Source organism: Stenotrophomonas sp. CS3K5, assembly GCF_059515225.1.
Genome location: NZ_JCAKRX010000017.1, coordinates 1 through 57,671, shown reverse-complemented (window position 1 = coordinate 57,671; position 57,671 = coordinate 1). Strand labels below are relative to the sequence as shown.

Below are 57,671 nucleotides of genomic sequence, written 5' to 3'. Positions count from 1 at the left end.
CGGTCCCGGAGGTGGTCACCAGCACCGGCTGGAACGGCGCCTTGTCGTTGGCCACCCAGAAGCCGTAGCCCTCGTTGTAGGCAGCGCGCCAGCACAGCGTCGACACCAGCACCTTGTCCTTCGACAGGCGGGTGACACTCAGTTCCTGCGGCTCGCTGATCATCGGATCGCCCTCGGCGCTGATCGCGCTGCAGTCATCGCCCGGCGTCGCGCTGCGCAACGCAGCCCGCAGCGCAGACGACTGCTCCAGCGCGGCATCGCCGGCGCGCGTGGGTACCAGCTTGGCCAGCACCACCACCGGCACCGGCAGTGCCGGCAGCACCTTGCCTTCACTGGCGCTTCCCTTGCGCATCAGTGCGCCCGTGGTGCCAAGGCGGCCCTGGAATTCGTCCATCTTCAGCAGCACCGCCGAGGCGCCGCGGTCGGACAGCGTCCAGCGCTGCTGGCCGTTGCCGATCACCACGATGCGGCTGCTGCGGGTCAACGCGGCCAGCAGGGCATCGGTCTGTGCGGCGGAAAGCGTGGCGCCGCCGCCCTGCAGCTGCAAGCGGCCCAGATCCTTGCCGTTGATCTGCAGCTGCGCCTGCGCCTGCGCCGGGGGCCTCGGCGAGTCCTCGTCGTACTGGCCCAGCAGCAGCTGCGCGTCGACGCGCTGGCCGGGCCCGGCGGCGCGGGTCAGCAGGACCGACACTGGCGCTGCATCACCTTCGTCCTGCTGGTAGCCCGCCGCGCGACAGGTACGGGTGTTGTCGCAGGCCAGGGTCCAGTCGTGGTGGGTGAAGGGGAAGGGCGCCGAAGGGGCGGCAGCGGCCGGCAATGACGTGGCCAACAGGACACAGAGATACAGCGGGCGCATGACACATCCTTTTGAAAGCGGGCGCACATGGTGCGCCTCGGACGCCGTCCTGAACAGCCGTCACATACCCGCATATCTGTGATCAAGTTCGCACTCCCTTCAATTTTCTTAATCAATTCATCTCCTTATCCAGAGGCAGGTGCGTCAAAAAGCTGGCGCATGTCACAGGTCAATGGCAAAGTCGGGCCACGACCAACATGGGACGACGGAACGCCCGATGTACGCCGAATCACTGCTTCCCGGCGCCGCGCTGCAGCGCCTGCACCAGGACCGACGCCTGATCCGCGTCGAAACCGCCTTGGATCCGGACACGTTCCTGGTCAAGCGCTTCGAAGGAAGCGAGGCGGTGTCGAACCCGTTCACCTACCGCATCGACCTGCTCTCGATCCAGCCACGGCTGGAGCTGAAGCAGCTAGTCGGGCAGCCGCTGCGCCTGCAGCTGGGCGACGAGTTCGGCAGCCGCAGCGTGCACGGCTACGTGCGCGAGTTCGCCAGCACCGGCCAGCAGGCACAGTTCAGTGCGTATCGCGCCGAGCTGGCGCCGTGGTTCGCGTTCCTGGACTACACCTGTAACTGCCGCATCTTCCAGGACCGCACCGCGTTGCAGATCGTTGAAGAGGTGTTCGCCGGCTACGCGCAGCTGGCGAAGTTCCGTTACGACCTCAACGCCGGCAAGCTGGCGCCGTTGCCGTACTGCGTGCAGTACAACGAATCGGACTACGCCTTCGTCAGCCGCCTGCTCGAGGACGCCGGGCTGTACTACAGCTTCGTGCACGATGAAGAAGGCCACACGATGGTGATCAGCGACGATTCCACGTTGAGCACGGTGCATGGCGAGCCACGCCCGATTGCCTTCGTCTCCGATCAGGGCACGCTGGCCAGTACCGGCCTGCACCGCTGGGGCGCGCGACGCCGGGTCGGGCCGAGCGTGCAGACCCTGCGCAGTTTTGATTTCAAGCAGCCCAGCCAGGCGCTGGATGGCAATCAGGGCAACCAGGTGCCACTGGGCCTGCTGCCGCCGCTGGAGCAGTACCGCTACGATGGTGCAGCACGCTTCAGCAACAGCCGCATCGGTACCGCGCTGGCCAACGTACGCAATGAAGAGGTGACCTGGCCGACCAAGCTGTTCGAATGCGCCGGCAATGCCGGTGAGCTCGACGCCGGCGCCTGCTTCGAACTGGAGCGACACCCCGATTTCATCGGCCGCGACGATGCCGATCGCAGCTTCTTCGTGGTCAGCGTGCAGCGCGAAGGCCACAACAACTTCGCCGCCGATTTCGGCAGCGCCGAAGCGCCCAGTGTGGAAGTGCAGGCCGAAGTGCTGCGCCGGCGCATCCCGTACCGCCCGTTGCGGCGCACGCCGTGGCCGCGCATGCCGGGCCCGCAGACCGCCACTGTGGTCGGCCCGCCGGGTGAGGAGCTGCATGCCGACCGCTACGGACGGGTGAAAGTGCAGTTCCACTGGGATCGCCAGCTGGACCGCCGCGAAAACGCCTCGTGCTGGATCCGCAGCGCCAGCCCGTGGGCCGGCGCCGACATGGGCGGCGTGTCGCCACCGCGCGTCGGCCAGGAGGTGATCGTCGATTTCCTCGATGGTGACCCGGATCGCCCGATCATCACCGGGCGCGTCTACAACGAAGACAACATGCCGCCGTTCGGCATGGAAGTGAGCGGCCTGAAGTCGAAGACGGTCAAAGGCGCCGGCTGGAACGAGATCACCATGCACGATGGTGCCGGTGGCGAGCTGCTGAACATGCGCGCGCAGCGCGACATGGTCACCACCGTGCTCAACGACCAGAACGCCAGCATCCAGAACAACAAGTCGACCACGGTGGCGGTGAACCACACCATGGGCGTGGGCGCCAACCAGGACATCAGTGTCGGCGGCAACCGCGGCATCACCGTCACCGGCACCGATACGCTCGGCGTCACCGGTACCCGCACCACCAACGTGACCGGCGCGGTAACCGAGAAGTACGAGACCGGCCAAACAAAGACGATTGCTGCCGCCGGCTACACCGAGACCATTACCGGCGATTTCAAGACCACCCTGACCGGCAACTACACCAGCCAGCGCACCGGCACCTGGACCGAGACCGTCACCTCCACCTCCAGCCGCACCGTGGGTGGCCTGGTCACCGAAACGCTGCAGGCCGCCCGCGAAGTCACCATCACCGGGCAGGACAAGCGCAAGGTGCAGGGCAAGGTGGACGACAGCAATGTCGGCGAGCGGGTGATCGATGTCACCGGCAATTTCAGCCAGGACGCCAGCGGTACCCACAGCCAGGGCTCGGACGGCGCGATGAGCCTGGAATCGGCAGTCAAGCTCACCAGCAAGGTCGGCGGATCGGTCATCGAGATCACCGACAGCGCGATCAAGATCACCGCCGGGGGTTCGGAAGTGGTGATCGATGCCGGTGGTGTTTCGGTCAATGGCAGCGAGATCAAGCTCAACTGCTGAGCCGCACGGGAGACACACCATGCAGGACACCCCCATGCTGCGCGGCCTGAACGCATTGCGCGATGCCTGGCTGGAGGCCAGCGCCGACAGCAGCCGGCGTCTGCTGGTCTGGCGCTTGCCGGCCGCCGCCAGTCGGTTGCTGGCCGCGTTCTTTGAGATGCAGCGCCACGATGCCGGGCGCGATACACCGGACTACTTCCTGCGCATCGATACCGCCTACGAACTGGGCTTCCGCTACAGCCGGCAACTCAAGCAGGATCTGCTGGAGCGCTATGTGGCCAGCCAGGAGGATCTACGCGCGCAGCAGGTGCCGCTGGGCTGGCGCGGCCCGCATGAAGGGCATCCGGACAGCGCCCAAGGCGTGGTCGAGGTGCTGGAGAGTTTCATCGATCACCACGGCGAACACCTGCGCCTGCTGGCGGCGGTGCTGGAGCCGGAGCGCAGCGTGCCCGGCGAAGGTTTCGAGCGCTGGGTGGACGCCGCGCTGGCCGCCGGCCCCGGCCCGCGCCTGCGTCTGGTACTGGTGGATAGCGAGGAGGATCCGCGCTGGCAGTCGTTGCTGGAACGGCACGGCAGGATCGCGCGCGTGGTCAGTGCGCCGATCGACATGTTCGGCATTGCCCGCGATACCGCCGCGCAGTCTGGCGGTCGCGGCCCGGAAGTGCTGTACCGGCAGCTGCTGGCCGACCTGATGCTGTTGCTCGAACGCGGCAGCCCCTCCCAGGTCGTTGCCCGCGCAGAGCGCGCACAAGGGCTGGCGCAGCGGCAGGGCTGGCAGGACCAGCAGTCGGTGGTGCAGATGATGGTGGCCGGTGCATGGTTGAAGCACGGCGATCACGGCCAGGCGATCAACAGCTACCGGCAGGCGCGCAGTGCGGCCGAAGGTGCACGCATGAGCGGGAACCCGGCTGCGCCGGAACTGGTGATGCAGAGCTGGTTCGGCGAGGCCGGTTGCTGGTTGGCCGCCAAGCAGCCCGAGCGTGCCGCGCAGACCTACCTGCAGGCCTCGACGTCGGCGGCCAGCATTCCGCACCCGATGTTCGCGCTGGAGGGCCAGCGCATGGCCGGCTGGTGCCAGTTGCAGGCCGGACACCGCGAAGCGGCGCGCACCCAGTTGCTGGAGGCGATCCGCATCGCCAAGCCGCTGGCGCCGGCCGACCGCAAGGCCACCACGCTGCCGCAAGCGTTGTGGGACCTGTTGCAGCTGCAGGACGCGCGCCGCTGCGAATCGCTGCAGCAGGTGGCCGCCGATTACCTGCAGGCCAGTACCGGCCTGCTGGAAAAGGCCGATGCACAGGGCCGTGCGCTTGGCCCGCGACCCGCACGGCCGGCATTGGACGCCATCGACGCGGAGCTGGATGCGGCGCTGGAGCGTGGCTTCCACCGTGCCCAGCAGGAGCGCGAGCGGTTGATCCAGGGCGGCGACGAATTCTTCCGCAAGATCGTGGCCGTGGGCCGCGACTTTCTCGACCCGGGCTGGAACGGCCTGCCAGCCATCGAACACCCGCTCGATCACGAGATACCGGTGTGGAGCGAGCCGCCGGCGATGCAGCCGTTGCCCGATCCCAGTGGCCTGCTGCAGGCGTCCGTGGCGGCGCCGGCCGGGCCTGCCGTTACAGGAGTGGCTGTTGCATGAAGTCGAACAAGACCGTGGTGATGCTGGTGGCCATCGTGCTGGGCATCATCGTCGTGACCTGGATCAGCGCCGAGTACCGTGACGAAGTAAAGGCGTTCCTGCGCGCGTTGTTCCGCGCCTTGTAAAGCAACAGGGAGTGTTGCCGTGAGCATCGCCGCCAAGCATTTCGATCCGCAGCTGGGCATCGACATCCACATGTACGCGGTGCCGCCGTGCCCGCTGCCGACGCCGCATATCGGCCTGGTGCTGGATCCGTTCGACTACATTCCGTTCATCGGCTCGACCATCAAGGTCAACGGCGTGCATCGCGGCACCGCCGGTACCGGCGGCCTGGACATCCACATTCCACTGGGCGTGTGGGGACCGCCGCTGGCTGCGCCGATGGGGCCGCAGTTCGACGGCGAAGAGATCTTCATGGGCAGCCGCACGGTGTCGGCCGATGGCGAGCCGTTCTCGCGGCTGGCGATGCCGGTGCTGGACTGCAACCTGGCCGGCATGATCAATCCGTTCCGGGTGAAGAAGCCGAAGAAGCCACTGCGTGCGATGTCGCTGCCGACTGGCCTGAATGTGGCCATTCCCACCAGCGTCAAGGTGGGAGGGCCACCGACGGTGTCATGGACCGCGCTGGCGTTCCGCGCCGCGTTCGCCGGACTGGGCAAGCTGCGCAAGAGTGCGTTCTTCCGCAAGAAGATGGATGCGTTCGCCAAGTGGCGGCGGGGCAAGTGGGGCCATCTGCCCTCCGGCTTCCTGAAATGCAAGGTGCTGCGTGCCGAGCCGGTGGATATCCGCGATGGCAGCGTGGTGGTCAGCCACCAGGACTTCGACATTCCGGGGCGGCTGTCCTTCGCCTGGCAGCGCAGTTATGGCTCGCGCAGGGCGGGTGAGCCGGGACTGTGCGGCGCCGGCTGGCAGACGCCCGCCGATATCCGCCTGGAGCTTCTGGACGACGGCAGCGTGTGGTTGTCCGGCCCGGACCAGGTCGCGTTCTTCCCGGAGCTGCCACCCGCCGAAGGCGAGGCCGGGGCGATCCTCGATTTCGTCGATGGCGCGCGCCTGCTGCGGCGGCGCGGGCAGTGGCAGGTGCGCTTCAAGAGTGGCCTGAAGTATGTGTTCGGCGGCGAACTGCCGGCAGGCGTGAGCGTGCTGCCGAATCCACAGTCCTGGCCGATCGAGCGCATCGAGGACGCGCACGGCAACCACTGGCGGTTCGAGCGTCGCGACGGCCATCTGGTGCGCATCGTCGAGAGTGGCATCGGTGATCTGCAGGGCCGTTTCATCGAGGTGGAGGCGCGCCACGGCCGCATCGACCGCATGGCGCTGCATGACCCGGCCACCGGCCTGGTGCATCCGCTGGTGAGCTACCGCTACAGTGCCGACGGCGATCTGCTGGCGGCAGTGGATGCGCTGGGCGCGCCGCGCACCTTTGCCTACGCGCAGCACCGCATGGTGCGGCATACCGACCGCGTTGGGCTGTCCTTCCATTACGCGTTCGACGCGCAGGGCAGGGTGGTGCATTCGTGGGGCGATGGCGGCCTGTACGACTACCACTTCGAGTACGACGCGCTGCTGCGCGAGACCCGGGTGACCGACTCGCTGGGTCATTTGAGCGTGGTCAAGTTTGACGAGAACCAGCTGCCGCTGTGCGAGATCGATCCGCTCGATGGCGTGACGCTGTTCGAGTACGACGATTTCGGGCGGACCGTGGCGGTGACCGATCCGGAGGGACTGCGAACGGCGTTTGCCTATGATGCGCATGGCAACCTGATCTGCCTGACCCGCGCCGATGGCACGACGATCCAGATGGAGTACGACCTGGACGACCACATGGTGTCGTTGCGGACGCCGGATGGCGTCGACTGGCAACAGGCGTATGACAGCCATGGCCTGCTGGTCAGCCAGACCGATCCGTTGGGTGCGACCACCCGCTTCGACTACGACGCACAGGGCCAGTTGCACGCGCAGACCAACGCACGGCAGGCGGTCACGCAACTGCGCTATGACCGTCATGGACTGGTGGCCGCGGTCATCGATGCCCTGGGCCATGAGAGCCGCTTCGAGCACGATCCGCTCGGCAATCTGCTGCGCCAGGTGGATCCGCTGGGACAGACCAGCCGCTACGAGTACGACGCCAAGGGGCGCCTGCTGGCCACTGCTGGCCCCGATGGGAACGGTGTGCGCTGCGAGTACGATGCCGAAGATCAGCTGGTGCGCTACACCGATGAAGTGGGCGCGCAGACGCGGCTGCAGTACGTGGGCATCGGCCAGATCGGCAAGCGCCTGCAGGCCGATGGGCACAGCGTGGAGTATCGCTACGACACCGAAGAACAGCTCATCGCGGTCATCAATCAGCGCGGTGAGACCTATCAGCTTGTACGCGATGCGCTGGGCCGCATCGTCGAGGAAGTGGACTACTGGGGGCAATCACGGCGCTACAGCTACGATGCTGCAGGGCGGCTGACGGCGACCCTGGATCCGCTGGGCCAGCGCATCGCCTTCACGACCGACAAGCTTGGGCGCATCACCCGCAAGACGCTGCCGGATGTACGCCATCCTGGCCAGCAGGTACAGGAACACTTTGTCTACGACGTGCAGGGGCAGATTGTCGAGCTGCGCAATCCGGCACGCACGGTGAAGCGCGTGTATGACCCGCTGGGCCAGCTGCTGGAAGAGCTGCAGGATGGCTTCCGCGTGGGCTATGGCTACGATGAAGTGGGAAATGAGGTCCTGCGGGAGACCTCGGCGGGTAACCGGGTGGCGTTTGGCTACGACCTGCGCGACCAGACGGTGTCGGTGGCGATCAACGACGAGTCGCCGATCTCCATTGAACGCGACGCGTTGGGACGCACGACACGCGAGCAGCTGAGCCCGCATCTGCAGCGCGACTTCACCTATGACAGCCGCAACCTGCTGACCTCGCAGTCGGTGCTGAAGGATGCCGCGCCGCTGTTCGAGACGCGTTACGACTACGACCGCAGTGGCAACCTGACCAAGCGCAGCGACAGCGCGCAGGGCGTGGACGAGTACCGCTACGACGCGATCGGGCGACTGCTGCAGCACATCGACCCGAAAGGGAAGGTGGAGCGCTACTTCAACGACCCGGCGGGCGACCGGCTGCGCACCGAGGTAAAGCAGGTGCAGGCGCGCAAGGTAGTGGGCGGCGACGATGACGACCTGACCACCTGGACGCGCGAGGGCACCTACCAGGGCATGCACTATGTGTTTGACCGGGCAGGCGACCTTGTGCGCAAGGGCGCGCCGCATGGGCATGCGCCGGATGACCTGACGCTCATCTGGGATGCCAACCATCGGTTGGCCGAGAGCCGCCGCAACGGGCAGTCAACGTACTACGGATATGACCCGTTGGGTCGGCGGGTGTTCAAGCGCAATCCGACACAGACCACGTGGTTCTTCTGGGATGGAGATGCGTTGCTGGGTGAGGTGCAGCAGGCCAATGATGCCGAAGAGGCGGCGCCGGTGTGGGTCGGGAACGTGGCCAGCCTGGTGGAGGTGAGGCGGCGGCAGCGGCGGTTGGAGAAGCTGCATGAGCGGGTGCGGGAGTATGTGTACTACCCGGGGACGTTTGTGCCGTTGGCGCTGCTAGCGAGGGATGTACTCCGGTCTAACCGCCAAACCGCGCAACCGGACAATGCGGAGAGGGGGTTGAACCCTCAGGATAAAACGCTGCGAGCAGCGTCCAGTGGCGCCCCCAAGGCCGAGTCTGGACGACCCCTTTCCATGGGGATGCTCGGCGATGTCACTTTGGGGCGGTGGACTGGTACGAGCAAACTGCGGGAACAGGAAGCGCTTGAGCCGATCAGTGCGGTGTTGAGTCTCAACTCACCTGTCATCGGAGACAGTACGGATCAGCGTGGAGCGGCCACTGAAGTGGTACATGCGGGTAACCTTGTGGGTTCTGGAACCAAGCAAGAATCGGGGGTGCTCGTTTCGGAAGTTAATATCTATCAATTGGATCCCAATGGGTTGCCTCGTCGAATCGTAAAGCCGGATGGTCGAATTGTTTGGTCTGCGATGTCCACGCCCGGCGGGGCAGTGGGCGTTGTTGAGGTGGATGAAATATCTAATCCAGTGCGGCTGCTCGGGCAATATTGGGATGAGGAAAGTGGTCTTTCTTACAACAGATCTAGATACTACGATGCCTATCTCGGATTATTTGTATCTTCCGATCCTCTTGGGATGCACGCTGGCACGAACTTGCATGGCTTTGGTCCCAATTCCCTAACCTGGGCCGACCCGCTGGGCCTTACCGTGGAGGGTCTGACGGGCGACGTGGCGTGGGATAGGGTGGCCCGCGAGATCGATGCGGCCAATTCCTTTGCCGAGAAGGCGCTGGACAGAGGTATTACCAGAGGAACCGCGTGGGGGAGGATATACAAGGATATTCTCGCTGGGGGAGACCGTTATGCCGATATTCCTATACAGCTTGCGCGGGGCAATGCGATTCAGCAAATAGCAGATGTATCCCTTGTAAACAACAGATACCTTATCGATTCCGGTGTGTTGTTCAATTCCGGGCACATGGATGGGCTGAAGAATGCAAAGGGAAATACGATGCGGCCTGACTATCAGGCTCGCCTGAGGAATGGCAAGGTTGCCGTGGTCGACATCACGACATCCGGGCAGGTGGGGAAGCTTGCCAAGTACAATAGCGCCCACGGCACAAATTCAATTCATGGTCCTCGAGGATGTGGTTAATGAAGGTAAAAGAGGCGCGTGCAAGATGGCAAACAGAGCAGTTGCAGGCGATTGAAGGTCGTCTCCGCGAGGCGGCCAGGTTGATGAAGATGGCATCGATGCCCGAATCTCCATTCGGAGTTAATGGTCAGGGCTTTGAGGACTTCCGCGGTGTCACGCTCGCGACACCTGTTAGGTACCTGGGAATCGAGAGGATTGATCTCTCGGATGCCATTTTCAAGGACGGCGCTAGCGTTAACGAGTCTGAGGCGAAAGAGTGCAGGTTCGATCGCATAGATATGCGCAATGTATTTGTGAGGAGGAAGTTCGATTCATGCAGTTTTGTTGGGGCAAAACTAAATGGGGCGCGACTGGGTGGCGAGTTCGTTGGCTGTGATTTCTCGAGTGCTAATCTATCCAAGTCATTTGCCACGGACTGCAGATTCGTTGAGTGCAGATTTCTCGAGGCAAATTTGTCAAGTGTACATTTCATTAGTTGTGTATTTGAGCGCTGTGACTTTACCGGCATCAAGGTGTTGTCTGGATCTGTGGCGAAGAGCAAATTTGTTGAATGTACAATCCAAGATCAGCTTTCGGGCTGCATTTCAGATGGGGTTGTGATTCGCTAAATGTGTCCGGTTGGCCTTGGTCTCAGGCATCGGAAGGTATTGGGCGCTCGCCACGAATATGCGCGCCCAACGGCAAGCGCATCGCTCACGCCGTTGACAAGCCTTGGGTCCATTCCCCTCATGACTCCATCGGACTTGCACTATCGCTTGTCAGCGGGCACAGGATCACTTTGTCTACGATCTGCACGTGCAGATTTCAGAGTTGAGCAGTCTGGTGCGCGAAGTAATGCGCCTTCAGGTCGAGCTTTCCGGGGAGTCCAAATTACAGAAGGCATACTATTTCCGTTGTTTTGAATTTGGCATGGAAAATGTGGAATTTGATTTTTGCTCGCCGGTCGGTTTGATAGTCGTGGGTAGTTGCATTGGAACCAAAGGATGTAATCAATAGTCGCTGGTTGCCGGTAATGGGGAATGTTCATGTTTGAGAGGCTTGAAGCATTGGTGGCGCAGCGGCCGCGAGTCGTGGTGTTTTCCGGTCGTCAAGTTGATCCTGGTCTCATTCAGGAAGCTGAGGATGAGTTGGGAATACCGCTGCCAGAATCGTATAGGGAATGGCTCCTCAAGTTCGGAAATCTTAAGGTGGGCGCATATCCTGTACTGACACTTGCTCCGAGGGATGTGCGTGACATCACTGACAGTGATTTGATTTACAACTTCAGATTGGACGCTCGAGATGGTGGGTTGCCTGTCGGATACATCTCGATCCACCTCCCCGATACAGATGAGTCATTCTATTTTGATGCAAGCAACGGGCTGATCAATGGCGAGTACCCGGTTGTCAGGCGCGATTGGTCCGATGGCAGCTACGAGCCGTTTGCTGAAGATTTTCGACATTTTCTGGAGGAAATTGTCCGGCTGGCTTGAGTTTGCCAGGTGCGTCGCGCATTTCTACTTGGGCCAAGGCCGAGAAGAGCTTGAATGCAAAGGATTCGGTCCACGTGTTTGCAGCGCGCTGTGAGAGATCGTGGTGGCTGTCTGAGCCAGCGCAGCGCCTGCGCCCGGGGTGCGGGCAAGTGCTCCTATGGCGAGTCCGAAGGGCTGTTGTGGCACATCGACCCGAGAGTGGACTTCGCGGGCACGGAACTTCATGTACTGGACAACCAGTTGGATCAGTAGGTTGGAACGGCAAAGCGAAGTGCATTGGGTCCACCGAGGACTCGCACTACTTCAAGCGAATCAACGAACAGCAGACCAGCGGCAGTTGGAATGGCGCAGTGGAGGGCGTCCCGCTGGATTCCGTTGCGAACTATGCTTAAGCGTGTAGCTGGGGTTGACCCTGCATGGACATGCGTGGCGTGAACGTGAGAGAGATTGGATGCCAAAGAAGATCAAGGCTGAGGTTGGTGACGTCTTTGCGGTTCCGCTGCCCAAAGGCGGGTATGGAGTGGGTCGGATGATTCATGTTTCAGAGCGATGGAGGCTGGCGCAGTTCATTGACGCGCAGTTGGATGCTCCGGAAATGATTGATGCGATTCTTGATTCTGACGACGTGATGCCCGTCCACAATATAGTGACACTTCGTATCGAAGATGGTAGTTGGCCGATTCTCCGCAAGGGAGTGATGGAATCACTGCCGGATCTGAAGTCGCTGGTGTTCTATCGGGGTCTTGGCGTAAAGCGCGCCTACGTTGACCTCAACGGAGAGGTTGTGCCGGCATGCCCCGAAAGAAGCTGTGCATCGTCCATGCCGCAGCTTGCGGAGTACATCGTCGAAGTTCTTGAGGAGGCGCTGGCGGGTCGGTCCTAGGCTGGTGTGCTTTACATGATCAAGGCGTCAAGGGTGTCGGGTCAAGACTCGACAAATACGCGCACTGAAGAACTTGAGTGGGGTATATAGTGGCTGGTTCAAAATTGATTCAACAGTGTGTATTTATGACCGCTCTTGATGAGGTGAATTTTGCTGATGCGTTGCTTGCGATTCATCCGTCGACTAGATTCGTAAGCATGGATGAGCAGTCAGAGGCCGGGCAGCCGATATTCAGAAGTCGGATCGATGAATGTAAGGGTGCTCATGTAACTATCGTGGATTCCTCAGTGGTTTCCCAAAATGACTTCCATGTGCGTTACGTCAAGCCTCATCCATCGGGCAAGGGTTGGATTTATGCCTTGGTTGGTTCAGGCCTCATGAGCCTTCTAAGGGCAAGGACTGCGGACTTCCTGCCGAATTCCCTGATCAACGGGGAGCTAAGGGCTTCAATTCCCGCGGGTGACCAGCGCACCGAGAAGTTCGTAGAGATCGTATTGAATACGGCAAAGTCACTTGGGGAAAAGGTGGTCGCAGTTGATGCTGAAAGTGGCCAGCGCGGGACCAGGGAGGATCGGAAATTCATTGCCTGGCCAGATGCCGCGCGGAAATATGACGGCGCAAAGGGAGCCTATCTCGCCAACGGACTGCATGCACTGTTCGTGACAAAAGTTGCCGGGAAGAAGTAAATCTTTGGAGCTGATCCGTGAAGGAATTACTGGCCTTTGAAATATTCTCGAGGCGACTACTCCTCTACCGAGGGCCCCGAATGCACGACCCATATGCGGAAATGCTCACGCAACCGTAGAACATCCGATGCCAGCGGCTCTGCCCCCGCCGGCACTCGAATCACCAGCCCACCCGGCGCATTCTCGGCCACCAACACGGCCCGCCCGCGATGGCGAATCTGGAACCAGGCTTCCGGCGTCCCACCCGCATACAGCGCATACCCCTCATACGCCTTCGCACTGACAAACGCCTGCGCATGGCTCTGCAGAATCTCGAACTCCCTGGGGTGCAGAATCCGCATCGTCTCAACCCGCGCAGACGCAGGCCGGGCATCAACAGACGGCAAGGGCAGCAACATCACCAACCCCAGCAGTACAGTCGAGCAAGCTCGACCGCACCTCCCCGGTAGAGTCGAGCTTGCTCGACTGCGCTCTCCCGGTAGAGTCAAGCTCGCTCGACTACACCTCTCACTTTCCTGCCAGCTCATACCATCACCTTGTCAGGCAACCGGCCGCACGCGTTCCTGGATGAAAACGGTCAGCGCGAGGCACGCCATCGCCAGACCTTCCATCACACGATCACCCACATACTGATCCGGATCGCCATTCTGGCGGGCGCGTTCCGCAGCCAGCAGAATTTCCTGCACCACACGCTGGCCCGCCAACGCACAATCGGCATCTGCCAAGGCAATCCTCCGACCCGGCAGCAATTGGCGCTCGGGCCAGGGCCGGCCATCGGACGCACCACCGGCACCAATGCTGTGCAGGATGGCAACGAGACTGTTGGAATCGAGGGCGGGATCGGAAGCGGCCGCTTCACGGATGGACGTGGGGGCAGCGCCGGCCGACGGATTGCCAGCCGGCACCACGCGAGGTGGTGCCGGCTGGCAAGCGCAAACTACAGTCGTGTTCCCGGGATTTCGAGCCCCGACCACCCTTTCTCGGTGGCCCGGCAAGGATTACGCCCGGTTACACGACATGCCAAGGAGTTGGGCTCAAATCCGCCAATCCCGGTGACGCTTTAGGCATTGTCGCATAGCTCGGAATCGAGCCGAAAGCCTTGCCGGACATGGCCCGGCCCGCCCCTGAAGGCAGACAGAATCCCCAAGCAGCGCACACTGGGAGGTGTGCTGAAACGAGGGCGAATGCGACGGAATGAAGGGTTCTGTGACAGCAGGAATCTGCTGGCCTCGCCGTCGGTACTGGCGCGAAGTCTTGGCGCAGGCCGTTGAATGCCGTGTCCAGCCATTTCTGCCTTCCCAGCAACCCCATTCCCCGCACCCAGGCGTTGAACCGTCCAACCTCCCGCTGGAGCAGTCCGATGCCCCTCGTCCGCCGTGTGATTCCAACCGTACTGGCCTTGCTGCTCTGCGTTGTCGCCGGACTTGCCCAGGCGCAGTCCACCAAGGCCGTCCGGCCCGTCCGGTCGGGGCCACTACTGCAGGTTGCCGGCGCCGAGCAGCCCATCGCGCTGCGCCAGGCCCGCATCGAAGGCGACATCCAGGCCGGCATCGCCCAGACCCGCATCACCCTGGAGTTCCACAACCCGAATCGTCGGGTGCTGGAAGGGGAGTTGCAGTTCCCGTTGGCCGAGGGCCAGCAGATCACCGGGTTTGCCCTGGATATCGGCGGCGAACTGCGCGAGGCGGTGCCGGTGCCCAAGGACCGCGGCCGCCAGGTCTTCGAGGAGATCGCCCGCCGTGGCGTCGACCCCGGCCTGCTCGAGCAGACGGCGGGCAACCAGTTCCGCCTGCGCATCTACCCGCTGCCGGCCGGTGGCAGTCGCCGCGTGCAGCTGGTGCTGCGCGAGCCGCTGGCCTTCTCGGGCCAGGGCTGGCGATGGACGCTGCCGCTGCAGTTCGCCGCAGGGGCCGCCTCCGTTGCAGTGAAGGTGCAGGCGCCGGGGGCGATGGCCGCAGGTACCGCACCGTTCCAGATCACCGCGGGCCAGCTGCAATGGCAGGGCCAGGGTGCGCAGCTGCCGCCACAGCTGCAATGGACCCTGCCGGCTGAAAGAAAGCCGCAGGTGCAGGTGGCGCCGTGGCAGGACGGCCACTATCTGCTGGCGCAGGTGCCGGTGCCGGCCAGCGGCCCCCCCCGCACGCCGCCGAGCGAGGTCGGCCTGCTGTGGGACGGTTCGGGTTCCTCCGGCCAGCGCGACCGCGCACGTGAGTTCGCGCTGCTGGATCGCTACTTCGCCGCGATGGGCAACGGCACGGTCGCGCTGACCCTGCTGCGCGACCGTGCCGAGCCGGTGCGCCGCTTCCGGATCCGCGCAGGCAACTGGAGCGAGCTGCGCGCGGCGTTGCAGGCGGTGCGCCCGGACGGTGCCAGTGCGCTGGCGCAGTGGCAGCCGCAGCCGAGCGTGAAGGAGTACCTGCTGGTCAGCGACGGCCTGCTGACCTACGGGCCGGAGCAGCTGCCAGCGATGGCGACGGATCAGCGCCTGTTTGCCGTCAGCAGCGCCGGTGCCCGCACCGACAGCACGCGCCTGCGCAGCTGGAGTGAAGCGCACGGTGGCCGCTTCGTCGCCCTGGAAGCCGACGTCGATGCCGCCGCGCGTGCACTGCTGTCTTCGCCGCTGGATGTGCAGGTCGACGCGGGACGTGGCGTGCAGGACGTGGTGATCGACCGCCGCAGTGAAGCCGAAGGCTGGCTGTGGCTGCACGCGCGGCTGGCGGCGGACGGTGTGCCGATGCGGGTGCGCATTGGTGGTGGTGAGTGGCTGGCGCTGCCGGCCACGCAGAAGAGCGACGACGGTGAACTGCTCGCCGGCTTGTGGGCGCAGGCGCGCCTGCAGCAGCTGGCGGCTGACCGTCGCGGCAACCGCGAGGCGATGCAGCGCCTGTCGCAGCAGTTCGGCCTGGTCGGGCCGGATACCTCGCTGATCGTGCTGGAAACGCTGGAGGATTACCTGCGCTACGCGATCCGTCCGGCGGGCAAGCTGCGCGCCGAGTACGACGCCCGCTTCGCACGCCAGGTGAGCGACCGCGCCGCTGCCGATCGCCGGCGTCTGGACGAGGTGGCCGCACGCTGGAAGGAGCGCCAGCAGTGGTGGAGCCGCAGCTGGCCGAAGGATGCGCCGCCGCAGTTGAAGGGTGGAGCGCTGGAAGTGGCGTCTGCAGATGCTGCGATGGAGTCGGCGCCGGTGGCGATGCTGGCGGCACCTGCTCCGGCAGCCCCGCCTGCGCCGATGGCAGCGGCGGCCCAGCAGCGCAGGGAAGCTGGCAGCGCGCGTGCACGTCGCTCGGTGTCCGCGGCGAACCAGGCGCTCGACGCGGTGGTGGTCACCGGTTCGGCGATCGATCAAGCCGGACCCGCCAACGACGGCGAGCTCGGCATCCAGCTGGCGGCATGGCAGCCGGATTCGGCCATCGCCCAGCGTCTGCGCCAAGGGCCATCCTCGCAGTTGTACGACCGTTACCTCGCCGAGCGGGATGCGCATGCCGACAGCAGTGCGTTCTTCCTGGATGTGGCCGATCTGCTGCTGGAACAGGGCCAGCGCGAGCTGGCGCTGCGTGTACTGTCGAATCTGGCCGAGATGGATCTGGACAACCGCCACCTGCTGCGCGTGCTTGGCTACCGGTTGATGCAGGCCGATGCGCCCGCGCTGGCGGTGCCGGTGTTCGAGCAGGTGCTGGCGATGGGCCAGGAAGAACCGCAGAGTTTCCGTGACCTCGGCCTGGCGCTGGCCGCCGCCGGGAAGCCGCAGCAGGCGCTGGCGCCGCTGTACCAGGTGGTGGTGCGGCCGTGGGACAGCCGCTTCGATGGCATCGCGCTGATCGCGCTGGATGAGCTGACCCATCTGGTTGCACGCAGCACGCCCCGGCTCGACACCGGCAGCATCGACCCGCGCCTGTTGCAGGCGATGCCACTGGACCTGCGCGTGGTGTTGTCGTGGGATGCCGACAACAGTGACATGGACCTCTGGGTGACCGATCCGAACGGCGAGCGCGCGTACTACGGCAACCGCCTGACCTACCAGGGCGGGCAGATGTCGCAGGACTTCACCGGGGGCTATGGGCCCGAGCAGTTCTCGCTGCGCAACGCCAAGCCCGGCACCTACAAGGTGGAAGCGAACTACTTCGGCAGCCGCCAGCAGCTGGTGACCGGTGCGACCACGCTGATGCTGCGCATGACCACGCATTGGGGCACGCCGAAGCAGAAGGACCAGAGCGTCACGCTGCGGTTGAAGGACCGCGCCGAGACCGTGCTGGTGGGCGAGTTCGAGGTGAGGTAGAGCCGCGCCATGCGTGGCCGTCGCAGGGTCGGGAACGACCTATCCACGCATGGCGTGGATCTACCGGGGGCGCTCTGGCATCGGCGGGCGTTGGCGCGGAATCCACCGCGCCAGCGCCACGCCGCCACCGAGGACCGCCAACGTGCCGACGGTCTGCCACAGCAGTTCGGTTGCCGGGGCATTGGGCAGCGGGATGCTGTCAGCCAGCCAATCAATGACCGGTCGCGCCAGCAGGTAGATCATCACCACGCCGACCACGCGTGCTACCCGCTGCACAACGCCCCGTGGATCGACCGGCCAGCCGCGCCACTGCAGCCACGCCACCAGCAGGCCCAGTGCGAGCAGCCGCCCGGCCTCACCTACTGGCACGTAGCGCGTGGTTGCCGCCGCCCAAGCCAGCAGCGTGCCCAGGCCCAGCAGAAGCGGCAACTGCCATCGCTGCGCCGCACGCAGCTCCGGCATCAGCTGCCAGGCCAGCAGGGCTACACCGATGCCGATCAGCCAGCCGGCCAGTACGTCGGCGAGGAAATGCCGGCCCAGGTACATGCGTGACAACGCCATCAGCAGTGGCCAGCCCAGCACCAGGGCCCAGCGCAGCCAGCGGCGGCGGACGCCGAAGGCCAGCAGCAGGCCAACGCAGGCGGCGGTGGCCACACCGACATGGCCGCTGTTGAAACCGTAATCGGCATCAGGTTGCGCGCGCACTATCGCGGTGGCCTGCGCGTCGGGCAGTGACCAGAACGTATGGCCGCCGCCATCGACCACGAACGGATGCGACGGAACTCCTTTATCCAGCACACGTGCGTCCACGTCCGAAGGGCGGGGCAGGGCGGCCCCCTGCTTGATCGCGTGGGTGGCGCAGGCCATCAGCAGCACCGCCAGCATCACGCATAGCCCGGCACGCAGGCGTGCACCGAACGCGCACAGCAGGATCAGCGCCGTATAGGCCATTTCGTAACCGAGCAGGCTGATGAACTGCATCAGCGACAGCATCCAGCTGCTGTCGAAGGTCTGCTGCAACCACAGGTGCCAATGCGTCTGGAACATCCGTTGTCCTGATTGTCTATCGATGGGTGGATGGGTAGAGCCGAAACCGCGCGGTGCGTTTGATCAGCGATGCCGTGCGCGCAGCCGCCGACGATAGCGGATTATCGGTGGGTGGACCGATAGAGCCGAGCCTATGCTCGGCTCATGGCAGACGCAGGCGAGCGTGGGCTCGGCCCTGCATCGGCGCGCAGCCCGAACAGCGGCCGCAACCAGCGCGTGCGTCGGATCAGCAGTTCGTGGATCAGCAGGCAGCCAGCCACCGTGCCGCCCAGCAGCAGGGTCGGCTCCAGCCACGGCCCCAGCTGCAGCGGCTTGAGCCAGAACAGCAGCGCGATGATCAGGCTCTGGTGCAGCATGTACCAGGGGTAGATCGCCTCGGTGCAGTACGGCAGCCAGCGGAACGGACGGTCGAGCAGCACCTTGCCCCAGCCGAGGATGGCCAGCAGCGCGGTCCACACATACAGCGACTGGGTGGTCCTGACCTGCAGATCCCAGAACGGTTCTGGCCACTGCCGCAGCGGTGAGTCGCCCGGCAGCACCTGGCCGAGGATGCGCAGGCCCATGTACCAGCCGATGGCGGCCAGGGCCAGCCACAGCGTGGTGCGGCGCAGGGCGACCACCCGTTCCCAGAACATCGGTTCGCGCGCCAGCAGGTAGCCGGCCAGGAACACCGTGGCGTACTTGGCGTGCTGGTACCAGTCGCCCACCAGCGTATTGGTGGACGGGTAGATCGGCTCCAGCCAGATCACCCAGGTCAGCAGCAGGGCGAACGGGATGCCGATCAGCAGGGTCGGCGAGGCAGCCACGCCGGCCACGGCCCTGCGCACCATGGCCAGGCCCAGCACCGGCATCAACAGCGCCAGCGCCAGTGTGTAGTTCCACAGGTAGGCCAGGTACCACAGATGGTTCCAGGTGATGCCGTACTGCCAGCCGGCAAAGCTGCCTTCCGGCCACGGCCGTACCTGCCAGTAGCGCAGCAGGAAGTGGCCGAAGCCTGGCGCCACATGGCCGTTGGCAACGCCCTCGCAATAGGGCTGGATCGGCACGATCACGAACATGCCGAACAGCAGCGGCAGCAGCAGCCGCCAGGTGCGCAGGCCGGCAAAGCGCAGCAGTCTTCCCTCAGGGCGCATCAGCGCGATGGCGATACCCGAGATCAGGAACAGCAGCGACATCCGCCAGCGGTTGAAGAACAGCATCGGCCATTGCAGCCATTCGGCGGTGTGCACGCTCTTGAGGTAGAAGCCCCAGTCGTCCACGTAGGCCATGCCGGTGTGGTAGAGAATCAGCAGCGCGAATGCGAATACGCGCAGGGCGTCGATGTCGTAGCGTCGGGTCATGGTCGGGCCAGGCCGGGAGGTGGCGCCAATCTCGCCCTCGCCGGTGGCCCGGACCATCGCCAGGGGCCTGCCGGGGCGCGTGCAGTGACCAATGGCGGGCGTGATGGGACCAATGGAGCGGCTACCCTCGGTCCCTTCAGGCAGGCTGGAGAGCCACTACACCATGGAAGTTGCAATGGCCCCAGGCCGTCCTCCGCGCTGGCGCACGTCCACCCGCCTGCTGCTGTGGGCCGCGATCCTCTCGGCCTCGGCAGTGACCAATGCGCTGGTCGAGGTGATGGACGCTGCGCGCCGGGGGGGCGATCTGGGGCTGTGGGAGCCCATGATCTGGGAATTCAGCAGCCTCAGCATGGTCCTGTTGACCCTGCCGCTGCTGTGGTGGGGCTGCGAGCGCTGGCCGCTGCATGCCGATACCTGGACGCGGCGTTTGCCGATGTATCTGCTGGCCAGCGTGGGTTGGTCGCTGCTGCACGTGGTGGGCATGATGCTGGTGCGGCATCTGGCCTATGCAGCGCTGGGCTACCGTTACCAGGATGATGCCGGCTGGTTGGAGCGTCTTGCCTACGAATACCTGAAGGATGTGCGCACGTTCGCGCTGTTCGTGGCACTGGAGCACTTCGCCAGCTGGTTCGGCCGGCGCCGGCAGGGTGAGGCGAGCCTGCTGGCCGAGCCCGATGTGGGCCCGCCGGTGGAGCCGGTCGAGCGTCCGCAGCATTTCCTGGTGCGCAAGCTGGGCAAGGAGTTCCTGGTCGCCACCGGGGATGTGGAATACGCCCAGGCCGCAGGCAATTACGTGAACCTGCGTGTGCGCGGGCATGACTACCCGCTGCGGATCACCATGGCGGTGCTGGAGCAGCGGCTGGACCCGGCGCTGTTCCTGCGGCCGCACCGCAGCTGGCTGATCAACCGCGACCAGCTGCGCTCCATCGAGCCGCTGGACGGGGGCGAAGCCCTGCTTCACATGGCAGATGGAGTCAAAGTACCGTGCAGTAGGCGACAGCTGCCCCTGCTGCGCCAGGCCCTGGCGGGGGGCTGAGCGGGCGGACCGGTCGGCCCGCCCGCGCAGGGATTACTTCTTGTCCTTCTTGATCATCGCGTCGATGCGCGCGGCGCGGGCTTCCGAGCCGGGATGCGAGGACATCAGGCCACCGTCGCTGGACAGCTTGCGGAACATGCTGGCCAGGGCGGCCGGGTCGTAGCTGTGGCGCTTCATGAACTGGTAGCCGTACTCATCGGCGGCGCTCTCTTCCTTCTGCGAGAACTGCGCGTTGATGAAGCCTTCGGCCAGTTCGCCCAACTGGCCCTGGCTGAGCTGGGTCAGGTTGCCGTTGCCGGAGGCGGCCAGGCCTTCACGTCCGGCCGAGGCCAGCAGGGCGGTGCGCATCTTGGTCTTGCTGTGGCCGAGCTTCACGTGACCGATTTCGTGGCCGATCACGCCACGCACTTCGTCGTCGCTGGCCATGTCCATCAGGCCGGTGTAGACCCGGACGCAGCCGTTGGCCATGGCCCAGGCGTTGACGTCGGCGGTGCGGTAGACCTTGAAGTTCAGGTTCAGGCCGTCCTCGTTGGACAGGCCCTGGGTGATCTTGGCCAGGCGCTGGGCGTAGGGATCGTTGCCGGTGACCACCTGGTTGTCCTTGTCCATGTAGGCACAGGCCTGGTCGGCGGCGGCCGAGACTTCCGCGTCGGACAGGGTCAGCGCCTTGCCGGCCTTCAGGCCGGTGCTGGTCAGGCCCTTCAGGTCGATGGCCGAGGCGTTGGCGGCCAGCAGGCAGGCGGCCAGGCACAGGGTGGAACGCATGATCGTCATTGAATTGGTGCTCCTTGGGTTGGGAATGACCGCGTGGCCCCTGTTCCCGCGGCGGTCGGGAAGTCTACCGGCATCGTGCCGGCCCGTGTCCAGCGGTCGGCCCTGCCGCGCCGGCCTGCCTCGCCGGGGCAGGGCGGCTGCGGTATCATTGGCAGTCATCTTTTGATTGCATAACCGCCGACATGATCGAATTGAATCCTGTCCGCCAGCGCATCACCGATCTGACCGATCGCGTGCTGTCGCTCCGGGGGTATCTTTGACTACGACGCCAAGAAAGAGCGTCTTGAAGAAGTAACGCGGGAGCTGGAAAGCCCCGACGTCTGGAACAACGCCGAGTACGCGCAGAACCTGGGGCGCGAGCGCTCGAGCCTGGAGAAGACCGTGGGCGGCATCGCGTCGGTGCTCGACGGCCTGACCGATGCGACCGAGCTGCTGGAGCTGGCCGAGTCCGAGCAGGACGAAGAGACCGCGCTGGCGGTGGTCGCCGACCTGGACAAGCACCAGGCGCACGTGGAGAAGCTGGAGTTCCAGCGGATGTTCTCCGGCGAAATGGACAACGCCGCCGCATTCGTCGACATCCAGGCCGGTGCCGGTGGCACCGAAGCCCAGGACTGGGCCGAAATCCTGCTGCGCATGTACCTGCGCTGGTGCGAATCGCGCGGTTGGAAGACCGAGCTGATGGAAGTGTCCGGTGGCGATGTCGCCGGCATCAAGTCGGCCACGCTGCGCGTGGAAGGCGATTACGCCTATGGCTGGCTGAAGACCGAGACCGGCGTGCACCGCCTGGTGCGCAAGTCGCCGTTCGACTCGGACAACCGCCGCCACACCAGCTTCACCTCGGTGTTCGTGTCGCCGGAAATCGATGACAACATCGATATCACCATCAACCCGGCCGACCTGCGCACCGACGTGTACCGTTCCTCCGGTGCCGGTGGCCAGCACGTGAACAAGACCGAGTCGGCGGTGCGTATCACCCACATCCCGACCAACATCGTTGTGGCCTGCCAGACCGGCCGCAGCCAGCACCAGAACCGCGACAACGCGATGAAGATGCTGGCCGCCAAGCTGTACGAGCTGGAGATCCAGAAGCGCAACGCCGAAAAGGATGCGGTGGAAGCCACCAAGTCCGACATCGGCTGGGGCAGCCAGATCCGCAACTACGTGCTCGACCAGAGCCGCATCAAGGACCTGCGCACCGGCATCGAACGTTCCGACACGCAGAAGGTGCTCGACGGTGACCTGGACGAGTTCGTCGAGGCCAGCCTGAAGGCGGGCCTGGCCGTGGGCTCCAAGCGCCTCGATGCCTGATCGGCGCGCCTGCGCGGATATCATCACCCTCGTGTGCAACGCCGAGGGTGGCTGATCCGGCTTTCTGTAGAGCCGAGCCATGCTTGGCTGGCTTTTGCGGGTAGCAGATCCGTCGAGCGTGGCTCGACGCTACAACACGTGCGGCGGTAGCGATGATGCGCAGTGAAGGTGAACGCAAGGAACTGGGCGGCTTCCTCAAGGCCTGCCGCGCCCGTGTCGACCCCGCCACGCTCGGCCTTCCGGCCGGGCGCCGGCGTACCCCGGGGCTGAAGCGCGAGGAAGTCGCGCTGGCCATCGGCGTCAGCGTCAGCTGGTACACCTGGATCGAGCAGGGCCGTGAAGTGCGCGCCTCGCCGGAAGTGCTCGAGCGCCTGGCCAAAGTGCTGAGGCTGAGCGATGACGAGCGCGCCTATGCCTTTGCGCTGTCCGGTTACGGCGTGCCGCTGGAATCGCCGGACGAGAGCGTGACCGACGGCCTGCGCCAGCTGGTGGAAGCGATGCAGCCGATCCCGGCCTACGTGCGCAACACCCGTTTTGACATCCTGGCCTGGAACCCGGCCATCGCCGAGTTGTTCGTGGACTACAGCCAGCTGGCGCCGCACGAGCGCAACACGCTGCGGCTGATGTTCCTGTACCCGCCGTACCGCACCCTGATCCTCAACTGGGAAGAAATGACCCGCGGGCTGCTGGCCGGTTTCCGTGCAGCGATGGCGCAGGCGCCGGACAAGGCGCCGTTCCTGGCGCTGGCCGAGGACATTGCCGCGCACAGCGAGCAATTCCGCCAGTGGTGGCCGGAGCACGACGTGCGTCGCTTCGACGAGGGAGCGAAGAAGCTGAACCACCCCACCCGCGGGGTGCTGGACCTGCAGTACGTGGCGCTGGTTCCGGAGAGCCGGCACGACCTGTCACTGGTGACCTACCTGCTGCGGAAGTAGGGGGTTTGTCCGGCAGGGCTTGCAGCCCTGCACCTGCCCAATGCAACGGCAACGTCAAAAGCTGGTAATTCGTGGCATGGCGGGGCGGTGTGGGTTGGCAGGACACGCCGTAAACCCGTCCCTGGGGGCTCGATGGCGCCATCCATGGCGCCAACGGTCCTGCCAACCCACACCGCCCCGCCACAGACAGATTTCGCGCGGCTGTTGGTAGGTGTCGACCTTGGTCGACACATCTGTCAGATATCGAAATTCATCTGAAGTGGGATCCATTCCAACAGATCGCGGGAAACTGTCGAAGGTAGGGCGGGTCCGGTGGCAGGGGTGTGAGCGGCATGGATGCCGCGACCAAGCCCCCATGGACGGGTTTACGGCGTCCCCTGCCACCGGACCCACCCCCCATCCCACAGGAAACCAGCTTCTGCGGTTGACGTTGACGTTGCTCTGGCTTCGGCGGGTGCAGGGCGCAGCCCTGCCGGGAACCCAACCCCATTCAGGCAGGTAAGTGCAGGTCACAGGATAAGCAGACGCCTTGTTGCTGCCATCGAACAGGTCCACATTCCCGTGCAGGAGACGGGCAACCGCCCGTTGTCGAGACACCAGGAGACCTGCATGTCCGCTGCCCCCAGCACCGCCATTTCCCGCGATCCGGCCACGGGCCAGCAGATCGCCAGCCATCCCTTCGCCTCCGACGCCGAACTGGAAACGCTGCTCGCTCGCGGCCAGGCCGGGTTTGCCGCCTGGAGCGGCCGGAGCCTTGAGCAGAGGGCAGGCGTGCTGCGCGCGATGGCGGCAGTGCTGCGTCGTGACCGCGAGAAACTGGCCGCGCTGGCCACCGCCGAAATGGGCAAGGTCCAGGCCGAAGCGCTGGCCGAGATCGAGAAGTGCGCCGTGCTGTGCGACTGGTACGCCGACCACGGCGCGGCATTCCTGCGCGACGAGCCGACCCAGGTGCCCGACGACAAGGCCTACGTGTCCTACCTGCCGCTGGGCGTGGTGCTGGGGATCATGCCGTGGAATTTCCCGTACTGGCAGGTGATGCGCGCGGCGGTGCCGATCCTGATGGGCGGCAACGGCTTCCTGCTCAAGCCGGCCGAGAACATCGTCGGCACCGCGCAGCTGCTCGATGCCGCCTGGCGTGATGCCGGGCTGCCGGAGGGCACCTTCATCGCCGCCAACATCAGCCGCGAGGGCACCAGCCGCGCGATCGCCGATGACCGCATCGCGGCGGTGACTCTGACCGGCAGTGTGGCCGCCGGCCGCAGCATTGCCGCCCAGGCCGGGCAGGCGCTGAAGAAGGTGGTGCTGGAGCTGGGCGGCTCGGATCCGTTCATCGTGCTGGCCGATGCCGACCTGGATGCCGCGGTCGACGCGGCCGTGGCTTCGCGCTTCCAGAACACCGGGCAGGTCTGCATTGCCGGCAAGCGCATCATCGTCGAAGACGCGGTCTACGACCGGTTCGTGGCGCAGTTCTGCCAGAAGGTGCAGGCGCTGACCATCGGCGACGGCCGCGACCCGGGTAACCGCATCGGTCCGATGGCACGCCAGGACCTGCTCGAACAGCTCGATGCGCAGGTGCGCGCCTCGGTGGACGCCGGTGCGCAGTTGCTGGTCGGTGGTCATCAGCTGGACCGGCCGGGCGCGTTCTATGCGCCCACCGTGCTGGCCGGGGTGGAGCCGGGCATGCAGGCCTTCGACACGGAAACCTTCGGTCCGGTGGCCTCGATCACCCGCGCCCGCGACGCCGACCACGCGGTGGAACTGGCCAACCAGAGCGAGTTCGGCCTCAGTGGCAACCTGTGGAGCGGCGACCGGGCCCGCGCTATGCAGCTGGCGCGTCGGCTGCAGACCGGCGGCGTGTTCGTCAACGGCTTCTCCGCCTCCGACCCGCGCGTGCCGATCGGCGGGGTGAAGAAGAGCGGTTTCGGTCGCGAACTGTCGCACTTCGGCATCCGCGAATTCGTCAACGCGCAGACGGTGTGGTTCGACAAGCGTTGACGCGCGCCTTTCATCCTTCCTGCAACGATCCACCATCAGTCCAGCGAAAAAAGGACGGCATTCCCATGTCCAAGGGTTCAGACCTGCTCGTCGCCGCGCTTGAGAACGAAGGCGTCGAGCGTATTTTCGGCATCCCCGGCGAGGAGAACCTCGACGTGGTCGAGTCCCTGCGCCATTCCAGCATCGAGCTGGTCATCACCCGCCACGAGCAGGCGGCGGTGTTCATGGCCGCCACCTATGGCCGGCTGACCGGCAAGCCCGGCGTATGCCTGGCCACGCTCGGTCCGGGCGCGCTCAACTTCACCACCGGCGCGGCCTACGCGCTGCTCGGTGCGTGGCCGGTGATCATGATCACCGGGCAGAAAGGCATCGTCGCCAGCAAGCAGGCGCGCTTCCAGATCGTGGACATCGTCAGCACGATGAAGCCGCTGACCAAGCAGGCAAGGCAGATCGTCTCGGCGCGTACCATCCCCACCATCGTGCGCGAGGCCTTCCGCGTCGCCCAGGAAGAGCGCCCCGGCCCGGTGCTGCTGGAGCTGCCCGAGGACATCGCCGCCGATGAGGTGGAGGGTGTGGCACTGATTCCGCCGCATGCGGTGGATCGGCCGATTGCCAGCCCGGAGGCGCTGGATCGCGCGGCGCAGATCATCCGCACTGCCAAGCGGCCGCTGCTGATGATCGCCTCGGCCGCCTCGCGGCCGCAGTCCAGCGAGGCGCTGTCGGCGTTCGTATTGCGCGCCGGCATTCCGTTCTTCACCACGCAGATGGGCAAGGGCGCGGTGGCGGGTGGGTCGGGTCTGTACATGGGCACCGCCGCGCTGACCGAGCGCGATTACGTGCACATGGCCATCGACCAGGCCGACGTGATCGTGACCATCGGCCATGAGGTGACCGAGAAGCCGCCGTTCGTGATGCGCCCCGGTGGCCCGACGGTGATCCATATCGGCTATTCGCAGGCGGCGGTGGAGCAGGTGTACTTCCCGCAGGTGGAGGTGATCGGCGATATCGGCCGTTCGCTGACCCAGCTGGCCGATCGCATCGAAGGGGCGGTGCCGAACGCCGATGCGCTGCTGCCGCTGCGCACGACGATCCTGGAGCACCTGGCCGACCGTGCCGAGGAGGCCGGTTTCACCCCGCAGCGGCTGGTGCACGACGTGCGCCAGGTGATGCCGCCGGACGGCATCGTGGCGCTGGACAACGGCATGTACAAGATCTGGTTTGCGCGCAACTACCGCACCCAGGTGGCCAACACGCTGCTGCTGGACAATGCGCTGGCGACGATGGGCGCGGGCCTGCCGTCGGCGATCATGGCCTCGATCCTGTACCCGCAGCGTCGGGTGCTGGCGGTGTGCGGCGACGGCGGTTTCATGATGAACAGCCAGGAGCTGGAAACCGCGCGCCGGCTCGGTCTGAACCTGGTGGTGCTGATCCTCAACGACGGCGCCTATGGGATGATCCGCTGGAAGCAGGCGGTGGACGGCTTCACCGATTACGGCATGACCTTCAGCAATCCCGATTTCGTGAAGTATGCGCTGGCCTATGGCTGCAAGGGGCATGAGGTGACCGCCATCGAGCAGTTCATCCCGACCCTGGAGGCGGCGTTCAACGAGGGTGGGGTGCATCTGGTGTCGGTGCCGATCGACTATTCGGAGAACCAGCGGGTGCTGGTGGACGAACTGCGGCAGGCCTTCCCCGGAAACGGATGATACCGACCCCGCGCGGCCTGGTAGGTGTCGACCTTGGTCGACAGGCAGAGCGCCAGCCAAGGTTGGCGCCTACCGGGCGGCGGGCCCGGCCCGGGGCCGGGGCAGGGCGGTTTTGGTATGCTGGGCAACCGGCTGTGCCGGGCGCAGCATCCCCCCTCACTACACGATTCCCGCAGATCCATGAGCGAAGCTACCGATACCCCCCCCGTCGACGAAAACAAGTTGATCGCCGAGCGCCGTGAGAAACTCAAAGCGCTGCGTGGGCAGGGCATCGCGTACCCGAACGACTTCCGTCGCCAGGACTTCGCCGGTCGCCTGCAGGAAGAATTCGCCGATGCCGAACAGTGGACCGCCGAGGCGCTGGAAGGCAACGGCCGCCAGGTGAAGATGGCCGGCCGCCTGATGGCCAAGCGCATTATGGGCAAGGCCAGCTTCGCGCAGATTCAGGACGAGTCCGGCCGCATCCAGCTGTTCCTGCAGGGTGCGGTGCTGGGCGATGCCTACACCGCCTTCAAGGGCTGGGACGTGGGCGACATCATCGCCGTCGAAGGTGGCCTGACCCGCACCAAGACCGGCGAGCTGTCGGTGAAGGCCGAGTCGATCCGCCTGCTGACCAAGTCGCTGCGTCCGCTGCCGGACAAGTGGCACGGCCTGGCCGACGTCGAGCAGCGTTACCGCCAGCGTTACGTCGACCTGATCGTGACCCCGGAATCGCGCGCGGTCTTCATCAAGCGCTCCAAGATCATCCGCGCCATGCGCGCGTGGCTGGACAACCGCGACTTCCTGGAAGTCGAAACGCCGATGATGCATTACATCCCCGGCGGCGCGGCGGCCAAGCCGTTCACCACCCACCACAACGCGCTGGACCTGGACCTGTACCTGCGCGTGGCGCCGGAGCTGTACCTCAAGCGCCTGACCGTGGGTGGCCTGGAGCGGGTGTACGAGATCAACCGCAACTTCCGCAATGAAGGTGTCAGCACCCGCCACAACCCGGAATTCACCATGATGGAGCTGTACGAGGCCTATGCCACGTACAACGAGATCATGGACCTGACCGAGGGCGTCATCCGCGATGTGGCGCAGACCGTCAACGGTGGTACCGAAGTGGAATGGGACGGTGCGAAGATCGACCTGGGCCCGGCGTTCCGTCGCTGGCGCATGGACGAGGCGGTACGCCACCACAATCCGGAAATTTCCGCGGCCGACTGCACCGACCGCGAGGCGCTGCTGCGCCATTGCGAGCGCTTGAAGATCCGCGTCAAGCCATCCTACGGCTGGGGCAAGCTGCTGCTGGAGATCTTCGAAGCCACCGTCGAGCACACCCTGATCCAGCCGACCTTCATCACCGATCACCCGGTCGAGGTCTCGCCGCTGGCCCGCGCCAACGACAATGACCCGGGCTATACCGACCGCTTCGAGCTGTTCGTCAACGGCAAGGAGCTGGCCAATGGCTTCTCCGAGCTGAACGACCCGGAAGACCAGGCCCAGCGCTTCCAGGCCCAGGTGGCCGCGAAGGAAGGCGGTGACGACGAGGCGATGCACTACGATGCCGACTACATCCGTGCGCTGGAGTACGGCATGGCCCCGACCGGCGGCCTGGGCATCGGCGTGGACCGCCTGGTGATGCTGCTGACCGGGAGCAGTTCGATCCGCGACGTACTGCTGTTCCCGTACATGCGTCCGGAGCAGTAAGACGTCTTTCTGACACCGTTTGTGCGCGCCGTCGCGAAATGAGACGGCGCGATTGACGCCTATCGCGCTAGGCGTATCGTTATTGCACTCCCTTGACGTCCTGTATGGCTTGATCGGCGTCGGGGGAGGGCACGGTGCGGAGAGCCCGCTTCACGCCGTGATGACGATCATGAACCGGGACGCATGACACGGGAGTCAGGCCGATGCAGGGTGCGAGCGTTCGCAGCGGCAGAATATCCTCGCCTGCTGATGATCCAGCATGGTCGAAAAACCAGGCAGAATATGCGTTGAACATCGTCATTGTTGACGACCAGACGTCCGCCAGGACGATGCTGCGCCATGTCATCGAAGACATCGCGCCCGAACTGAGTGTGTACGACTTCGGCGATCCGCTGACTGCATTGGCCTGGTGCGAAGCGCACCCGGTCGATCTGCTGCTGCTCGACTACCGCATGCCGGAAATGGACGGGTTGGAATTCGCCCGCCGCTTCCGGCGTCTGCCCAAGCACCGCGACATTCCGGTGATCCTGATTACCGTGGTGGGCGACGAGCCGATCCGGCAGGCGGCGCTGGAAGCGGGTGTCATCGATTTCCTGGTCAAGCCGATCCGTCCGCGCGAACTGCGCGCGCGCTGCTACAACCTGTTGCAGCTGCGCCAGCAGACCGAGAACGTGAAGTAGCGCGCCTTGTCGCTGGAACAGCGGTTGCTGGCGAGCATGCACGAGGTCGAGGAGCGCGAGCGCGAGACCCTCTCGCGGCTGGCGCGGGCGATCGAGTTCCGTGATGCCGGCACCAGTGCCTACCTGGAGCGCATGGCGCGCGTGGCCGGCCTGATCGCCGAACAGCTGGGTCTGCCCGAAGACGATGTGCGCCTGATCGAGATGGCCGCGCCGCTGCATGACATGGGCAAGATCGCCATTCCCGATGCGGTGCTGCTCAAGCAGGGCAAGCTCAACGACGAAGAACTGGCGATCATGCGCCGGCATCCGCGTATCGGCCACGAGCTGCTCAGCGGCAGCCAGAACCGCTTCATCCAGGTCGGCGCGTTGATCGCGCTGCGCCACCATGAACGCTACGACGGCAGCGGCTATCCCGATGGCCTGGTGGGCGATGCCATTCCGCTGGAGGCGCGCATCGTCGCCGTGGCCGATGTGTTTGACGCACTGATATCGCCACGCCCGTACAAGGAAGCGTGGACCATGGAAGCCACGCTGGCCTATCTGTATGCACAGCGCGGGCGCCTGTTCGACCCACGCTGCGTGGACGCACTGCTGCGCGGCCGCGAACAGCTCGAGCACATCTGTGCCGAGCACTCGATGGCATCGGCGCGGCCGGGGCTGGGCGCGTGAAACGCGCGTGGTCGCGGCTGCGACTGCGCCTGTCCCAGCGGCAGGACAGCGAGCATGGGCAACAGATCGTCCGCATCGTCCTGATCAGCCTGATCCTGGCCTACGTGCTGCTGCCGGCGCCGCGCCACGATCTGCCGCACACGCAGTACGTGGGCGTGCTGGCCATCGTGCTGACCGGCCTGAGCCTGTCAGTGCTGCTGTTTGGCTGGCTGCTGTGGCGCCCCGGCCGTTCCGACCCGCGCCGCGTGCTGGGCATGCTGGCCGACTATGGCCTGATCGCCGCCGGCATGGTGCAGATGGGCGAGCCGCTGGCCTGGGTCTACATCGTGGTGATGTGGGTGACCGTCGGCAACGGCATGCGCTTTGGCAACCACTACCTGTATGTGGCGGTGGCCATGGCGATGGTCAGCTTCGGTTCCACTGTGCTGCTCACGCCCTACTGGGAGCGCAACTTCCGCCTGGCCATCGGCCTCTGGCTGGGGCTTGCGGCGGTGCCGTTGTATTTCTCGACGCTGCTGCGGCAGCTGACCGAAGCGATGGCCGAAGCGCGCCGCGCCAGCGAGGCCAAGAGCCGCTTCCTGGCCAACATGAGCCATGAATTCCGCACGCCGCTCAATGGCCTCAACGGCATGACCGAAGTGCTGGCCACCACGCGGCTGGATGACGAGCAGCGCGAATGCCTGAACACCATCCAGGCGTCGTCGCGCAGCCTGCTGGCCCTGGTCGAGGAGGTGCTGGACATCTCGGCGATCGAGGCCGGCAAGCTGCGGGTGGTGGCCGAGGATTTCGCGCTGACCGACGTCATCCAGGCCATCGGCCTGATCCTGCTGCCACAGGCCAAGGCCAAGCGCCTGGACTACCGGGTGAAGGTGGCCGATGGCGTCCCTCCGCGGCTGCGCGGCGATGTCGGTCACCTGCGCCAGATCCTGCTGAACCTGGCCGGCAATGCGGTCAAGTTCACCGATCACGGCCGCGTCGAGATCCGGGTGGGCGTGGTCCACGCCGACACCAGCGGCGCGGTGCGGCTGCGTTTTGACATCCTCGATACCGGTATCGGCGTGCCGCCTGCGATGCGGCCGCGGCTGTTCGATGCGTTCGAGCAGGCCGATGTGAGCATGGCGCGCCGCCATGAAGGGACCGGCCTGGGCACGACCATCGCCAAGGGCCTGGTCGAAGCGATGGAGGGTGACATCGGCTATCTGGACAACCCGCCGCGCGGCAGCCACTTCTGGGTTGAACTGCCGTTCGCGCCGCCGCAGCCGATGGTGCCGGGTGCGGTACCGACGCTGGCCGGCGGCGATGACACCGGCCAGAGTGGCAATGTGATCGCCTTTGCCGATCCGTTCCTGCGCCATCGCGCGCGGGTGCGCAGCATGCAGATCCTGGTGGCCGACGACCACGAGGCCAACCGCATGGTGCTGCAGCGGCTGCTGCAGAAAGCCGGCCACCGCGTGCTGTGCGTGGATGGCGGTGAAGCGGTGCTCGACGCGCTGGCTGACAGCGAGTTCGATGCGGTGATCGTGGACCTGCACATGCCGGGCATGAGCGGGCTGGACATGCTCAAGGAGCTGCGGGTGATGCAGGCCGGCGGCGGTCCGCGCACGCCGGTGCTGGTGCTCAGCGCCGATGTCACGCCCGAGGCGATCCAGCGCTGCACCCAGGCTGGGGCGCACGCGTTCCTGGCCAAGCCGGTGGTGGCCGTGCGCCTGCTCGACACCCTGGCCGAGATCGCCAGCAACGCGCAGTTGAAGACCATGGCTGCGCCCGTGGTGCGCTCATCCACCGCGTTGCCGGAGGGGGTGCTCGACAGCAGCGTGCTCGATGAGCTGGCCTCGCTGGGCATGGGCGAGGGATTCGAGCGCGAGTTCATCCGCCAGTGCCTGGAAGATGCGGCCACCTGCATGGGCAAGGCCGAGCAGTCCGGTGAGGGTGCGCAGTGGGAGGTCTTCCGCGAGCAGGCCCACGCGATCAAGGGCGTGGCCAGCAACCTGGGCCTGATGCGCGCGGCCAACCGGGCCGGTGAGCTGATGCGCATGGCCGATTGGCAGTTGAAGGCGGAATGGCGCACGCGCCTGTCGATCCTGCAGGAAGCGATCAAGGAAGGCCGCCGCGCGCTGGATGCGCGGGCCGAACGCCGGCTGCGCAGTGCTGCCGATGACGGTGAGGCGCGGTGACGGCGGGGCCGGCCGGGAAAAACGGCTGATTGATTGCCGCCTGCGCGGTTGATCGCATGCGGGCCTGTTCAAGACAAGACGCCCTCCCGGTCCGCCCGGAGGGCGTCTCGTTTTGGTTCCCCTTCATTTCAAGGAACCTGCATGAACACGCTCCCCGATTCCCACGCAGCGGCCGACCGTGGCCTGGGTCATGTGCTGCACGGCCACGGCCCTCGACGCGTCATGGTGCTGCACGACTGGCTGGGCGACCACAGTGGCTACGCGCCGCTGTTGCCCTGGCTTGATGGCACTGCCTTCACCTACGCCTTCGTCGATGTGCGCGGTTACGGCCGCTCGATGGGCATGTGGGGCGATTACAGCCTGCCGGAGATGGCGGCCGACTGCCTGGAACTGGCCGATCGGCTGCGATGGTCGCGCTTCCATGTCATCGGGCATTCGATGGCCGGCATGCTGACCCAGCGCCTGGCGGTGGATGCGCCGCAGCGTATCGCCAGCGCGATCGCGATCTGCCCGGTATCTGCCGCCGGCAACCGCCTGCAGGGCGAGGCGCTGGCGTTCTTTGCCAGCACCACCACCGACGATGCCGCGCTGCGCAGGTTGTTCGCCTTTGTGTCGCCGGGCCTGTCGGGCCCCTGGGTGGAGGCGAAGCTGCAGTGCAACCGCCACAACGTTGCCGCCTGCTGTCGGCTGCCGTACCTGCGCATGCTGGTGGAAACGGATTTCGTGGAGGAGGTGCGGGGGTTGCGCACGCCCTTGCTGGTCATCATCGGCGATCGTGATCCTGGCTTGGATACCGCGGCGATGCAGAGCACGTTCCTGGCCTGCCACCCGCTGGCGGAACTGCAGGTGCTGGGCCATTGCGGGCACTACCCGATGCAGGAATGCCCGCCGCGCCTGGCTGCGGTGATCGAGGCGTTCCTGCTGCGCCAGCAGGGTTGAACGAGGGCAGCAGCACGGATAAAAAAAGCCCGGTGGCCAACCGGGCTTGAACCCTTCTGGGGGAGGGTGAATCAGGCTGCGTCGAGGCTGGCGCGACGGGTCTGGGCCTTGATCAGGCGATCCATGGTGCGCAGCGAACGGTCGCCAAGAACCAGGGCGGAGTCGACCCAGACCTTGGTGATTTCCAGCAGTTCGTCGTAGCTGACCGGCTGGGCGATGGCGCGCGCGGCGTTCATTGCCAGGTACGACTGCGGGATGCGCTGCTGCTGGCGGATCAGGTCTTCCACCGCCGCACGTCCTTCTCCCTTCTTCACCAGGACGTCCACCACGCCCATCGCGTACATCTCCTCGGCGCTGTAGACGCGTCCGTCCAGGATGATCTTCTCGGCCAGGTGCGGGGAGACCCGGCGGCACAGGAAGGAATAGGCGCCCATGCCCGGGAACAGCCCGAACAGCACCTCCGGCAGGCCCAGGCCGCTGCCCTCTTCGGCAACGATGGTGTGGCAGGCCAGGGCCATTTCCAGGCCGCCGCCCAGTGCGTCACCCTGGATCAGGGCAATCGAGCGGATGTCGCCGCCGAAGCCGGTGTGCAGGTGGTGTACGCCCTCCACGCAGCGCTGGGCATAGCTGAGCAGAAGATCGCGGTTGCCTTCACGGATCAGGCGGGTGAACAGGTCCAGGTCGCCGCCCAGGTTGTAGGCGGCGGCGTCGGAGGCCAGCACGAAGTGGCGCAGCTTGCCGCTGTTGCGTTCAGCCGGGCCACGGGTGATGGCGGCCATGTAGCTCCACATTTCATCCAGCATGTCCTTGCGGCAGCAGGGGCGGATGCCGGTGGCCGCGTCGGCGTGCATGAACAGCCAGTGGGCCGCGCCATCGGCGCTGTCTTCGGTACGGATGGTGGCAAAGGGGGAGCCGCTGGTGGGCAGCTTTTCGATGGTGCTCATGGAAGATTCCTCGGCATGCGGCCCGCAGAATGAGGTGGGTGGCCGGCGGGCCGAACGGTCCACACACGCGGCGATGCTACACCGCCCCCGGGGCGGCGCATGCGAAAGGGCCCGGGACGTTCCCGTCCCGGGCCCTTGCTCATCCAGACAGCCCCAAACCCTTACTGGGCGGGCGTATCTCGCAGTTCGCGGCGAAGAATCTTGCCGACGTTGGTCTTCGGCAGCTCCTTTCGGAATTCAACGATTTTGGGGTGCTTGTAGCCGGTCAGGTTGGCCCTGGCGTGTTCCTTGACCATTTCGGCGGTCAGGTTGGGGTCCTTCTTCACGATGACCACCTTGACCACTTCACCGGACTTCTCATCCGGCACGCCCACGGCGGCCACTTCCAGCACGCCCGGCATCATCGCGATGACGTCTTCGACTTCGTTCGGGTACACGTTGAAGCCGGACACCAGGATCATGTCCTTCTTGCGGTCGACGATGTAGCAGAAGCCGTGCTCGTCCATCCTTGCCATGTCGCCGGTGTGCAGCCAGCCATCGGCGTCGATGGCCTTTGCGGTCTCGTCCGGCCGCTGCCAGTAGCCCTTCATGACCTGCGGGCCCTTGATGCACAGCTCGCCCACCTCGCCCAACGGCAGGATGGCGCTGTTGTCGTCCTTGATGCAGGCATCGGTGGACGGAATCGGCAGGCCGATCGAGCCGTTGTACTCGGTCAGGGTGAGCGGATTGATGCAGGCCGCCGGCGAGGTTTCGGTCAGGCCATAGGCCTCGACCAGGGTCACGCCGGTCACGTTCTTCCAGCGCTCGGCCACGGCGCGCTGCACGGCCATGCCACCGCCCAGGGTGACCTTCAGCGAGGAGAAGTCGACCGTGTCAAAGCCGGGGGTATTGAGCAGGCCGTTGAACAGCGTGTTGACGCCGGTGATGGCCGTGAAGCGCACCGACTTGAGCTCCTTGACGAAGCCCTTCATGTCGCGCGGGTTGGTGATCAGGTGGTTGCAGCCACCAAACTTCATGAAGACCAGGCCGTTGGCGGTCAGCGCGAAGATGTGATAAAGCGGCAGGGCGGTGATGATCCACTCCTTGCCCATCTCGATGCCCGACGCACTGATCCAGGCCGAGGCCTGCTGCATGTTGGCGATCAGGTTGCGGTTGGTCAGCATCGCGCCCTTGGCCACGCCGGTGGTGCCACCGGTGTACTGCAGGAAGGCGATGTCGTCATGGTCGATCTCGACCTTGGGCAGGCTGTGGCGGCTGCCCAGCTTGAGCGCCTGCTTGAAGCGCACCGCGCCCTTGAGATGGTAGTTGGGGACCATCTTCTTGACGTACTTCAGCACGAAGTTGACGATCACGCCCTTGCCGCCGAGCAGGTCGCCCAGGCCGGTGGTGACCACGTGCTTGACCGGCGTATCGGCGATGACCTGCTCGACGGTGTCGCCGAAGTTGTCCACTACCACCAGGGCGGCCACGCCGGCATCGACCAGCTGATGCTTGAGCTCGCGCGCGGTGTACAGCGGGTTGACGTTGACCACGGTCAGGCCGGCGCGCAGCACGCCGAAGGTGGCGATGGGGTACTGCAGGCAGTTGGGCATCATCAGGGCGACGCGGTCGCCCTTCTTGAGCTTGAGCTCACCCAGCAGGTAGGCGGCGAACTGCTCGACCAGCGCGTCGGTCTCGCCGTAGGTCAGCACCTTGCCGAAACTGGAGTAGGCGGGGCGGTCGCGGAACTTGGCCACGGAAGCGTCGAAGACCGAAGCGACCGAATGGAATTCGTTGACGTCGATTTCGGCGGGAACGCCTTTCGGATAGCTCTGCAGCCAGGGACGATCCAGACTCATATTCCCCCTCCAGGAATCGTGATGTATTAGGTTGCGGCCCTGAGCGTAGCGACAATGGCCGTTCATTGCAGCATACCCCGCCGTAGGGAAAACGCGAAGAGGGGTTCGCGGCGGCGGCAAGGGTAGGTGCCGACCTTGGTCGGCACGGGATTGCGAGGGGCGCGGCGGAGGCGTGCCCACCAAGGTGGGCACCTGCCGGTTTGCGGCTCAGCCCTTGTTGCGCACCGGTGCGCCGTTGGCCTTGTAGTACGGCGCGGTGCTGCGGGCCAGCGGGGTGCGGCCGCGGATCACGTCGGCCAGCTTCTCGGCCATCATGATGGTCGGCGCGTTGAGGTTGCCGGTCACGACCTGCGGCATGATCGACGCATCGACGATGCGCAGGCCTTCCAGGCCGTGCACGCGGCCCTGGCCATCGACCACTGCCATCGGGTCATCGGCGTGGCCCATCTTGTTCGAGCACGACGGGTGGTAGGCGGTCTCGGCATGCTCGCGCACGAACGCATCGATCTGTGCATCGGTCTGCAGTGCGCTGCCCGGCGAGATCTCGCGGCCGCTGTACGGTGCCAGCGCCGGCTGCGCGAAGATCTCGCGGGTGATGCGGATCGCCGCACGGAACTCGCGCCAGTCCTGGTCGTGCGACATGTAGTTGAACAGGATGCTGGGATGTTCGCGCGGATCCTTGGAACGCACGTGGATGCGGCCACGGCTGGGCGAGCGCATCGAACCGACGTGCATCTGGAAGCTGTGCGCCTTGATCGGGTTGGAGCCGTTGTAATTGATCGCCACCGGCAGGAAATGGTACTGCAGGTTCGGCCAGTCGAACTCGGCGTCGCTGCGGATGAAGCCGCCGGCCTCGAACTGGTTGCTGGCGCCGATGCCGGTGCCCAGGAACAGCCACTCGGCACCAATTGCGGGCTGGTTGTACAGCTTCAGCGCCGGCGCCAGCGACACCGGCTTCTTGCACTCGTACTGCAGGTACATCTCAAGGTGGTCCTGCAGGTTGGCGCCGACGCCGGGCAGATGGTGCACCAGGTCGATGTCCAGGCTGCGCAGCAGGTCGGCCGGGCCGACGCCGGAGCGCTGCAGGATCTGCGGCGAGGCGATGGCACCGCCGCACAGCAGCACTTCGCGGCGCGCGGTGGCGCGCTGCGGCTGGTCGTTGTGCAGCCACTGCACGCCCACCGCGCGCTTGCCCGAGAACACGATGCGGTCGGTCAGCGCGTGGGTGACGATGGTCAGGTTCGGGCGCGGTTTGGCCAGGTCCAGGTAGCCGCGGGCGGTGCTGGAACGACGGCCCTGCGGGGTGACCGTGCGGTCCATCGGGCCGAAGCCTTCCTGCTGGTAGCCGTTGAGGTCGTCGGTGCGCGGGTAGCCGGCCTGCACGCCGGCCTCGACCATCGCCGCGAACAGCTCGTTGTTGCCGGCCTTGGGCGTGGTCACGCGCAGCGGGCCGTCACCGCCGTGGTAGTCGTTGGGGCCGATGTCGCGGGTTTCGGCCTTGCGGAAGTACGGCAGGCAGTCCAGGTAGGTCCAGTCTTCCAGGCCCGGCATGCTGGCCCAGTTGTCGTAGTCCATCGCGTTGCCGCGGATGTAGCACATGCCGTTGATCAGCGACGAGCCGCCCAGGCCCTTGCCGCGGCCGCAATCCATGCGGCGGTTGTTCATGAAGGGCTCGGGATCGGTCTTGTACGCCCAGTTGTAGCGCTTGCCCTGCAATGGGAAGGCCAGTGCGGCCGGCATCTGGGTACGGAAGTCGAGCCGGTAGTCCGGGCCACCGGCTTCCAGCAGCAGCACGCTGACATCGGCATCTTCGGTGAGGCGGGTGGCCAGCACGTTGCCGGCCGAACCGGCGCCGATGATGATGTAGTCGTACTCGTTGTGGGTGCTCATGGGTGTCTCCTGCAGGCCGGGGGCGCGCTGCATGCAGGCGTCCCGGCGGAATGTCGGATCGGCACGATGGCCGCACGATGGGGCGCGCGCAGGGCGCGCCGGTCAGAACACGCTGGCGTAGTCGCCCAGCTCGACCTGCACCGACTTGATGCGGGTGTAGTGGCCGAGGGTGGAAAGGCCGTTCTCGCGGCCGACGCCGGATTCCTTGTAGCCGCCGACCGGCATTTCGGCCGGCGATTCACCCCAGGTGTTGATCCAGCAGATGCCGGCTTCCAGGCGGTGGATGATGCGGTGGGCGCGGCTGACATCCTTGCTGACCACACCGGCGGCCAGGCCGAAGGTGGTGTCGTTGGCACGACGCACCACTTCGTCTTCGTCGTCGTAGGCGAGGATGCTCATCACCGGCCCGAAGATCTCTTCCTTGACGATGGTCATGTCATCGCGGCAGTCGGAGAACACGGTCGGCAGCACGTAGGCGCCATTGGCCAGTGCGCCTTCGGTGGCACGGCCGCCGCCGGTCAGCAGGCGGGCGCCTTCGGCCTTGCCGCTTTCGATGTAGCGCAGCACGTTTTCCATGTGCGGGAAGCTGGTCAGCGGGCCGAAGTTGGTCTCGGCGGCCATCGGGTCACCGATGCGGATGCGCTTGACGCGCTCGACCACGGCGGCCTCGAAGGCAGCCAGCATGCTGCGCGGCACGAACACGCGGGTGCCGTTGGTGCAGACCTGGCCGGAGCTGAAGAAGTTGGCCATCACCGCGATGTCGGCGGCGCGGTCGAGGTCGGCGTCATCGCAGATCACCAGCGGCGACTTGCCGCCCAGCTCCATGGTCACTTCCTTCAGCGACGAGGACGCGGCGCTGGCCATCACCTTCTTGCCGGTGGCGACGCCGCCGGTGAAGGAGATCTTCTCGATCACCGGGTGCTCGGTCAGCCACTGGCCGATCTCGCGGCCCGGGCCCTGCACGACGTTGAACACGCCGGCCGGCACGCCTGCTTCGGTGTAGATCTCGGCCAGCTTGATCGCGGTCAGCGGGGTCACTTCCGACGGCTTGAACACCATCGCGTTGCCGGCGGCCAGGGCCGGGGCCGACTTCCACATGGCGATCTGGATCGGGTAGTTCCACGCGCCGATGCCGGCGACCACGCCCAGCGGCTCGCGGCGGGTGTAGAAGAAGCTCGATTCGCGCAGCGGCAGCTGGATGCCTTCGATGGCGGTGGCCAGGCCGGCGTAGTACTCGACCACGTCGGCACCGGTGACGATGTCCACGGTGGTGGTTTCGGCCAGCGCCTTGCCGGTGTCCAGGGTTTCCAGGTGGGCCAGCTCGTCGTTGCGCTCGCGCAGGATCTCGACGGCGCGGCGCAGGATGCGCGAACGCTCCATTGCGGTCATCGCGGCCCACACCTTCTGGCCTTCGGCCGCGCTCTGCACGGCGCGCTCGACGTCGGCATGGCTGGCCACCTGCACTTCGGCGATCACCTCACCGGTGGCCGGGTTGACGGTCTTGAAGGTCTTGCCGCTGGTGGCATCGACGCGCTGGCCGTGGATGTAGAGCTGTTGGACGGGCAGGGTGGTCATGGGGCGTACTCCTTGGAAGGGGGCGGGTGCTGAAGCGCTTATAGCGCGCCAGCCTGCAACTGGAAGTCGATATAGCCGTATGCGATGCGCCGGGACTTCTCGGCGTTGAACTGGCCGCCGACTAGGCTGCCGCGCAGCCACAGGCCGTCGATCATCGCGGCCAGGCCGCGGGCGGCCAGGCGGGCCTGCGGGTGGGGCAGCAGGCGGTTGAACTGGTGGCACAGGTTGGAGAACAGGCGCTGGTCGTTGGCGCGCTGCAGCCGGGCCAGTTCCGGCTGGTGCATGCTGGCGGCCCAGAAGGTCAGCCAGACGCGCATCGCGGTGCCGTTGATCTGGCTGTCGTCGAAATTTCCATCGACGATCGCGCGCAGCTGCTCGCGCGGATCGTCGCCTACCTCGGCGCGGTAGCGGGCGACGGCATCCTTCAGTTCACGCAGGATCTGCCGCATTGCAGCATTGAGCAGGCCGTCCTTGTCGCCGAAGTAGTGGGCGACGATGCCGCTGGACAGCCCTGCCTTCTTCGCGATGGTGGCGACGGTCGCATCGGCCATGCCGATCTCGTCGATGGTCTGGAAAGTGGCCCGGATCAGCTGCTCGCGCCGTACCGGTTCCACGCCTTTCTTCGGCATTGTCTCTCCACGGATTGCGACCCGAAGGATCGGGCTGCCGGCCATTATGCTTTTTATTGATTGAACGTTCAATCAATAAACCCTAGGATGCGCTCGCGCCCCACGCCATGGGCCCGGTTTACCGGTCCGGCCCCGCCCATGTGCTCCCTCGGACTTGATGAGACGACCCCATGTCTTCCCTGGCTCATCCCAAGCGTTCGCCCCTGCGCTTGAACCGTTTTGTCTTCTTCAGCTCCTCGGTGTCGATCGGCATCCTCGGGCTGCTCACCGTTCTCTATCCCGAAGGCAGCGAGCACTGGCTGCAATGGGTGCAGGCCGAGGTCTCGGCAGCGTTCGGCTGGTGGTACATGCTGCTGATCGTGCTGTGCCTGGGCTTCGTGCTGTGGCTGGCGTTTTCGCCGTATGGCCGCATCCGCCTGGGCCATAACGAGGAATCACCGGCCTTCGGTTACGTGGCCTGGGTGTCGATGCTGTTCTCGGCCGGCATCGGCATCGCGCTGCTGTACTACGGCGCCTACGAGCCGCTGGACCACTTCCTGCATCCGCCCGGGCAGCCCGGCGGCACCGTGGCCGCCGGCCGCGAGGCGATGGTGCTGACCTTCCTGCACTGGGGCCTGCACGGCTGGGCGTTGTACGCGCTGGTCGGCGTGGCGCTGGGCTACTTCGCCTACCGCCGCGACCTGCCGCTGGCGCTGCGCTCGGCGCTGTACCCGATCTTCGGTGAGCGCATCCATGGTCGCATCGGCGACATGGTCGATGGGTTCGGCATCCTGGCCACGCTGATCTCGATGGTGACCAACCTCGGCATCGGTGCGCTTGTGGTGCAGTCCGGCCTGGTCTACCTGTTCAACATCCCGGATACGCCGCAGGTGCTGGTGGCGATCGTGCTGGTGATGATGGCGGTGGCCACCATCGGCGTGGTGGCGGGTGTGGAGAAGGGCATCGCCTGGCTCTCCAATCTCAACGTGCGCCTGCTGTGCGGCCTGCTGCTGTTCGTGCTGGTCACCGGCCCGACCCTGCACCTGTTCGACGGCCTGATCCAGAACACCGGCGACTACCTGGGCGCGTTCGTGCGCAAGAGCTTCGACATGTACCTCAACGACCCCAAGGGCCGTGAGTGGATGGGCTCGTGGACGCTGTTCTACTGGGCGTGGTGGATTGCCTGGGCACCGTTCGTCGGCCTTTTCGTGGCGCGCATTTCGCGTGGCCGCACCATCCGCGAAGTGATCATGGGCGTGCTGCTGATCCCGCTCGGCTTCACCCTGGCGTGGCTGTCGATCTTCGGCAACACCGCCATCGATCTGGTGCTCAATCACGGCCAGGCGATCCTCGGTGAGGTGGCGCAGAACGATGCGGCGATGACGCTGTTCAAGCTGCTGGAATACCTGCCCGGCGCGCCGTACGTGGCCGGTGCTGCGGTGGTGATCGGCTTCGTGCTGTTCCTGACCCCGGTCGACTCGGGCACGCTGATGATCGCCAACCTGTGCACCCGCCGCGTCGATGACGGCGTGGAGGACGGCCACGACGCGCCGATCTGGCTGCGCGTGTTCTGGGCGGTGGGCATCACCGTGGCCAGCGTCGGCCTGCTGCTGGCGGGCAACTTCAGCGCGATGCAGACAGCGGTGGTGCTGTGCGGCCTGCCGTTCTCGTTCATCCTGGCGTTCTACATGTGGGGCCTGCTGAAGGCGCTGCGCACCGACCCGGACGCGCCCCGCCGCTGAGCGCCTCTGTAGAGCCGAGCCCACGCTCGGCTGCTGTTGGCGCAGAAGCAGACGAGCGCAGGCTCGGCTCTACAAGGGGGCGTCGCAGACGCAAAGGGCCGGACCCACAAGGATCCGGCCCTTTTCCGTTACTTGCTGGCCAGCTGGCGCAGCACGTACTGCAGCAGGCCGCCGTGGCGGAAGTACTCCACTTCCTTCGGAGTCAGCAGCATCACCGAGACCTCGAAGGACTTCTTTGTGCCGTCGGCCTTGGTCGCGGTGACCGTGGCGCGCTTGCTGGCACCGTCCTGCAGGCCGGTGATGTCGATCACCTCCGAGCCGTCCAGGCCCAGCGACTGCGCGTTCTCGCCGTTGCGGAACTGCAGCGGCAGCACGCCCATGCCGACCAGGTTGGAACGGTGGATGCGCTCGAAGCTTTCGGCGATGACTGCCTTCACCCCCAGCAGCAGGGTGCCCTTGGCCGCCCAGTCGCGCGACGAGCCGGTGCCGTATTCCTTGCCGGCCAGCACCACCAGCGGCACCTTGTCGGCCCTGTACTTCATGGCCGCATCGTAGATCGCCAGCTTTTCCGGCTGGCCGCCAGCGGCGGGGTAGTACAGGGTGTTGCCGCCTTCCTCGCCACCGAACATCAGGTTCTTGATGCGGATGTTGGCGAAGGTGCCGCGGACCATCACGTCATCGTTGCCGCGGCGGCTGCCGTAGCTGTTGAAGTCGGCCGGCTGCACGCCGCGCTCCTGCAGGAAGCGGCCTGCCGGCGAGTCCTTCTTGATGTTGCCGGCCGGGGAGATGTGGTCGGTGGTGATCGAGTCGCCGAACAGGCCCATCACGCGTGCGCCGTGCACGTCGTCAATGCTGCCGGTCTGCATGGTCATGCCATCGAAGTACGGCGGGTTCTTGATGTAGGTGGAGGCATCGCTCCACTCATACAGGTTGCCGTCCGGCGAGGCGATGGTGTTCCAGCGGGTATCACCCTTGAATACGTCAGCGTAGTTCTGCTTGAACATCTCCGGACCGATGGTGGCGGCGATGACATCGCCGATTTCCTTGTTGCTCGGCCAGATGTCGCGCAGGAACACCGGCTGGCCATCGCTGCCGGTGCCCAGCGGCTGGGTGGTCAGGTCGATGTCGGTGGTGCCCGCGATGGCGTAGGCCACCACCAGTGGCGGGCTGGCCAGGTAGTTCATCTTCACTTCGGGATGCACGCGGCCCTCGAAGTTGCGGTTGCCCGACAGTACCGAGGTGACCACCAGATCGCCGGCGGCGATGCCGGCGCTGACTTCGGTCGGCAGCGGGCCGGAGTTGCCGATGCAGGTGGTGCAGCCGTAGCCGACCACGTAGAAGCCGATCTTCTCCAGCTCCTTCAGCACGCCGGCCTTTTCCAGGTAATCGGTAACCACGCGCGAGCCTGGGCCGAGCGAGGTCTTCACCCACGGCTGGCGGTTCAGGCCCTTGGCCGCCGCGTTGCGCGCCAGCAGGCCTGCGCCGATCATCACCGCCGGGTTGGAGGTGTTGGTGCAGGAGGTGATGGCGGCGATCACCACTGCGCCGTCCTTCAGCCGCACCTTGCGGTTCTCGATCTCGATGTCGGCAAAGCCCTTGGCCAGCTGCTCGTTGCCGACCGCAGCGCCGCCGCCTTCATTGACGAACGAGGACACATCCTCACTGCGCTTGTCACGGTTGGCGGTCATGCCGACCAGCGCTTCGCGGTAGTTCTTCTGCACGTCTCCCAGCAGCACGCGGTCCTGCGGGCGCTTGGGGCCGGCCAGCGACGGCTTCACCGTGCCCATGTCCAGTTCCAGCGTAGTGCTGTACTGGGCGTGCGGGCTGCCCGGTTCGTGCCACAGGCCCTGCGCCTTGGCGTAGGCCTCGACCAGGTTGATCTGCTCTTCGCTGCGGCCGGACAGGCGCAGGTAGTTCAGCGACTCGGCGTCGATCGGGAAGATGCCGCACGTGGCGCCGTATTCCGGGGCCATGTTGCCGATGGTGGCACGGTCGGCCAGCGGCAGGTGCTGCAGGCCGTCACCGTAGAACTCGACGAACTTGCCGACCACGCCCAGCTTGCGCAGCATCTGGGTGACGGTCAGCACCAGATCGGTGGCGGTGGCGCCTTCGGGCAGCTTGCCGGTGAGCTTGAAGCCGACCACCTGCGGGATCAGCATCGACGACGGCTGGCCGAGCATGGCCGCCTCCGCTTCGATGCCGCCCACGCCCCAGCCGAGCACGCCGATGCCGTTGATCATGGTGGTGTGGCTGTCGGTGCCGAACACGGTATCGGGGTAGGCCACCGCCTTGCCGTCCTTGTCCGCGGTCATCACCACGCGGGCCAGGTTTTCCAGGTTCACCTGGTGGACGATGCCGGTGTTGGGCGGCACCACCTTGAAGTTGTCGAAGGCCTTCTGGCCCCAGCGCAGGAAGCCGTAGCGCTCCTGGTTGCGCTGGAACTCGATCTTGCCGTTGAGGTCCAGCGCGTCCGGCTTGCCGAACACGTCGACCTGCACCGAGTGGTCGATGACCAGCTCGGAGGGAATCTGCGGGTTGATCTGCTCGGGCGAGCCGCCGAGCTTGACCACCGCATCGCGCATCGCGGCCAGGTCGACCACGCAGGGCACGCCGGTGAAGTCCTGCAGGACCACGCGCGCCGGCATGAAGGCGATTTCGGTGTCCGGTTCAGCGGACGGGTTCCAGCGGGCCACGGCTTCGATGTGGTCCGGGCCGACGGTGGCGCCGCCGTCCTCATGCCGGAGCAGGTTCTCCAGCAGGATCTTCATCGAGTAGGGCAGGTGGGAGATATCGAAGCGCTGGCCCAGCGTGGGCAGGCTGAAATAGTCGTAGGTCTTGCCGCCGACGTTCAGCTGGCTGCGGGTGGAGAACGAATCGCTCATGCGGGGTAACTCCTTCTTGCGGTTGGCTTGCAGTGGCCCGCCGTGGCGGGCCTGCTTGCGTGTGACGGTGGCGTTGCGGCCGCCGGATCCCCGCCAGTATGGCCGAGCAGGGAGGGGGCGGAACGCCCTTGGCGCAGGACGCAAGGTTACATGGCTGTATGTAGTGCGGATGTCACGGTTTGCCGCGCCACTGGCTCATCAGCATCTGCAGGAAACGTTCGGCAGTGGGCGAGAGCAGGGCGCCGCGACGACGCACGATGCCGATGGTGCGCGACACCACCGGGTTGCCGATCGGGCGGGTCACCAGGATCGGGTGGTCCCCATCGGGTGTGGCCATTTTCGGCAGCACCGATACACCGATGCCGGCTTCGACCATGCCCAGCGACGTGGACAGGTGGGTCACCTCGTAGTGCCAGCTCAGTTTCAGGTTCTCGCGTGCCAGCGCGCCGTCGAGCAGGGTGCGGTTGCCGCTGGTGCGATGCACCGTGATCAGCTGGTGCTGGGCCAGATCGGCCCATTCGACCTTGCGCTTGCGGGCCAGTGGATGGTCGCGGCGGCAGGCCAGCACGAACGGGTCTTCGGCCAGCACGTCGAAATCAAGGTTGGGATCGTTGGCGCCCATGAAGTTGATGCCGAATTCCACTTCGCCGCGTTCCACCGCCTGCAGTCCTTCGGTGGCCGGGATATCCAGGATGCGGAAGCGCACGTTCGGATGCGCCTCGTGGAAGCGTGCCATCACGCTGGGAAGGAAGTAGAACGCCGCCGTCGGCAGGCAGGCGATGGTCACCGTTGCGCCGCGGGTGTCTTCGCGCCCGCGCAGTGAAAACAGCGATCCGTCGAACTCTTCCAGCATGCGCCGTACCAACGGCAGCAGGTTCTCGCCGACAGCGGTCGTGCTGACGCTGCGCGTGGTGCGTTCGAGCAGGGGCGAACCGACCGCCTGCTCCAGCTTCTGGATTCGGCGGCTGAGCGCCGGCTGTGAAACGTGCAGGCTTTCCGCAGCGCGATGGAAGCTGCGCGTCTCTGCAACGAGGAGGAAAGCGCGCAGGTCGAGGATTTCGCAATTGATGCTCATTCGGTATCAATCATCCAAAAATCAGCAATTCACAGATCAATTGGGGTCATGCCAGTATCGAATCACAGAGGGGTCATTCATCCCCGATACGCATCAATCTAGCACACGTATGTCCAACGATCTGCTCAGCATTCCCTGCGTACTCATGCGCGGTGGCACCTCCAAAGGTCCCTTCTTCCTGGCATCCGACCTGCCGGCGGACACCGCCCGGCGCGACCGCCTGCTGCTGGAAGTGATGGGCTCGGGCCACCCGCTGCAGATCGACGGTATTGGCGGCGGCAACGCCCTGACCAGCAAGGTGGCGATCATCGACCGCTCCAGTCGCGACGATGCCGACGTGGACTACCTGTTCGCCCAGGTGCGGGTGGAGCAGCAGGTGGTGGACACCTCGCCCAACTGCGGCAACATGCTGGCCGCAGTCGGCCCGTATGCCATCGAACGCGGCCTGGTGCAGGCGCAGGATCCGCAGACGCGGGTGCGCATCTTCAACGTCAACACCGGCAAGCTGATCGTGGCAACGGTGGAGACCCCCGGCGGCGAAGTGGTCTACCGCGGTGATACGCGGATCGCCGGTGCGCCGGGTTCGGCCTCGCCGGTGCGGCTTTCCTTCCTGGACGCCGCCGGTGCCCGCACCGGCAAGCTGCTGCCCAGTGGCCATGCGCAGGAAACCATCCATGGCGTGGCGGTCAGCCTGGTGGACTGCGCGATGCCGATGATGATGGTGCGCGCGGCCGATATGGGTGTCCACGGCGACGCCTCGCCGGCGGAACTGAATGCGGATCACGCGCTGCTGGCGCGGCTGGAGGCGATGCGCATCGAGGCGGGTACGCGCATGGGCATCGCCGATGCGGGCAGCAAGGTGATTCCCAAGCCGGTACTACTTTCCGCACCGCAGCAGGGCGGCGACCTGCAGGTCCGCTACTTCATGCCCCACCAATGCCACACCGCACTTGCCATCACCGGCGCGGTCGGTTTGGCCACCGCCGCAGTCACGCCCGGCACCCTGGCCAACACTTTCGTCGGATGCCTGCCGATGCCGGGCAGCATTACCCTCGAACATCCGAGCGGCCTGCTGGAAGTGGGCCTGAGCCGCAGCTCGGACGACGCGCCGGTCGTTGCCAGCGTGGTCCGCACCGCGCGCCGCCTGTTCGAAGGGCGCGTGTTCGCGACTTCGCCCGCCGCTGCCGAAACCCATTCCACCGAAGCCCGCCAATGGACCTCAGCGGCATGACCTGAAACCGGTCGGGGCCGCGCAGATGCGCGTGGCCAGGCCACTACAACGCAGATGCTTCACTCCTGGGAGGGATGATGTACAAGCAGTTCTTCATGGCCGCGCTGTGCGCGGCGAGCCTGGCCGTGTCCGGTTGCGGCAAACACGATGCCAGCGGAGCCTCGGCGCCCGGCGGCGACAATGCGCCGGTGCGGATCAGCGTGGGTTCCTACAACCTCAACAACCTGCCGTTCTTCATCGCCGACGCGAAGGGCTATTTCAAGGATGCCGGGCTGGAGGTGAAGACCGAGAACTTCGCCCAGGGCGGCTCCAAGGTCCTGCAGGCGCTGGTGGCCAATTCCACCGATGTGGCAGTGGGCTTCTATGACCACACTATCCAGATGCAGGCCAAGCACAAGGACGTGGTCGGTTTCGTGCTGCTGTCACGCAACTCGGGCCTGGTGATGGCCGGTCGCGAGGATGCCAGCTTCGATCCGGCGCGCCCGCAGACCATCAAGGGCCAGAAGATCGGCATTACCGCCCCGGGTTCGTCATCCGACTTCTTCGTGCGCCACTTCCTGGCCCAGCATGACATCCCTGTGGACAGCATCTCGCTGATCGGCGTGGGTTCCGGCGCGGCGGCGGTGGCCGCGCTTGAGCAGGGCAAGATCGACCTGCTGGTCAACTACGATCCGGCCGCGACGCTGATCACCGATCGCAAGGTCGGCAGGATCATCATCGACGCGCGCAGCGACGAAGGCGCACGCCAGGTCTACGGCGGCCTCTATCCCACCTCGGTGATGTACGCCAACCGCAGCTTCCTCGAACAGCGTCCGCAGGCGGCCGAGAAGATTGCCCGCGCCGAACAGCGGGCGCTGAAGTTCATTGCCGACAACAGCGCCGAGGACATCGTTGCCGCGCTGCCGGACAGCTACGTCTCCGGCGACCGCGCCACCTATGCCCGTGCCGTGGAGAACGCCCGCGCGATCTTCACCACCGACGGCCACTTCACCCCGGCTGATCTGGAAACGCCGCTGAAGGTGCTTCGCGAGTTCAACAAGGATGTCGCCAACGCCGACATCGATCTGTCCAGGACCTACACCAATGCCTTCGTCGAGCGTGCCCACGCTGCGGCGCCGGCTGCCCAACGTTAAGCGGAGGTAACCCCATGGCCCTCAATGCCACCGTGCGCCAGCTCAACGGCGCGCCGCAGCTGGAGCCTGCACAGACCATGGTCGCCATCAACAAGGTGACCATGTCCTTCGGCGAGTTCACCGCCGTGCGCGATGTCGACATCCAGGTGGGCGACGGCGAGTTCCTCGCCATCGTCGGCCCCACCGGCTGCGGCAAGAGCACCATCCTCAATTCCGTGGCAGGGCTGCTCAAGCCCTCGTCCGGTGACGTGGCCATCGACGGCCGCACGGTCAACGGCGTGCAGGAGTCAGTCGGCTACCTGTTCCAGCAGGATGCGCTGCTGCCGTGGAAGACCGCCTACCAGAATGTCGAGCTGGGCCTGCGTTTCCGTGGCGTGCCCGAGGCCGAGCGCAAGGCCAAGGCCAACGCGTGGCTGGCCAAGGTCGGCCTTGCCGGCTTCGAGCACCGCTACCCGCACCAGCTGTCCGGTGGCCAGCGCAAGCGCGTACAGATGGCGCAGGCGCTGATCGTCGAGCCGAAGGTGATCCTGATGGACGAGCCGTTCTCGGCGCTGGACATCCATACCCGCCACCTGATGCAGAACGAGCTGCTGCGCCTATGGCAGGAGGATCGCCGCTCGGTGATCCTGATCACCCACGACCTGGAGGAAGCCATCGCCCTGGGTGACCGCGTGGTGGTGCTGTCTTCCGGCCCCGCAAGCCGGGTCGTGCGCAGCTTCGATGTGGACCTGGAACGGCCGCGCAACGTGGCGGAGATCAAGCTGGACGAACGTTTCACCGACCTGTACCGCGACATCTGGGCCTGCCTGCGCGGCGAAGTGGAGAAGAGCTATGCACGCCAAGACTGACCGCTTCATCCAGATCGCACTGGTCATCGCCGTGTTCGGTGGCTGGGAGGGCGGCATCGCGCTGGGCTGGATCGACCCGTTCTTCTTCCCGTCGCCGACGGCGATCGCGCAGCAGGCCTGGACCTGGCTGTCCGATACCTCGTTCTACCAGCACGTCTACATCACCCTGACCGAAACCGCGCTGGGCTACCTGATCGGTACCGGCCTGGGCGTGGCCGGTGGCGTCTGGCTCGGCCTGAGCCGCCGCTCGGCGCGCATCCTGGACCCCTTCATCAAGGGCTTCAACGCGATTCCGCGGGTGGTGCTGGCGCCGATCTTCGTGCTGTGGCTGGGCCTGGGCCTGTGGTCGAAGGTGGCGCTGGCGGTGACCCTGGTGTTCTTCACCACGTTCTTCAACGCCATGCAGGGCGTGCGCGAAGTGAACCCGGTGGTGCTGGCCAATGCGCGCATCCTCGGTGCGGGCCGCAGTGACCTGCTGCGCCACGTGTACTTCCCCGCGGCCGCCAGCTGGATCCTGTCCTCGCTGCGTACCTCGGTGGGCTTTGCCGTGGTCGGCGCCATCATCGGCGAATACCTGGGTGCTTCGGCAGGCCTGGGCTACCTGATCGCGCAGGCCGAGGGCAACTTCAATGCCGTGGGCGTGTTTGCCGGCATCATCATCCTGGCCGCCTTCGTGCTGGTCATCGATGCACTGCTGGATGTGGTCGAGAACAAGCTGATCACCTGGCGCCCCAACGCCCAGGCACAGGCCACCAGCTGACCGCGCTGCGCTGAGCCCGCATGCCGCGCCGCCGGGCTGACCCGGCGGCGCGCGCTGCCTCCCCCGATCTTCCCCCGCACCACCGCAACGGGCCAGCGCCAGGCCAGGGGGCCGGCTGGCCGGAGAGAGAGCCCATGAACACGCACACCGTGCTGCCCCGCGCAGCGCTGTCGGTCGCGCTCGGCCTGCTGTTGGCCAGCGGCCCTGCCGGAGCGCAGTCTGCCCCGGCCCCGTTGAGTCCGGCCGAACTGTCGGCACTGGTGCAGCAGCAGGCGCTGCAGATCCAGAAGCTTGAAGCGCGCCTGCGTGCCGTTGAAGGCGCACAGAGTGGCGTTATTGCGGCCGCGGTTGCGCCTTCGCCGGCACTGGAAACCCGCGTGGCCGCGCTGGAATCGAGCCAGTCCAAGGCACCGAAGGTGTCGTGGTCGAAGGGCGCACCCGAGTTCAGCAGCGCTGACGGCAACGTGGCGTTCCGCCCGCGTGGCCGCCTGTTCGTTGATGCGTCGAGCACTGACGGCTCGTCGGTGGCCGACCGCAACATTTCCGGCACCGAGATCCGCTCGGTGCGGCTGGGAGCCGAGGGTCGTTACGGCATTCTCGGCTGGGCGGTGGAGGGCGACTTCGCCGACAACGCGGTGGCCTGGAAATCGGTCTATGCCACCGTGGACCACCACCTGTTCGGCCTGCCGGCCGACCTGACCGTGGGCAATCGCTTGAACGATCGCGGCATCGACGGCTCCAGCAGCACGTCCAACACGCCGTTCCCGGACCGCAACGTGGTGGGCACGCTGATGCTGCCGCAGCGCGGCCTGTTCGGCGTGGGCCTGACCGAGCGCGTATACGGCAAGGGCTGGCACGCCAGCCTGTCGGTGGCGGGCAATGACCTGAACAATGCCGGCACCGACAACGACAGCCTGACCTGGGCCACGCGCGTGCACTGGAACCCGGTGGCCAGCAAGGCGGCCACCGTGCATCTGGGGGCATGGGCGTTCCACGAAGAGATCGCCGCCGGTGCCAGCGGTGTGCTGCGCAGTTCGGCCATCGCCGGGCACTTCAACGATCTGGTCAGGATCGCCCCGGGCACCCTGGCCGGCGCCAAGCGCAGCAACGCCTATGGCCTGGAAGCGGCTGGCTTCTTCGGCCCGGCTTGGGCCACCGGCGAATGGGGCACGCGCAACCTGCGCGGGGTCGATGCCGGAGGCCGCTACAACCTGGACCATCAGGCCTGGGCGGTGTCGGCGGGCTGGTTCCTGGCAGGCGCCGTTCCGGCCTATTCAGGCAAGGCCGGCACCTGGGGCAAGGTGAAAGTGGCCGACCCGGTGACCCAGGGCGGCGCGGGGGCCTGGGAGCTGAAGGCGCGCTATGAGGACGTGGACTACGGCGAGCTGCCCACCGGCGGCACCGGCCACGCCTGGACGATCGGAACGAACTGGTACCTGAACGACTACAGCCGGGTGATGTTCGAGGCGATCCGCTGGCAGACCTACAACCGCAGTGGCAGCGGGCAGGGCAGGGACGAGGGCACGACCTTCAATACCCGCCTGCAGGTGGCGTTCTAGGTACGTGACTGGCGGTATGGACCCTTTGGTATGTATAATTCGTGCATACCGAAGAGGGCCTACCGATGGAAGCCACTGTTGCAGAACGCGGACAGATCACCCTGCCCAAGGCGGTACGTGATGCCCTCGGCCTGACCAAGGGCACGCTGCTCAAGGTCGAGCTGGACGGCAGCCGCATCATCCTGCGCAAGAGTGTTGACGATGCCATCTCACGGGCGCGCGGCAAGTTCGCGCTGGATGGTTTCGAATCGTCCGAGGCGGCCGTGCGTTCGGTGCGCGACGAGGACTGACCGGTGATGATCGCCGTCGATTCGCCGGTGCTGGTTGAACTGCTCAGCAATGGCCCGCAGGCCGATGCGGTGGAAGCCATCCTGCGCCAGAGCCTGGTGGGTGGCCGCGTGGTGGTCTGCGGCGCGACCCTGGCCGAAGTCTGCGCATCGCTGCGCGGCGGCGCCGAAGTGCTCGAAGCGCTGGAAGAAATGGGCGTGCACTTCAACCCGATGGAGGCCAAGTCGGCGCTGCGCGCCGGCGAGATGCACCGCCGTCACCGCCAGCGCAGCGGCAGCCGCCGCAGCCTGGACGAATTCATGGTCGGCGCTCACGCACTGCTGCAGTGCGATGGCCTGATCACCTGGAACGACACGTTCTACCGCGACTACTTCAAGGGCCTGAAGCTGATCGTGCCGCAAGCCTGAGCCCACTTTGTTTTTTCAACCTACGCATTACCCGGGAGTTGTCATGTTGGAAGCCTACCGCCACCACGTCGCCGAGCGCGCTGCGCTTGGCATCCCGCCGCTGCCGCTGAGCGCGCAGCAGACGGCCGATGTCATCGAACTGCTGAAGAACCCACCGCAGGGCGAGGCCGAGTTCCTGCTCGACCTGCTGACCCACCGCGTGCCGGCCGGCGTCGATGACGCAGCCAAGGTCAAGGCCTCGTACCTGGCCGCGATCGCACTGGGCAGCGAGCAGAACCCGCTGATCAGCCGCGAGCGCGCCACCGAACTGCTGGGCACCATGCTCGGCGGTTACAACGTGGCCCCGCTGGTGCAGCTGCTGGACGATGCCAGTGTCGGCACCATCGCCGCCAACGGCCTGAAGAAGACCCTGCTGGTCTTCGATGCCTTCCACGATGTGCAGGAAAAGGCCAAGGCCGGCAACGCCAACGCCCAGGCCGTGCTGCAGAGCTGGGCCGATGCCGAGTGGTTCACCAGCAACCCGGAAGTGCCGCAGAGCCTGACCGTCACCGTGTTCAAGGTGCCGGGCGAAACCAATACCGACGACCTGTCGCCGGCGCCGGACGCAACCACCCGCCCGGACATCCCGATGCACGCCCTGGCGATGCTGAAGAACAAGCGCGACGACGCGCCGTTCACCCCGGAAGAAGACGGCAAGCGCGGCCCGATCCAGCAGATCCTCGACCTGAAGGACAAAGGCCACCTGGTCGCCTATGTCGGCGATGTGGTCGGCACCGGTTCCTCGCGCAAGTCGGCTACCAACAGCGTGCTGTGGTGGACCGGCGATGACATTCCGTTCATCCCGAACAAGCGCGCCGGTGGCGTCTGCCTGGGTTCGAAGATCGCCCCGATCTTCTACAACACCATGGAAGATGCCGGCGCGCTGCCGATCGAGCTGGACGTGTCGAAGATGGAGCACGGCGATGTGGTCGAGCTGCGTCCGTACGAAGGCAAGGCGCTGAAGAACGGTGAAGTGATCGCCGAGTTCCAGGTCAAGTCCGACGTGCTGTTCGACGAAGTGCGTGCCGGTGGCCGCATTCCGCTGATCATCGGCCGCGGCCTGACCGGCAAGGCGCGTGAAGCGCTGGGCCTGGCCCCGACCGACCTGTTCCGCCTGCCGGTGCAGCCGGCTGACACCGGCAAGGGCTTCTCGCTGGCGCAGAAGATGGTTGGCCGCGCCTGTGGCCTGCCGGAAGGCCAGGGCATGCGCCCGGGCACCTACTGCGAACCGAAGATGACCTCGGTCGGCTCGCAGGACACCACCGGCCCGATGACCCGCGACGAGCTGAAGGACCTGGCCTGCCTGGGCTTCTCGGCCGACCTGGTGATGCAGTCGTTCTGCCACACCGCCGCCTACCCGAAGCCGGTGGACGTGAAGACCCACCACACCCTGCCGGAGTTCATCTCCACCCGTGGCGGCATCTCGCTGCGCCCGGGCGACGGCGTGATCCACAGCTGGCTCAACCGCATGCTGCTGCCGGACACCGTCGGTACCGGTGGTGACTCGCACACCCGTTTCCCGGTCGGCATTTCGTTCCCGGCCGGTTCGGGCCTGGTCGCCTTCGCCGCGGCTACCGGCGTGATGCCGCTGGACATGCCGGAGTCGGTGCTGGTGCGCTTCAAGGGCAAGATGCAGCCGGGCGTGACCCTGCGTGATCTGGTCAATGCCATTCCGCTGTACGCCATCAAGTCGGGCCTGCTGACCGTGGCCAAGGCTGGCAAGAAGAACATCTTCTCCGGCCGTATCCTGGAAATCGAAGGTCTGCCGGAACTGAAGGTCGAACAGGCGTTCGAACTGTCCGACGCGTCGGCCGAGCGTTCGGCTGCCGGTTGCTCGGTGCGCCTGAACAAGGAACCGATCATCGAGTACCTGACCAGCAACATCACCCTGCTGAAGTGGATGATTGCCGAGGGTTACCAGGATCCGCGTTCGCTGCAGCGCCGTATCGAGAAGATGGAAGCGTGGCTGGCCAACCCGGAACTGCTGGAGCCGGATGCCGACGCCGAATACGCTGCCGTCATCGAGATCGACCTGGCCGACATCCACGAGCCGATCGTGGCCTGCCCGAACGATCCGGACGACGTGAAGACCCTGTCCGAAGTGGCCGGCGCCAAGATCGATGAAGTGTTCATCGGTTCGTGCATGACCAACATCGGTCACTTCCGTGCGGCCGCCAAGCTGCTGGACGGCAAGCGTGACCTGCCGACCCGCCTGTGGGTGGCCCCGCCGACCAAGATGGATGCTTCGGAGCTGACCAAGGAAGGCGTGTACGGCACCTTCGGCGCCACCGGTGCACGCATGGAAATGCCGGGCTGCTCGCTGTGCATGGGCAACCAGGCGCAGATCCGCGAAGGCTCCACTGCGATGTCGACCTCGACGCGCAACTTCCCGAACCGCCTGGGCCGCAACACCAATGTGTACCTGGGTTCGGCGGAACTGGCCGCGATCTGCTCGCGTCTGGGCCGCATCCCGACCAAGGAAGAGTACATGGCCGATATCGGCGTGATCGCTGCCAGCGGCGCCGAGATCTACCGCTACATGAACTTCGACCAGATCGAGGAATACCAGGACGTGGCCAAGACGGTCGCTGCCTGATGCGGTAAAGAAAAACCCCCGGCTCGCGCCGGGGGTTTTTTTGTGGGCCGCCGATGTACGGTAGTGCCGGCCGCTGGCCGGCAGTTCGTCGCGTGATGGTCTGTAGAGCCGGGCCCGTGCTCGGCTGCGGTTCGCGTGGTGCGTGGTGAGCCGAGCGTGGGCTCGACTCTACAACGGTCCCATCAGCCGCGGGCGAGGGCGAGCAGGCGCTCGGCAATGCGCTCCAGCGGTACCTGCTCCTGGGCCGCACCCAGCTTGAACGCGGCGCCGGGCATGCCCCAGACCACGCTGGTGGCCTCGTCCTGTACCAGGGTCGGCGCGCCAGCCTGGCGCATTTCCAGCAAGCCGCGTGCGCCGTCGTCACCCATGCCGGTGAGGATGGCGCCGATCGCATTGCCGCCGGCGCTCTGCGCGACCGAACGGAACAGCACGTCCACCGCAGGCTTGTGCCGGTTCACCGCCGGGCCGTCGTCGACCCGGCAGCGCCAGCGTGCACCGTCGCGGATGATGCGCAGGTGCTTGCCACCCGGCGGCAGGTAGGCGTGGCCGGGCAGCACCGCTTCGCCGTCACTGGCTTCGCGCACGGCCATCGCCGAGTGGCGGTCCAAGCGCTCGGCAAAGGCCGTGCTGAAGCTGGCGGGCAGGTGCTGGGTCATCACCACCGCTGGCGCATCGGCTGGCATGCCTTCCAGCACCACGCGCAGGGCTTCGGTGCCGCCGGCCGAGGAGCCGATTGCAATCAGGCGGTCGGTGGTACGGAACTGCGGTGCGGCCGGACGCATTGCCGGGGCGGCTTCAAGCGTGAGCTTCGGTGCGCTGCTGCGCATCAGCGGGCGCACCCGCGAGCGTGCCGCCATCTTCACCTTGGCGATGATCTCATCGGCGTAGCCCTGCAGGCCGCGCGCCACATCAAGCTTGGGCTTGGATACGAAATCCACCGCGCCCAGCGCCAGCGCCTGCAGCGTGGTGTCGGCGCCACGCTCGGTCAGCGAGGAGATCATCACCACTGGCAGGGGATGCAGGCGCATCAGGTTTTCCAGGAACGCCAGCCCGTCCATGCGCGGCATTTCCACGTCCAGGGTGATCACGTCCGGTGCCAGGCGCTTGATCTTCTCGCGCGCCAGCAACGGGTCGGCGGCGGTACCGACCACGTCGATGGTCGGATCGCTGGACAGGATCTCGGTGAGCATCTGGCGCACGACGGCGGAGTCGTCGACGATCAGGACCCGGCAGGGGGCGTTGCCGGTCAGGGTCATTCGAACAGCTCCACGCCGCCGGTGACCGGGGCCTTGGACAGGCGTGCACGTACCGCCGATTCGGTGGCGGCCACTTCGGCCTCATGGGCATGCGGCAAGCGCTGCACCACCACGCGGCCGGTATCGGCGAAGAACCAGATCTTGCGCGGATGGATGCCGCACAGGTCCTCGGCGATGATCGGGATGTGCTCGGCCTGCAGGTACTGGCGCACGAACTCGGCGTTGCGCGTGCCGACCGGGTTGCTGGTGAAGCCCTTGAGCACGTTGGCGCCGCCGAACACCTTGGCTTCGATGCGCTTGCGGTGCGCGCCGCGCTTGAGCATGTCGTTGATCAGCAGCTCCATCGCATAGCTGCCATAGCGCGCCGGTGCGCCATCGCCGGCATTGCCTTCGGGCAGCAGGAAGTGGTTCATGCCGCCGATCTTCAGCACCGGGTCGCGCAGGCAGGCGGCCACGCAGGAACCCAGCGTGGTGGTCAGCGCGGTGGTGTCATCGACCACCAGGTACTGGGTCGGCAACAGTTTGGCGGCGATGGTCTGGAAACGCGCGTCCTGGTAGCGCATCACATCGTCGGTACGCAGCGAGGCGTTCATGCGCCGGCCCTCGCAGCACGGCGATACAGGGTGCGTCCGCAGGGCTGGATCAGGTCGGCGGCGTGCAGGTAGTTCTCCGAGTGGCCGGTGTAGAGCAGGCCGTCTTCAGCCAGGTGCTGCACCAGCCGTCCGAGGATGGCGCGCTGGGTCGGCTTGTCGAAGTAGATCATCACGTTGCGGCAGAACAGCGCGTCGAACGGGCCGCCGACGTCGTAGCGCGGAGCGAGCAGGTTCAACGGACGGAATTCGATCAGTTCGCGCAGCGCCGGCAGCACCCGGCACTGGCCTTCGTTGGGGCCGCTGCCGCGCTGGAAGTAGCGGCGTCGCAGGTCCGGATCGAGATTGGCGACCCGATCGATGTTGTAGACACCGCGGCCAGCGGTGGCCAGCACCTGGGTATCGACATCGGTGGCGACGATGCGCACCGGTGGCTTGAGCGTGCCGAACGCTTCGCAGGCGGTGATCGCCATCGAGTACGGTTCTTCGCCGGTGGACGCCGCGCACGACCACAGCAGCAGCGGCGAGCGGCTGGAGCGCTGCTGCAGTTCTTCGCGCAGCTTGTCGAAGTGGTGGGGCTCGCGGAAGAACGAGGTGAGGTTGGTGGTCAGCGCGTTGGTGAACGCCTGCCACTCCTCGCCGTCTTCCTGTTCCAGATGGTCCAGGTACTGCTGGAAGCTGCGCATGCCCAGCGTGCGCAGGCGGCGCGACAGACGGCCATACACCATGTCGCGCTTGGCCGGCGCGAGGGCGATGCCCACGCGCTGGTAGATCAGGTCGCAGACACGGCGGAAATCACGGTCGGCGAACTCGAATTCGCGCGGGCCGGTGACGATGGGAGTAGGACTTTGCACGGGGGACGTGTCCATCGGCGGGGGCGGTGGCCGAAGCCACCGCGGGTGGGTCTCAGAATTCCTGCCAGTCGCTGTCGCTGGCGACGAAGGTGCTGGCGTTGCTGCTGCGACGGACCGGCGCGGGTGTGCTGGTCGGCTGCGGACGTGCCACGGTGGTGATGCGCGGTGGCTCCACGCGTGCGGCAACCGCCTTCACTGCAGCGGAGACCTGGTTGTCGAGGCGGAAGATCGCCACGGCGTCGGCCAGTTGCGCGGCCTGGTCTTCCATCGCACGT

General features: G+C 65.8%; 43 protein-coding genes and 1 pseudogene (1 of these 44 running past the window's edge). 27 read left to right on the top strand and 17 right to left on the bottom strand.

Annotated elements, in window-relative coordinates; genetic code table 11:
* Positions 1–856: the 5' portion of a DUF1176 domain-containing protein gene (locus AC5YGJ_RS19505; protein WP_496187472.1), read on the bottom strand. 191 nt of this gene lie to the left of the window's left edge; the window shows 856 of its 1,047 coding nt (coding positions 1–856); its start codon is at positions 854–856; the stop codon falls past the left edge of the window.
* A 217-nt stretch (positions 857–1,073) separates the two neighbouring features.
* On the opposite strand from AC5YGJ_RS19505, the gene AC5YGJ_RS19500 reads away from it, so the two are divergent.
* From AC5YGJ_RS19500 to AC5YGJ_RS19465, 8 genes are all read left to right on the top strand, one after another.
* The gene (locus AC5YGJ_RS19500; protein WP_496187471.1) at positions 1,074–3,317 is read left to right on the top strand and encodes a type VI secretion system Vgr family protein; all 2,244 of its coding nucleotides are present in this window, start codon (positions 1,074–1,076) and stop codon (positions 3,315–3,317) included.
* Between the two features lie 19 nt (positions 3,318–3,336).
* Positions 3,337–4,953 (top strand): hypothetical protein, encoded by a 1,617-nt coding sequence (locus AC5YGJ_RS19495; protein ID WP_496187470.1) that lies wholly within the window; start codon positions 3,337–3,339, stop codon positions 4,951–4,953.
* Positions 4,950–5,078 carry a hypothetical protein gene (locus AC5YGJ_RS19490; protein WP_006441023.1) on the top strand — a complete coding sequence of 43 codons (129 nt, stop codon included), beginning with the start codon at positions 4,950–4,952 and terminating at the stop codon, positions 5,076–5,078. Before AC5YGJ_RS19495 ends, AC5YGJ_RS19490 begins: the two co-directional genes overlap by 4 nt.
* A 19-nt stretch (positions 5,079–5,097) precedes the next feature.
* Positions 5,098–9,666 (top strand): RHS repeat-associated core domain-containing protein, encoded by a 4,569-nt coding sequence (locus AC5YGJ_RS19485; protein ID WP_496187469.1) that lies wholly within the window; start codon positions 5,098–5,100, stop codon positions 9,664–9,666.
* Complete coding sequence (locus AC5YGJ_RS19480; RefSeq protein WP_496187468.1) at positions 9,666–10,274, top strand: pentapeptide repeat-containing protein; 609 nt, start codon at positions 9,666–9,668, stop codon at positions 10,272–10,274. The genes AC5YGJ_RS19485 and AC5YGJ_RS19480 overlap by 1 nt, the downstream gene beginning before the upstream one ends.
* A gap of 411 nt (positions 10,275–10,685) precedes the next feature.
* Positions 10,686–11,138: an SMI1/KNR4 family protein gene (locus tag AC5YGJ_RS19475; protein ID WP_496187467.1), complete on the top strand. Its 453-nt coding sequence runs from the start codon at positions 10,686–10,688 to the stop codon at positions 11,136–11,138.
* A 451-nt stretch (positions 11,139–11,589) separates the two neighbouring features.
* A complete protein-coding gene (locus AC5YGJ_RS19470) occupies positions 11,590–12,021 on the top strand; it encodes an Imm26 family immunity protein (protein WP_496187466.1) in 432 nt (143 codons plus the stop codon).
* Between the two features lie 77 nt (positions 12,022–12,098).
* Entirely contained in the window at positions 12,099–12,707 is a 609-nt protein-coding gene (locus AC5YGJ_RS19465) for a DUF8467 domain-containing protein (RefSeq protein ID WP_496187465.1), read from the top strand.
* Positions 12,708–12,763: 56 nt separating this feature from the next.
* Here AC5YGJ_RS19465 and AC5YGJ_RS19460 read toward each other — a convergent pair whose 3' ends face one another.
* Both AC5YGJ_RS19460 and AC5YGJ_RS19455 read right to left on the bottom strand, forming a co-directional pair.
* A complete protein-coding gene (locus AC5YGJ_RS19460) occupies positions 12,764–13,105 on the bottom strand; it encodes a hypothetical protein (RefSeq protein WP_496187464.1) in 342 nt (113 codons plus the stop codon).
* A 141-nt stretch (positions 13,106–13,246) separates the two neighbouring features.
* Positions 13,247–13,615 carry a hypothetical protein gene (locus AC5YGJ_RS19455; RefSeq protein ID WP_496187463.1) on the bottom strand — a complete coding sequence of 123 codons (369 nt, stop codon included), beginning with the start codon at positions 13,613–13,615 and terminating at the stop codon, positions 13,247–13,249.
* A 452-nt stretch (positions 13,616–14,067) separates the two neighbouring features.
* Here AC5YGJ_RS19455 and AC5YGJ_RS19450 point away from each other — a divergent pair, with 452 nt between their 5' ends.
* On the top strand, positions 14,068–16,986 hold the full coding sequence (locus AC5YGJ_RS19450) for a DUF2135 domain-containing protein (RefSeq protein ID WP_496187462.1): 2,919 nt from the start codon (positions 14,068–14,070) through the stop codon (positions 16,984–16,986).
* A 60-nt stretch (positions 16,987–17,046) separates the two neighbouring features.
* Here the strand turns inward: AC5YGJ_RS19450 and AC5YGJ_RS19445 are convergent, their stop codons facing one another.
* Together AC5YGJ_RS19445 and AC5YGJ_RS19440 are read right to left on the bottom strand one after the other, a co-directional pair.
* Positions 17,047–18,033, bottom strand: a complete 987-nt coding sequence (locus AC5YGJ_RS19445; protein ID WP_496187461.1) for a phosphatase PAP2 family protein — start codon at positions 18,031–18,033, stop codon at positions 17,047–17,049.
* Between the two features lie 131 nt (positions 18,034–18,164).
* A complete protein-coding gene (locus AC5YGJ_RS19440; protein WP_496187460.1) occupies positions 18,165–19,373 on the bottom strand; it encodes an acyltransferase family protein in 1,209 nt (402 codons plus the stop codon).
* Positions 19,374–19,548: 175 nt separating this feature from the next.
* Between AC5YGJ_RS19440 and AC5YGJ_RS19435 the strand changes: the two genes are divergently transcribed.
* A complete protein-coding gene (locus AC5YGJ_RS19435) occupies positions 19,549–20,409 on the top strand; it encodes a LytTR family DNA-binding domain-containing protein (RefSeq protein ID WP_496187459.1) in 861 nt (286 codons plus the stop codon).
* Between the two features lie 33 nt (positions 20,410–20,442).
* Here AC5YGJ_RS19435 and AC5YGJ_RS19430 read toward each other — a convergent pair whose 3' ends face one another.
* Positions 20,443–21,183: a M48 family metallopeptidase gene (locus AC5YGJ_RS19430; RefSeq protein ID WP_080393032.1), complete on the bottom strand. Its 741-nt coding sequence runs from the start codon at positions 21,181–21,183 to the stop codon at positions 20,443–20,445.
* Positions 21,184–21,365: 182 nt separating this feature from the next.
* Here AC5YGJ_RS19430 and prfB point away from each other — a divergent pair.
* The 8 genes and pseudogenes from prfB to AC5YGJ_RS19390 all read left to right on the top strand — a co-directional run bounded on the left by prfB (position 21,366) and on the right by AC5YGJ_RS19390 (position 33,281).
* Positions 21,366–22,491 (top strand): peptide chain release factor 2 gene (prfB, locus tag AC5YGJ_RS19425; RefSeq protein ID WP_107232471.1). Its coding sequence is split into 2 segments (ribosomal slippage): positions 21,366–21,440 and positions 21,442–22,491, totalling 1,125 coding nucleotides; the frame shifts between segments, so codons are not numbered across the junction.
* Between the two features lie 152 nt (positions 22,492–22,643).
* Complete coding sequence (locus AC5YGJ_RS19420; protein ID WP_496187458.1) at positions 22,644–23,426, top strand: helix-turn-helix transcriptional regulator; 783 nt, start codon at positions 22,644–22,646, stop codon at positions 23,424–23,426.
* Positions 23,427–24,035: 609 nt separating this feature from the next.
* The gene (locus tag AC5YGJ_RS19415; protein WP_496187457.1) at positions 24,036–25,421 is read left to right on the top strand and encodes an NAD-dependent succinate-semialdehyde dehydrogenase; all 1,386 of its coding nucleotides are present in this window, start codon (positions 24,036–24,038) and stop codon (positions 25,419–25,421) included.
* Positions 25,422–25,486: 65 nt separating this feature from the next.
* Entirely contained in the window at positions 25,487–27,127 is a 1,641-nt protein-coding gene (locus AC5YGJ_RS19410; RefSeq protein ID WP_496187456.1) for an acetolactate synthase large subunit, read from the top strand.
* A 180-nt stretch (positions 27,128–27,307) separates the two neighbouring features.
* Positions 27,308–28,819 (top strand): lysine--tRNA ligase, encoded by a 1,512-nt coding sequence (gene lysS / locus AC5YGJ_RS19405; RefSeq protein ID WP_249844115.1) that lies wholly within the window; start codon positions 27,308–27,310, stop codon positions 28,817–28,819.
* Between the two features lie 203 nt (positions 28,820–29,022).
* A pseudogene (rpfG, locus tag AC5YGJ_RS19400) lies at positions 29,023–30,168 on the top strand (cyclic di-GMP phosphodiesterase response regulator RpfG).
* Positions 30,165–32,342: a response regulator gene (locus tag AC5YGJ_RS19395; protein WP_496187455.1), complete on the top strand. Its 2,178-nt coding sequence runs from the start codon at positions 30,165–30,167 to the stop codon at positions 32,340–32,342. Before rpfG ends, AC5YGJ_RS19395 begins: the two are co-directional and overlap by 4 nt.
* Before the next feature lie 141 nt (positions 32,343–32,483).
* On the top strand, positions 32,484–33,281 hold the full coding sequence (locus AC5YGJ_RS19390; protein ID WP_496187454.1) for an alpha/beta fold hydrolase: 798 nt from the start codon (positions 32,484–32,486) through the stop codon (positions 33,279–33,281).
* A gap of 71 nt (positions 33,282–33,352) precedes the next feature.
* Here AC5YGJ_RS19390 and AC5YGJ_RS19385 read toward each other — a convergent pair whose 3' ends face one another.
* The 5 genes from AC5YGJ_RS19385 to betI form a co-directional block, all read right to left on the bottom strand.
* Positions 33,353–34,225 (bottom strand): crotonase/enoyl-CoA hydratase family protein, encoded by an 873-nt coding sequence (locus tag AC5YGJ_RS19385; protein ID WP_249844111.1) that lies wholly within the window; start codon positions 34,223–34,225, stop codon positions 33,353–33,355.
* A gap of 161 nt (positions 34,226–34,386) precedes the next feature.
* Positions 34,387–36,063, bottom strand: a complete 1,677-nt coding sequence (locus AC5YGJ_RS19380; RefSeq protein WP_496187453.1) for a long-chain fatty acid--CoA ligase — start codon at positions 36,061–36,063, stop codon at positions 34,387–34,389.
* A 207-nt stretch (positions 36,064–36,270) separates the two neighbouring features.
* The gene (gene betA / locus AC5YGJ_RS19375; protein WP_496187452.1) at positions 36,271–37,953 is read right to left on the bottom strand and encodes a choline dehydrogenase; all 1,683 of its coding nucleotides are present in this window, start codon (positions 37,951–37,953) and stop codon (positions 36,271–36,273) included.
* A 102-nt stretch (positions 37,954–38,055) separates the two neighbouring features.
* On the bottom strand, positions 38,056–39,528 hold the full coding sequence (gene betB / locus AC5YGJ_RS19370) for a betaine-aldehyde dehydrogenase (protein ID WP_496187451.1): 1,473 nt from the start codon (positions 39,526–39,528) through the stop codon (positions 38,056–38,058).
* 38 nt (positions 39,529–39,566) lie between these two features.
* On the bottom strand, positions 39,567–40,157 hold the full coding sequence (betI, locus tag AC5YGJ_RS19365) for a transcriptional regulator BetI (RefSeq protein ID WP_197646908.1): 591 nt from the start codon (positions 40,155–40,157) through the stop codon (positions 39,567–39,569).
* A gap of 170 nt (positions 40,158–40,327) precedes the next feature.
* Here betI and AC5YGJ_RS19360 point away from each other — a divergent pair, with 170 nt between their 5' ends.
* Entirely contained in the window at positions 40,328–41,878 is a 1,551-nt protein-coding gene (locus AC5YGJ_RS19360; protein ID WP_496187450.1) for a BCCT family transporter, read from the top strand.
* A 128-nt stretch (positions 41,879–42,006) separates the two neighbouring features.
* Here AC5YGJ_RS19360 and acnA read toward each other — a convergent pair whose 3' ends face one another.
* Both acnA and AC5YGJ_RS19350 read right to left on the bottom strand, forming a co-directional pair.
* Positions 42,007–44,760 carry an aconitate hydratase AcnA gene (acnA, locus tag AC5YGJ_RS19355; protein WP_496187449.1) on the bottom strand — a complete coding sequence of 918 codons (2,754 nt, stop codon included), beginning with the start codon at positions 44,758–44,760 and terminating at the stop codon, positions 42,007–42,009.
* Between the two features lie 172 nt (positions 44,761–44,932).
* Positions 44,933–45,835 (bottom strand): LysR family transcriptional regulator, encoded by a 903-nt coding sequence (locus AC5YGJ_RS19350; protein ID WP_049455867.1) that lies wholly within the window; start codon positions 45,833–45,835, stop codon positions 44,933–44,935.
* A gap of 109 nt (positions 45,836–45,944) precedes the next feature.
* Between AC5YGJ_RS19350 and AC5YGJ_RS19345 the strand changes: the two genes are divergently transcribed.
* From AC5YGJ_RS19345 to acnB, 8 genes are all read left to right on the top strand, one after another.
* Complete coding sequence (locus AC5YGJ_RS19345; protein ID WP_409461365.1) at positions 45,945–47,066, top strand: 4-oxalomesaconate tautomerase; 1,122 nt, start codon at positions 45,945–45,947, stop codon at positions 47,064–47,066.
* A gap of 77 nt (positions 47,067–47,143) precedes the next feature.
* A complete protein-coding gene (locus AC5YGJ_RS19340; RefSeq protein WP_496187448.1) occupies positions 47,144–48,199 on the top strand; it encodes an ABC transporter substrate-binding protein in 1,056 nt (351 codons plus the stop codon).
* A gap of 14 nt (positions 48,200–48,213) precedes the next feature.
* Positions 48,214–49,047 (top strand): ABC transporter ATP-binding protein, encoded by an 834-nt coding sequence (locus tag AC5YGJ_RS19335; RefSeq protein WP_249844102.1) that lies wholly within the window; start codon positions 48,214–48,216, stop codon positions 49,045–49,047.
* A complete protein-coding gene (locus AC5YGJ_RS19330) occupies positions 49,031–49,807 on the top strand; it encodes an ABC transporter permease (RefSeq protein WP_249844101.1) in 777 nt (258 codons plus the stop codon). Before AC5YGJ_RS19335 ends, AC5YGJ_RS19330 begins: the two co-directional genes overlap by 17 nt.
* A gap of 134 nt (positions 49,808–49,941) precedes the next feature.
* Entirely contained in the window at positions 49,942–51,366 is a 1,425-nt protein-coding gene (locus tag AC5YGJ_RS19325; RefSeq protein ID WP_496187447.1) for an OprO/OprP family phosphate-selective porin, read from the top strand.
* A 65-nt stretch (positions 51,367–51,431) separates the two neighbouring features.
* On the top strand, positions 51,432–51,656 hold the full coding sequence (locus AC5YGJ_RS19320) for an AbrB/MazE/SpoVT family DNA-binding domain-containing protein (protein ID WP_249844099.1): 225 nt from the start codon (positions 51,432–51,434) through the stop codon (positions 51,654–51,656).
* Between the two features lie 6 nt (positions 51,657–51,662).
* Complete coding sequence (locus AC5YGJ_RS19315) at positions 51,663–52,061, top strand: type II toxin-antitoxin system VapC family toxin (protein ID WP_008267153.1); 399 nt, start codon at positions 51,663–51,665, stop codon at positions 52,059–52,061.
* A gap of 43 nt (positions 52,062–52,104) precedes the next feature.
* Positions 52,105–54,696, top strand: coding sequence for a bifunctional aconitate hydratase 2/2-methylisocitrate dehydratase (gene acnB / locus AC5YGJ_RS19310; protein WP_249844098.1), 2,592 nt, complete (start codon positions 52,105–52,107; stop codon positions 54,694–54,696).
* A gap of 182 nt (positions 54,697–54,878) precedes the next feature.
* On the opposite strand, the gene AC5YGJ_RS19305 is transcribed toward acnB, so the two are convergent.
* From AC5YGJ_RS19305 to AC5YGJ_RS19290, 4 genes are all read right to left on the bottom strand, one after another.
* Positions 54,879–55,952 (bottom strand): protein-glutamate methylesterase/protein-glutamine glutaminase, encoded by a 1,074-nt coding sequence (locus AC5YGJ_RS19305; protein WP_249844097.1) that lies wholly within the window; start codon positions 55,950–55,952, stop codon positions 54,879–54,881.
* On the bottom strand, positions 55,949–56,545 hold the full coding sequence (gene cheD / locus AC5YGJ_RS19300; RefSeq protein WP_014037083.1) for a chemoreceptor glutamine deamidase CheD: 597 nt from the start codon (positions 56,543–56,545) through the stop codon (positions 55,949–55,951). The genes AC5YGJ_RS19305 and cheD overlap by 4 nt, the downstream gene beginning before the upstream one ends.
* Entirely contained in the window at positions 56,542–57,411 is an 870-nt protein-coding gene (locus AC5YGJ_RS19295) for a CheR family methyltransferase (RefSeq protein ID WP_496187446.1), read from the bottom strand. The genes cheD and AC5YGJ_RS19295 overlap by 4 nt, the downstream gene beginning before the upstream one ends.
* Before the next feature lie 37 nt (positions 57,412–57,448).
* A partial coding sequence (locus tag AC5YGJ_RS19290) for a hypothetical protein (protein ID WP_496187445.1) occupies positions 57,449–57,671 on the bottom strand: 223 nt, incomplete at its 5' end.

What these genes read in the sequence shown, in the direction of transcription:
- AC5YGJ_RS19335 (WP_249844102.1), top strand. Translation starts at nt 48,214, where the DNA reads ATGGCCCTCAATGCCACCGTGCGCCAGCTCAACGGCGCGCCGCAGCTG.
- AC5YGJ_RS19315 (WP_008267153.1), top strand. Translation starts at nt 51,663, where the DNA reads ATGATCGCCGTCGATTCGCCGGTGCTGGTTGAACTGCTCAGCAATGGC.
- AC5YGJ_RS19345 (WP_409461365.1), top strand. Translation starts at nt 45,945, where the DNA reads ATGTCCAACGATCTGCTCAGCATTCCCTGCGTACTCATGCGCGGTGGC.
- AC5YGJ_RS19340 (WP_496187448.1), top strand. Translation starts at nt 47,144, where the DNA reads ATGTACAAGCAGTTCTTCATGGCCGCGCTGTGCGCGGCGAGCCTGGCC.
- AC5YGJ_RS19420 (WP_496187458.1), top strand. Translation starts at nt 22,644, where the DNA reads ATGATGCGCAGTGAAGGTGAACGCAAGGAACTGGGCGGCTTCCTCAAG.
- AC5YGJ_RS19430 (WP_080393032.1), bottom strand. Translation starts at nt 21,183, where the DNA reads ATGACGATCATGCGTTCCACCCTGTGCCTGGCCGCCTGCCTGCTGGCC.
- AC5YGJ_RS19295 (WP_496187446.1), bottom strand. Translation starts at nt 57,411, where the DNA reads ATGGACACGTCCCCCGTGCAAAGTCCTACTCCCATCGTCACCGGCCCG.
- betI (WP_197646908.1), bottom strand. Translation starts at nt 40,157, where the DNA reads ATGCCGAAGAAAGGCGTGGAACCGGTACGGCGCGAGCAGCTGATCCGG.
- AC5YGJ_RS19500 (WP_496187471.1), top strand. Translation starts at nt 1,074, where the DNA reads ATGTACGCCGAATCACTGCTTCCCGGCGCCGCGCTGCAGCGCCTGCAC.
- acnB (WP_249844098.1), top strand. Translation starts at nt 52,105, where the DNA reads ATGTTGGAAGCCTACCGCCACCACGTCGCCGAGCGCGCTGCGCTTGGC.
- AC5YGJ_RS19445 (WP_496187461.1), bottom strand. Translation starts at nt 18,033, where the DNA reads ATGTTCCAGACGCATTGGCACCTGTGGTTGCAGCAGACCTTCGACAGC.
- AC5YGJ_RS19435 (WP_496187459.1), top strand. Translation starts at nt 19,549, where the DNA reads ATGGCCCCAGGCCGTCCTCCGCGCTGGCGCACGTCCACCCGCCTGCTG.
- AC5YGJ_RS19360 (WP_496187450.1), top strand. Translation starts at nt 40,328, where the DNA reads ATGTCTTCCCTGGCTCATCCCAAGCGTTCGCCCCTGCGCTTGAACCGT.
- AC5YGJ_RS19460 (WP_496187464.1), bottom strand. Translation starts at nt 13,105, where the DNA reads ATGTTGCTGCCCTTGCCGTCTGTTGATGCCCGGCCTGCGTCTGCGCGG.
- AC5YGJ_RS19380 (WP_496187453.1), bottom strand. Translation starts at nt 36,063, where the DNA reads ATGAGTCTGGATCGTCCCTGGCTGCAGAGCTATCCGAAAGGCGTTCCC.
- lysS (WP_249844115.1), top strand. Translation starts at nt 27,308, where the DNA reads ATGAGCGAAGCTACCGATACCCCCCCCGTCGACGAAAACAAGTTGATC.
- AC5YGJ_RS19450 (WP_496187462.1), top strand. Translation starts at nt 14,068, where the DNA reads ATGCCCCTCGTCCGCCGTGTGATTCCAACCGTACTGGCCTTGCTGCTC.
- cheD (WP_014037083.1), bottom strand. Translation starts at nt 56,545, where the DNA reads ATGAACGCCTCGCTGCGTACCGACGATGTGATGCGCTACCAGGACGCG.
- AC5YGJ_RS19330 (WP_249844101.1), top strand. Translation starts at nt 49,031, where the DNA reads ATGCACGCCAAGACTGACCGCTTCATCCAGATCGCACTGGTCATCGCC.
- AC5YGJ_RS19490 (WP_006441023.1), top strand. Translation starts at nt 4,950, where the DNA reads ATGAAGTCGAACAAGACCGTGGTGATGCTGGTGGCCATCGTGCTGGGC.
- AC5YGJ_RS19325 (WP_496187447.1), top strand. Translation starts at nt 49,942, where the DNA reads ATGAACACGCACACCGTGCTGCCCCGCGCAGCGCTGTCGGTCGCGCTC.
- betA (WP_496187452.1), bottom strand. Translation starts at nt 37,953, where the DNA reads ATGAGCACCCACAACGAGTACGACTACATCATCATCGGCGCCGGTTCG.
- betB (WP_496187451.1), bottom strand. Translation starts at nt 39,528, where the DNA reads ATGACCACCCTGCCCGTCCAACAGCTCTACATCCACGGCCAGCGCGTC.
- AC5YGJ_RS19480 (WP_496187468.1), top strand. Translation starts at nt 9,666, where the DNA reads ATGAAGGTAAAAGAGGCGCGTGCAAGATGGCAAACAGAGCAGTTGCAG.
- AC5YGJ_RS19475 (WP_496187467.1), top strand. Translation starts at nt 10,686, where the DNA reads ATGTTCATGTTTGAGAGGCTTGAAGCATTGGTGGCGCAGCGGCCGCGA.
- AC5YGJ_RS19305 (WP_249844097.1), bottom strand. Translation starts at nt 55,952, where the DNA reads ATGACCCTGACCGGCAACGCCCCCTGCCGGGTCCTGATCGTCGACGAC.
- AC5YGJ_RS19390 (WP_496187454.1), top strand. Translation starts at nt 32,484, where the DNA reads ATGAACACGCTCCCCGATTCCCACGCAGCGGCCGACCGTGGCCTGGGT.
- AC5YGJ_RS19415 (WP_496187457.1), top strand. Translation starts at nt 24,036, where the DNA reads ATGTCCGCTGCCCCCAGCACCGCCATTTCCCGCGATCCGGCCACGGGC.
- AC5YGJ_RS19440 (WP_496187460.1), bottom strand. Translation starts at nt 19,373, where the DNA reads ATGACCCGACGCTACGACATCGACGCCCTGCGCGTATTCGCATTCGCG.
- AC5YGJ_RS19470 (WP_496187466.1), top strand. Translation starts at nt 11,590, where the DNA reads ATGCCAAAGAAGATCAAGGCTGAGGTTGGTGACGTCTTTGCGGTTCCG.
- AC5YGJ_RS19385 (WP_249844111.1), bottom strand. Translation starts at nt 34,225, where the DNA reads ATGAGCACCATCGAAAAGCTGCCCACCAGCGGCTCCCCCTTTGCCACC.
- AC5YGJ_RS19350 (WP_049455867.1), bottom strand. Translation starts at nt 45,835, where the DNA reads ATGAGCATCAATTGCGAAATCCTCGACCTGCGCGCTTTCCTCCTCGTT.
- AC5YGJ_RS19410 (WP_496187456.1), top strand. Translation starts at nt 25,487, where the DNA reads ATGTCCAAGGGTTCAGACCTGCTCGTCGCCGCGCTTGAGAACGAAGGC.
- AC5YGJ_RS19320 (WP_249844099.1), top strand. Translation starts at nt 51,432, where the DNA reads ATGGAAGCCACTGTTGCAGAACGCGGACAGATCACCCTGCCCAAGGCG.
- AC5YGJ_RS19495 (WP_496187470.1), top strand. Translation starts at nt 3,337, where the DNA reads ATGCAGGACACCCCCATGCTGCGCGGCCTGAACGCATTGCGCGATGCC.
- acnA (WP_496187449.1), bottom strand. Translation starts at nt 44,760, where the DNA reads ATGAGCGATTCGTTCTCCACCCGCAGCCAGCTGAACGTCGGCGGCAAG.